Source organism: Myroides sp. C6-3, from assembly GCF_050522425.1.
Lineage (GTDB): Bacteria > Bacteroidota > Bacteroidia > Flavobacteriales > Flavobacteriaceae > Flavobacterium.
In genome coordinates this window covers 57672-105212 of the sequence record NZ_JBMVQP010000010.1, presented here as the reverse complement: position 1 = coordinate 105212, position 47541 = coordinate 57672, and the positions used below count along the sequence as shown (strand labels likewise).

The following is a 47541-nucleotide window of genomic DNA, read 5'->3' as shown; positions in this document are numbered from 1 at the left end:
AGAACAGCAAGTAACCAAAACAAATGGCATTGACAACATAAGATTCGTGAATACCAATAATATCAGCTATTTTTCCTGATAAAAAAACTTACTTTTTTATTTACTTTTTTTAATCCATATCATCAATAGCGATCCCTTGTTTAGCTAATACCTTTTTGGCTATAAAACCAAAGAACAGCAAGTAACCAAAACAAATGGCATTGACAACATAAGATTCGTGAATACCAATAATATCAGCTATTTTTCCTTGTATTGGAGGCAATATTCCTCCACCAAGTATCATCATAATCAAGAAAGAAGAACCTTGAGCTGTATATTTTCCTAAGCCCATAATTGCGATATTGAAAATTGCAGGCCACAGCACACTACACGCCAATCCCCCTGCTAAAAAGGCGTAGATTGCTAACATTCCACTAGAGAAAAGTCCGACGATCATCGCTAAGAGTCCAAACAAACTAAACAAGATCATGGTACGAGCAGATTTATTCTTACTCCAAAAAGAGAAAACAATCTGAATCGCCACACATAAGCTGTAGTAATACAAGTGTTCGATTTCATTCCCTGCGAAGTAGTTAGCCGAAAGAATAACAATATACGCCAAGAGAGGCACAGCAATTAAGGCTATTAATTCCTTGCGTTTACTCAATTGAAACACACTAACAGCCCCTGCCCAACGTCCGATCATTAAGCTTCCCCAATACATCGAAACATAAGGAGCAATTTCAACCGCCTGAAGCGAACCGAATTCCTCTAATTTTAAGAGTTCCCCCAAGTTACTTCCAATACCAACCTCAACACCTACATAAGCAAAGATAGCTAGCATCCCCAACAGCAATTGAGGGTACTGCATGGCTCCCCATCCTTCTTTGTTTCGTTGACTCGACAAATAGGCTAAGCAAATACTTCCTACAATTATAACCAAAGCGCCACCTAAAAGATAGATGCGTTTATTTTCTATAGGCGTTAATAGTTGTTTTATTTCTGCTTGTATTTTATATACATCTCCTTCCACTGTTTTTTCTTGTTCTGCTTCAACCTGTAGCTCTTGTTGTTGTTTTTGGAGGTTTGTTACTTGAAGATAAGCTTCACTTTTATACGTATTAAAAACAGGAATAAAAACGGCTACTAAAAGCACCGTCATACTCACTAATAAAAGCATGGCTTTCTTAGCGGGTTTTATTTCAGCACGACTTCTGCTATCTGGTATTTTTTTTGAAAAGAAGAACAACAAGGCCGCTAAGAGGAATAGTCCCCCAACAGCGCCATATAAAATCGTCATTGAATCCAAGCTTAGGTGTTGGATCTGATCATCAGTCAATGTTTTAGCACTTCCATACAAAGCATAAGCCATCAACAAAGGACCAATTGTCGTACCCAACGAATTGATTCCCCCGCCTAAACTCACTCTACTGGTTCCCGTTTTAGGATCCCCTAGGGAAATAGCAAAGGGGTTGGCTGCGATTTGTTGGAGTGAAAAACCCAAAGCAACGATAAAAAGCCCTACTAACAAGGCCGCGTAAACGCTAATTTGCACAGCCCAAATCATAGCAATTGCCCCAGCAGTTGAAAACACCAATCCATAGACAATGGAACGTTTATATCCCCAATTACTCACTACATCTTTCTTTTTCCAAGCACTAAGCAAAAAAAGCAATAGTGCACCAAAATAATAGGCGGTATAGAAAGAAAAATCAATTAATTGAGACTGAAACTGATCCAAATTGAAAAACGCTTTACAAAATGGAATGAAAATACTATTCCCCGCAGCAAAGAATCCCCAAAAAAAGAATACAGTTACTAAGGTATATAAGGCAGGATAATTGGTTTTAGTTGTCAATGAATTCATAGCGAACGGCTTGTACATTAAGTTATCTTTAACGTATCCAAAGATAATTAAATAACCTATATCTGTTCTTAAATGTCCCTACTTAAGATAAAAAAAGTATTTTTGTACTCTCGATAATGATATATTTACTTTATGAAAAAGGTTTATACACTAGCAGCTGCTATTTTCTTGTTCGGGTTAAGTTCTTGCGACGATGGGAAACTTACCTACAACAACATTGATTTTTCTTCTGTAACAACAGTAAATCGCTGTTCGGACATTGGAGATGGAGCTAAGGTTTTCTATAAATTAAAAGATACGGACGCTTTTATTTTAGTTGCTGACATGGATAATATTATGCGAGATGAAAATGTTCAAATCGTAGATGTTGAAATCGATGGAACGACAACGAGTTTAGCCTATAGAAAGTACAATGACAAAGTGGAGTCTTTATCCATTTGTAAATTCCCCGCTCCTAGTCACCCATCTGTAGTAGAAGAAATTGCTGCTTCACCAGGAGCAACGTTGCGCACGCAGCGTATGGTATCGATTAACAACACGAACAATACGGAATTAATAGACAATCATGAGGTGCGATTGACCTACCAATATAACTTCACCATTTTAAATGTCAATTTTAAAGATGGGGATACAGATATGAAGTATGATCGCATGCCTTTTGGAACGAATAACTACCGCTATAGCTCCCTTGGGTTTAAATTCTTAAATAGTGATAATACGGCTAAAACCATCAATCCATGTCAAGAAAAATGGATAACACTGTCTGATAAAGAGGCGATGCTCCTTCCTTTAACGACAGAAGAGCTCCCAACAGATGAAGGAGAAAAAATCATTCCCCTAACAACAAACAGACCTTTAGCGTACAGACAATATGCACGTGCTGGAATTAATTTGACGGAAGTTTGTGAAAACGAGGGTGATATTCCAGGTAACACACCTTCTAACAACAACCGTTTGGTTGAAAATTGGACGGCGGTAAGTGGTGATATTGTGATCAACACAAGATGGACCAATCCCGCAGGTGAGGAGAAAGCAAAGTTAGTTCACGAGATTATCTTGAGAAATTTAACTTTTGCCAAAACTCAAAATAACAATTTGACCTTCCACAAAAACATTTTGCCATTCGGTACGTTAACCATAGAAAATACAACAGAAGAATAAATAAACTAAAAATCCCCTTACTGGGGATTTTTTATTACTAGAAAAACAACCTTAGTCGTTGTTTTTTTGACTATCGATTCGGATTTTGTTTGATGTAAATTTGCATTGCACCAACGCCGTATTTTTGATAATTGGCATCTTCTGCTACTACCTCTGAATATCGGCTAAACAAAAACTCTAATTCCGCTTTTAGTACACCTTCTCCTACCCCGTGTATAAAAACAATACGCGGAATTCGGTTGCGAATGGCAAACTCCAATTGCCCTCTTGCGGCATCTAACTGCAAGGTTAACATATCGTGTTTTTCCATGCGTTTATAGTCCTTAGTCAATTTTTCAATATGTAAATCAACTTCTAAAATAAACTCGTCTTTACGCGACTTTTTTTCTTTGACAAAAGAGCGTTTAGGCGGTTCTATTTTACTTTGCAAAGCTTCTTGAACAGATCCTTTAGAACTAGCCGATTTAAAATCTACTTCTTGGTCTTTTCCGATCTTCAGCAACTCACTAGGTTTGTAGTTCAATACAAATCCATCTTTGGTTTCAATAGTCACTTGATCTCCCTGAATTTGAGTAATCACTCCTTCTTCGTTTTCGTCTAATACTTGTACGTAATCTCCTTTACTTAACATCTTACTTCCAATTACTGTTTTTTACTTTCTTCTGTTATCGAATAGTCTTCATGTGCTTCTTGCTTTTCCACCGGGGCATCAGAGCGCACAACTAAGGCTTTTCTTGGTGTATTACTTGGTGTTTTTTGCATGAGGCGTGCCATCGCTAGAAAGAATAAAGCGACCCCTATAACCTGTACCCAAAGTCGAGGTTGATTGGAAGCCTGCTCCATTAACGCCCAGATCATAAAACCCACAACGACAAGAGAGCCTATATTTTTTTGTATTTTCACTTGTTTCTTCATTATTTAAGGAGCTAAACGTTCTATTTTCCAATCGAGTTTATCTTCTGTTAACACATAGCGAATGCGGTCGTGTAAGCGATTGGGTCTCCCTTGCCAAAATTCAATACTCACGGGTTCTACACAGAATCCCCCCCAATGCTTTGGACGGTGTGTATTATCTTCCGTAGCGGTTTGTTCTAACTCTTTCAAGGCTTGAACCAAACAATCGTAAGACGCAACAACTTCACTCTGATTGGATACAATTGCTCCAAGGCGACTACCTAAAGGGCGACTATCAAAATAATTGTCCGATTGCTGCTCGCTAACTTTATGTGCTATTCCTTTAATGATAACTTGACGTTCCATTGAAGGCCAAAAAAAAGACAAACACAGCTGAGGGTTCGCAATAATTGCTTTTCCTTTTTCCGAATTGTAATTGGTGAAGAATACAAATCCATGCTCATCGTAGGATTTTAGTAGCACCACTCTGGATTTTGGAAATCCATCCAATCCAATAGAAGATACAGTCATGGCATTTACTTCTTCCACGCCACCGAAATCTTCCACCTCGCAAAACCATTGACGAAACTGCATCATTGGATTCGCATCAACGTCGCTTTCGATCAATACTTGTTTTTCGTATGATTTTCGATAATTACTTAAATCGTTCATTGTATAGGTTATTTAGAGAAATCAAAGATAACACCATCATCGGCATTTAGTATCCTTCCATCAAAAACTTCTGTGGCTTCCTTTTTAAAGAGGGTTATATCATCATATCGCGTCGAATAGTGTCCCAAGACCAATGTTTTTACATGGGCTAATTTTGCAATTGTTGCTGCTTGCTTGGCTGTACAGTGCTTAGTGCGTTCTGTATAGTGTACTTCTGATTCGAGAAACGTACTTTCGTGGTACAATACATCTACCTCTTTTATAATAGGTACAATAGCCTCTGAATAATAAGTATCAGAACAAAAGGCATAACTTTCCGTTGGTTCGGGATCATACGTAATCGATGCATTGGGCACAACCGTACCGTCATCGAGTGTAATATCTCCCCCTTGTTTGATTTTTTGATAATAGCAACGGTCAATGCCCAAATCTTCAATAGCACCGATTCTCAATTTTCGGTCACCAGGTTTAGACTCAAATAAATAACCGTTCGTGTACACGCGGTGATCCAAGGGAATAGTGCGAACAACAACCCGATCATCTTCAAAGACAATCTGGCTTTCTTTACTTTCTAACTCGTGGAAATAGAGGTTATATCCCGTATAAGAATTACTCAACCTCAATTGCAATAAGATAATTTCCTTAATACCTTTAGGACCGTAGACGTGTAAGTCACTTTGTCTATTCAGCAGGGAAAAGGTAGAAATTAATCCAATTAAACCGAAAAAGTGATCTCCGTGTAGATGGGAGATAAACACATGGTTAATACGTTGAAACTTAAGTTTATTCTTGCGTAATTGAATTTGGGTTCCCTCACCTGCATCAATCAAAAACATATGACCATTGAGTTCCAACACTTGAGAAGTTGGGTTAGTCATCGTTCTTGGTGTTGCTGCATAACAACCTAATATAGTAAGTTTCAATGGCTCAAAATTTTATAATTCGTGCCTGTAAGTTACAAAAAAGCCTAGAGCATACAAAAGAAAAAGGCTTAATTACTAAGCCTTTTCTATTTCGTTATAATTCTAAATCGCGTTGTATTTCGTCCATTTCAATTAAATCGAAAGCTTCTTGTTTGGTAGGTACCACGATGAGATCGCCATCAAAGTCGTTAAAATTAACGGCTGTGGTAACAACGACAAAAGATTTGTTTGCTTCTTCCATGTGTTCCACCGCTAAAGCTTCAATGGATTCAAGTGTTTCTTCTGTCACCTCTTCTTGTGAATTTGATAAGTCGATCACGAGGTTAAAAGCCTTAAACAAGGGGGAATATTGCTCTTCTATTTGATGCAATACAGCAATTATCGTTTCTGTTCCAACTTGGATTACTTTGGTATGTCCTTTTTCTGTAACTTTCATCTTTCACTTCATTTAATACTACTAAAATAGCTATTTAATCTTGGATGCCAAAAGATATATAACAGCCATGCGGATCGCTACTCCATTTTCTACTTGATCTAAGATCACAGCCTGTTGAGAATCGGCCACATCCGAAGTAATTTCTACTCCTCTATTGATTGGTCCAGGGTGCATTACCACGATTTCTTTATCTAAAGAATCTAAGATCTCTTTGGTCAACCCAAATTGCTGTGCGTATTCTCTGGTATTAGGAAAGTAACTGAAGTCTAAACGCTCGTTTTGAACGCGCAACATATTGGCTACGTCACACCATTCTAACGCTTTTCTTAGGTTTGATTCAACCTTTACCCCTAAGCTCTCAATATACTTTGGAATCAGTGTTTTAGGCCCACAAACTCGTACCTCTGCCCCTTGCATTTGCAAGGCAAAAATATTCGAAAGTGCTACACGGGAGTGTAAGATATCTCCCACAATCACCACCTTTTTCCCTGCAACATCCCCTAGTCGCTCGCGAATAGAGTAACTATCTAACAGCGCTTGTGTCGGGTGTTCATGTGCCCCGTCTCCAGCATTAACAATGCTAGCTTTGACATTTTTAGACAAAAAATAAGCGGCTCCTGGATTGCTATGACGCATAACGACCATGTCCACTTTCATTGCTAAAATATTATTTACTGTATCAATTAAGGTTTCTCCCTTTTTTACCGATGACTGAGCAGAAGAAAAACTGATCACATCAGCTGACAAACGCTTTTGAGCTAATTCAAAAGACAATTTGGTTCTTGTACTATTTTCGAAAAAGATATTGGCAATCGTAATATCTCTTAATGAAGGTACTTTTTTAATAGGTCTATTGATTACTTCTTTAAAATGATCTGCCGTTTCAAAAATTAAATCAATATCGTCTTTGTTTATATATTTTATTCCTAATAGGTGATTTACACTTAATTCTTTCATTACTTCAAGTAGATTTTGCTTTTAATTATGATCAAATTCCTCTAAATAGATACAATCGCTTGATCCATCTTCTGACCAATGTACACGTACAGCTTCGCGGTCAAAGGCATCTACTTGTCTTCCTCTGTAATCAGGTTGAATAGGCAAGTGACGACTAAATCTTCTATCGATTAATACTAATAATTCAATTTCTGCTGGTCGACCAAAGGATTGAATAGCAGTCAGTGCAGCGCGAATACTGCGTCCTGTATATAAAACATCATCTATAAAAACGACTTTCTTATCTTCTACAAGAAAATCAATTTCAGTTCGATTTGCTTCAAGTGGCTTTTGATTTCTTCTAAAATCATCGCGGAAAAAGGTGATATCCAAATACCCTAAGGGAATATCTGTAATGCCGTATTCCTTTTCTAAAATAGCTTTGATTCGCTTGGCGAGGTATTTACCACGGGGTTGAATACCAATAAGTAAGGTATCAGAAAAATCCAAGTGATTTTCTACCAACTGACAGGCCAAACGGTGAAGAATAATATCAATCTCTTTTGAAGTAAGTAATACTTTTGGATTCATATAAAAAAGAGTTGTGTTTGGAGGGTAAAATTACAATTAATTATGCTTCTCTCACAATTTATACTCAATAATTTAAAAGATAAAATCTCAACGCAAAAGGCAGTAATAGCTAACGAAAAAGGGACAGAGAAAATGTTAGGATGCTGTTAAGTATTTTTGGAAACGCAATTCCAAAAGTTAATTCACTATCTTTAAGAGCCTAAAACAAAAAAAAATTCAAAGGATGAATAAATACTACTTACTTGTACTTTTTATACTTGCATTTCTCTCCCCTATTCAAGCGCAAATCCCCCAGGATTCGGTGCTGAATACGACTTGGATTCTCACGCAAGCAACAAATTCACTTCCCATTCAAAGACAAACAACACTCCAAATCAACACTTTAAAATACGAAATTAAAGGATTTGCAGGGTGTAACAACTATACTTTGCCCATTCGTCAAATCAGAGAGCGCAAACATTACACCCAACTTGTAACCGATGAGATTATCTCCAATACGAACGAATGCACAAAACATGTCAATGCCTTTGAAGGCAATTTCCTCAAGGCTTTGAGTGATCAAAAACTGAGAATTACCACGGATCAGGGAATATTAACACTTGTCAATGAGAAAAAAGAGACTTTTGTTTTCTCCATGCAACCTCAAAACCCCTTGCTCAACTATATCGAACGACATGCTTGGAAACTCATTCAGCTAGAGGGAAACAGCACTCGCGTATATCATCCTTACCTCACCTTTGATTTCAAGGAACATACGGTTTCAGGCTATACGGGCTGTAACTATTTTACGGGTAAAATCATCATCAATAACACCATGAATAAGATTCAATTTACCGATATAGAGGTGAATAAGAAAGCTTGCTCATCTCCAAGTAGAAAGCAGCAAGAAAAGGAGTTTCTCCAATTCATTGACGGTAAGACGTATTCGTTTGATGTTGCTGAACAAACCCTCAATTTATACCAAGACAACGAGCTGCTTTTAATGTTTGGCTTGATCCCTAAACAATTTACGCAAGAGTAGAGTTACGCATTTTTCGCGATTTAAAAGTCGTTGATCACAATTATTTATCGTAATTTTAGGCCGTAAAAAAACACGAATAGTTTTATGAAAGCTTTAATTTTTAATGGTTCTTTGGACGAAGAATCTTTTAGAACGTCACGTCGAATTGCACAATTTTATGCTGACGAATTCATAAAGGCTAATCTAGAGGTAGTACAAGTACACTTATCTGATTATCAGATCCCTATATTCCAAGCAAAGCATATGGAGACCCCTCCACAAGATGTTACCCGCTTTATCGAAGCCTTCCGTTCTGCGGATGTGCTGATTTGGTTAACTCCCTTGTATCACGGTGGAATGACAGGTGTAATGAAAAATGCACTAGATTGGTTAGAATTAACCGCAAGGGATACACCTGCATATTTAACGAACAAGATTGTTGGTTTTACTTGTTGGTCTGCAGGGAATCAAGCTATGCAGGGAATTCAAGCGCTAGATAATGTTGCTAAAGCATTAAGAGCTTGGTCTTTACCTTATAGCATTCCCATTAGTAATATGGATTTGTATATAAACAATGAAATTTCTGACGTATATCAAAAAAAAATGAGTATGTTAGCGCAACTTTTGATCGAAAGCAAAAATCGATAAAAATAAAAGGTCGGGGATGTAGCTCAGTTGGCTAGAGTGCTTGACTGGCAGTCAAGAGGTCGTGGGTTCGAGCCCCATCTTCTCCACTTTTAGATAAAAAGCTACCTAATTGGTGGCTTTTTTTGTTTTATACAACTACTATTCAGTTAAATACCTATTTACCTCTCCCCTCTTTCTTAGTGTTCAAGGCACACATTTAGGTGTACCATTTTTTTGTGAGGTGTATCAATACTAAAATTTGTATTAAGTTTATATCTCACTTTATACTTTCATATTCTAATGGATCAAAAAATTAAATTAGCAAAAGCTTTTCATACTTGTCAAACACAAGCTACAAAAAAAATAAACACATGTTTTCATCCTGATTGTGAGGAAGAATCAATAAATTCACATATTTTACAAAAAAATGGAATCCTTTCAGTAATTGCAGAAGATCAGCATGTCATAGAATGGAGAATCAATAAATACAAAGACTCTGAATATTTCTTTAAAAGAATTGGAATAAATGTAGCCTTTTCCTTCAAATGTTTTTGTGCTCATCATGACTTCAACTTATTTGAACCTATAGAACAGAATGAAATTGATTTCTCTGATTATAAGACTTTACTCTTATTTACATTACGAACTATTTATAATGAAATCTATAGAAAATTAATTAATGTAAACATGCTTGAATGTTTAATGGAAAATAATTCTTGTATATTAAGTAGTTCAGAAAACTTAAAAGAAAAAATTTTGCAAGAAGAATTAGCAATAAATGACTTAAAAAAAATTGAAACTGTTATCTGGAATGATTTGAATTCAGAAGTAGAATCATTTGTTTTTAAAATAAGACAAATATCACAAAAAGATATTTGTCTATCATCTTTTTATCCTTATGAAACATCAAAAGAACTTAACAGCTACTTTATTCAACATAAAAAACACAAAGAGAATATTACTGAACTGTTTGTAAGTTTATTCCCTTATCAAGGAAAATCAATTTACATTATGGCATATAGAAAAGAAAATGAAATTCTAGTAAAACCTTATATTAACGACTTTTTTTCTTGTAGTGAAAGGAAATTAGAGATAAAAATAACAAATTTAATGATGTTTCATTGTGAAACATGGGCAATATCAAATGACTTTTATACAAAAAGAATTAAAAAACACCAAGAAGCTTTTGCTTTTGCAACTAAATTTCATAGAAAAAATTTAAATGAACGTAAATTTTATGATTTAAATATATTCAGTAACACTTTTGAAAACAAATTTAATATTTTTAAAAAAAATGCTCCATATTATTTAGCACTCAATAGCTAATAGATTTTTTACCTCATTTTATATAAGGTATACCCCAACAGGTATACCTTTTTTTATACCCTAAAACCAAAAAATCATGCTAAACATACTATTCTTATTACAGAAAAACAGAACCAATCAAAAAGGAACTTGTCCTATTAGATGTAGGATAACCTATTTAAAAGCTAGGAAAGAATTTTCTACAGGATTATTTATAAAACCAGAACATTGGCAAAATACCAAGCAAAAAGCACATCCTCCTAATGAGGAGAACAATTTTATCAATACACAGCTAAGCCTGATTCAGAACAAAATGAATCAGGCTTTTTTATTTTTACAACTACAACAAGTTGTTTTTAATGTTGAAGCTATCTACAAGCAGTATTTGGGAGAAACACAGAATAAAGACAAATCACTCCTAGAAGCTTTTCATTACCACAACAGTAAGATGGAAAAATTAGTAGGGATTGAAATTTCTGAGAATACCTTAAAGAAGTACAGACAAACACTCAATCATGTCAAGGCTTTTGTGTGGTTTAAATTCAAGAGGAAGGATATACTATTGAAAGATTTAAAATTTAGTTTTATTACTGACTTAGAATTTTACTTGAAAACAGAACGAAAGTTTTTACCTAATACTTACCTCAAAACTACACAAAGGTTTAGAAGAGTAATCAGAGTAGCTATTGCACAAGATTATTTAGATAAAGATCCTTTTATACTGTATAAACCTCAGCGAATAAAAAAGGAAATAGTTTATCTTACCTCTGAGGAATTAAGTAAACTAGAGAATTATGATTTTTCTCAGAGCAGATTAGAGAAAATAAGAGATTTATTCATTTTTTGCTGTTATACAGTATGAAACCCTTCAAGACGCTAGAGCGTTTATAGATCAATCTCTTTTACCTTTAGGTTTTAATCCATTGGATAAAGATATGTACACAACAAATATGTATGCTTATACATATGACAAAGGGAAAAACAGAATCATACTTGTGATTATGGCGTATGAGGATACAAATACTAATCAAAAATCACTGCGCTACCTAACAGGTGCGTTATGGTAATGGATCATACATCTTTAAATAATTGTTCCTATTCAAAGAAAGTGCAAGCAAAATAAAAAAAAGCCTTAAAAAGTATATTGCTTTTAAGGCTTTTTCATTTATAGCAATTTGATTCAAATACAGCGTTGTAGGAAAAAAGAAAAGATCTCTACTTATTCAAAAGATGTATTCCCGTTCCCTCGTATTGGAAGTAAAAAAAACTTTTTCTTTTTTCACCCCATCGAGATTACTCCCCATTTTATTTTTCAAACATTCCTTTGTACTATATTGTTAATCCCACTCCACCTCAAAAACTACTCAAATCAACAAATCACATTAAAAAACACAAAAAACGCAAAAAAAAACCAATACATTAACACAAATACAAATTTAAAACCCTAAACAAAAAACAGTTACCAATTACAAAATAAATATTAACATTTATTTTGCACTAATTAACAAAAACAAGTATGTTTGTCGAAATGTTAAAAGATGAAACCTACCTTACTACTATTTCTTCTACCACTTCCTTTTTTTAACTGTTGCCCAATCATACAAAGGTACGATTTACAACAACAAAGCCGTTGATGTTGAGGTTCAAATGCCATTTGAGGTCAATACAAAAAAACTGAAAGACAACATATTGAGGTATGGTCCATATTAACCGATCTTCGAGAGAATAGTACAATCTCAGTAGTTGGAATGTTGTACGATGTCAACAAGGAAGAACGCATCCTTGTGGTTTTTCACCCAACCTCGTATGGGTATTACTGAAGTAAACATGCTTATCAATCAATTAAAACAATATGAAATTAAAATTACACCTTACCCTTCTTCTTCTATTTTTATGCGTTTATTCTTCCCACGCACAATACGGTGGCTATCGTCATGTTAACTCCTATATTTGCTACAGCTGTGATTTCGGTATTGAGGTTGGAGCACTTATGTCTAACATCAAAGGACTTGACGCAAGTGAAAAGCCCGGTTTTTACATTGGATTGTACAACATCAAAGAATTTAACGAGAACTGGGCTTTACGATTTGGGTTAGGATACGCAAATCTTGGTGCAAAAACAAAAGAGCTCAATACGAATATTGTTTTACACACTGCTTTAATAGAGCCGGTCCGTGTAAACTATACTTTTCGAAACAAGATAAAAACTTTTGTTGGAATGAATATAGGAATGACTATGTTAGGTAAAAATCCCTTTAATGAAGACCAACCAGAACTAACTTTTTTTCCTAAGGGAATCAGGATGTTGGACTATAGTCTTTTCGCAGGAGCAGGATACAAGCTTACAGACCAGATGGATCTAAACCTAAAATATGATCTGGGTTTAAATAATATCAATGAACTAGAGAATTCTAAAGACAGATGGAAAAAAAACTGGCTTATGCTCAGTGCAGCTTATACCTTTTAGAGCTTTCTAGTATACTATAATACCACAAGCAGTTCACTCGTTTTGAACTGCTTTTTTTTGTCTTAATCAATTCTTTCTACCGGCCCACAACTTTTCAATTAAATCTATATATTTGAAAAGATCACAATTCATCGCATTATGACCCGTATTTTATCTCTTGTTCTCGTTTTTGTCCTTTTTCCGTGCCTTTCACTAGCACAAAAATTCAATGCAGCCAAAGCAGACGAATACATTCAGCGCATCAGCGCTAACCACAGAGGTATTGGTTCTATTGCGTTATACAAAAACAACAAAGTGCTTTACGAGAAGGACTTTGGACATGAATTGGTAGGAGAAGCACAACAAACCCCTCATCTGTATCACATCGGTTCGATTACTAAAATGTTTACGGCTGTATTGATTTATCAATTAGTCGACGAGGGTAAACTCAAGCTTGATGATCGAATTGCTCCTTATTTCCCTTCGATTAACATTCCCAATCTCTTTACGCTAAAAGTAAGCGATTTACTTAGTCATACCAGTGGACTTGACGACTATACGTGTTATGACGACGACTTTTATTGGCTCAAAACACCCCAAACACAAGAGGCTATTGAAGATAACATTACCCAACAAGGAACGCCTCATTTTGGTGGAAAAAAGAAAAACTTCTTCTTCTCCAATACAGGATACTACCTACTCGCTCGAATTGTGGAGCAAAAGAGACAGATGAGCTATGACGAAGCGGTGAAAAAATACATCATCAAAAAAATAAACTTAAAAAACACCTATACAGCCAGTGATGTTTTGCCTTATGAGGTACAATCCTACCAGCTTTTTGACCAATGGGAAGTTATGGACGAAATCAGCTTTGAGAATACCAACGGCGTTAATGATCTTGTTTCTTCTATTGGAGATTTGGCGCAATTCAATCAGGCGTTATTTTCAAACAAACTACTTTCCAAACAGAGCTTAGCTAGCATGAAACCTGTCCCTTTTAAAGAAAAGTATGGCCGCGGGATGATGTATTACATCTACAAGAAAAAGAATTTCGTTGGGCATACTGGTGGTACTTTCGGATCCTTTTCTTTGCTTTACTATAACGAAGCCGAAAAACTAACGGTCGTTTATGCCATTAGCGGTGCTGCTTTTTCTCATTATCAATTATTTGATGCTCTATTAGCCATTCTTTATGCTAAGAAATATACGCTCCCTGAATTTGAAACAATGCCTGTTACAGACGAGCAATTACAACAATACGTTGGCTCATATCGCAATGCTCAATTGGATCTTACGGTCGAATTTGTGATTGAAAAGAACAAATTGTTCTTAAAGCCTTCGGGATGTAATCGCTATGCGTTATTGGATGCAGTTGGAGATAACACCTTTCGCTCCCCCGAGGGAACGGTTACTTACAGCTTCAATCCACAGCAGCAACAAGTAACCATACAACAGCTAAAAGCTAATTTCACACTCCATAAAGTAACAACAGAATAGGAGTCCTAAACTGCTGTTTTTCTTCGTTAAAGATGGAGGATATGAAACTCTGATCGCCTATTTTGTTGATCTTCGGCAGGCGAACAAGGATCGCACTTCACTTTCGGTTGGCTGCTCCCTACCCCTTTCACTTCTATGCGCCCCGAACTTATCCCCTGATCGAATAAATATTGAGCTGTTGCCTTTGCTCTTGCTTCGGATAGCCTTTGGTTATACTTTTCTTTTCCCACGTGATCCGTGTGAGCAACAATTAAGATTCGCATTGTTTTATTTTCGCGCATAAAGTCGACCAATCGATCTAATTCGCGTTCTCCTACCGCAGTAATCGTTGCTTGATCAAACGCAAAAGGAATAGCATTGAGTATCACTTGATTGTCTTGAACCTCTGGGCGTACCTGTTTGCGCAATGCAATGTCAAGGGGTTCTTCTTTTCCTTTGCCACTGCTGTATTCTTCTTCTTTATAGAAATAGCCTTCTTTTTCAAATTTTAACGTATACGCTTTGTTACACGAAATAGTCGATTCAAACTGCCCCTGCTCATCGGTTTCTACTTCTGCTAGTATTTGACGCGATTTATCGACAAAAGCAAGCTTCACTCCACGCAGTGCTTCTCGTGTATCGATATCTACCACCATACCCTGAACCACCGTCTCACAAAGCGGCTTTACCCGATAAATATCTTGTCTACCAATGCGATTACTCGACAAAAAACCAAAATCTCGTTTGCTGTTATACACCCAGTTAAAATCATCTTTAGGTGTATTGACTCCTTCCCTCAAGTTTTGAGGTACCGCCTGTTTGTCTTTCAAGTCTAAGGCATAAATATCCAACCCTCCATATCCTCCCCATCGATCTGAAGTAAAGTACAAGATCTCATCTTCTGTAATAAAAGGATAGTCCTCCTTATACCCCGTGTTGATTCGCTCTCCCAAATTTTCGGGTTCTCCAAAAGCCTTTCCCTCTTCTAAAATAGAAACGCGCCACAAGTCCAACTCCCCAATACTCCCTGGTTGATTGGAAGCAAAATACAGGTAGTCCCCTTGAGGAGAAACAAAGGGATTAACATACGTATAGCCTACTTGAACAAAGGGCAATACAGTTATTTTATTCCACTTTTTACCTTTGCGTTCTGCCCAAAATAAGCTCATCAATCCCTGTCTTCTTTTGACAGCTTTATTCTTTCGAAACTTGCGATGACGATAACTCTCAGAAGTGAAGTAAATCAACTTATTGGAGGGATGCATCACCGCTTGTCCGTCCATAAAGCGTCGGTTAATTCTCCCCTTTAGCAAACTGTGTTCAAAAACAGGTTCATCTTTGGATTTTAACGTGGTCTGATACAGTGCTGTATTCGGCATTTTCGTTCCCTTTTCTTTGGCTTCAAAGAGCTTTCTCACCCATTTTTGGTTGTATTTCGTTCGATTAGAAACAAATAATAGGGTATCAGTTGTAGTCCAGGAAAGACTGTGATCAGCATAATAAGCATCGTTAATTCCCGCTTCTTCAATAAAGTGAGTAGATAGATTTTTTCCCCAACGCGGATAATCGTCTGCGTGTTTTAAAAAATAAAGCGCCTTAGGATCGTCTGCTGCTCCATGGGCAAACGTGTACATCGCAGCTGCAGCTGCTTCGTATCGTCCATTTTTAGTCAAGTTATACGCCAAGCGATAATAAAATGCTACAGACAAGCCTGGATCTTGCTCTAGAGCTTTGGTATAAAATTGCGCTGCCTGAACTGACAGTCCCAATTGATCATAGCACAACGCTAACTGTTGATTGATATAATTAGGGGTATGTCTGCCTCTTAGTAAACGAGTGTATTCGTCTTTTGCCTTGACATACTCCATCTTAGTAAAGTATCTATCTGCCTTTTTTAAACTGGGTTTTCGTTTTCCTTGAGCCGTAACAGCGAGCACCAAAAATAAAACCACAAGTACGTTCTTCATCTTTTGTTTTCTTTCACTTTGTAGAAAACTAACGCAATAATGCATATGCAGATTGTTCTACTTTTTGCTTTTTAATAGGCTATTAACACTGTAATCTTCTTCCATTAAACAAAAATCAACCAGAGTCATTTTTCGTTAGGATTCTTCTAATTTTAATACTTTCCAATCGGAACTTGTGTAAAGCGCAAATAAAATATATGCGCTTTGTTTTCCTTTTTCCCAATTGATTTATACTATTTTCTTTTTCACTCCCTAAACTGCGAATTTGTTAGCAATTGCTCCGTTCTTTTTTTTAAAACGTTAAATCCTTAGTATTTAAAAAATCTATTTGTAATTTTAATACATTAAAAACCAGATTTACACGTGTAAATCCACTCAGCAAATCATTGAATGAAAAATTATGTTTTGGCATTTGCTTTATTAGCACTAAGCCCATCAATTGTAAAAGCGAACGAATACGTAAAACAAACAGCAACCATGAAAGAAACAGCAAAGAACAAACAGACGATTTACCAATTTAAGGTAAAGGATTTGTATGGAAATGATTTTGACTTTGCCTCCTTAAAAGGAAAAAAAATACTAATCGTCAACACGGCATCTGAATGCGGATTAACGCCGCAATATGAATTACTACAAAGTTTATATGAAGAATTTGGAGGGGATAATTTTGCCATTGTAGGGTTTCCTGCAAACAATTTTGGCAATCAAGAGCCAGGAAGTAATACAGAAATCGCTACTTTTTGTAAAGCCAATTTTGGAGTAACCTTTCCGATGATGGAAAAAATATCCGTAAAAGGCGAGGATATAGCACCTATTTATCAATTCCTAACACAAAAGAGTTTAAACGGTTTTGCCGATAGTACAGTAGAATGGAATTTTCAAAAATATTTGATTGATGAACAAGGTCATGTAGTGCAAGTCATCAATCCAAGAATACTTCCCAATGATCCTGAAATCAAGGATTGGATAAAAAAGAAATAAGTTAGAATAAGGATGCCATAGTAATTTTATTTGTAATTTTATCTTTTTAAAATTACTATGGTTTATCCTTCAATACAGTTAGCACAAAGTATTCTTTCGATTTGTAAAGCAAAAAATCTAAAGCACGTTGTTATATCTCCTGGATCGCGTAATGCGCCTTTGACCATTGGTTTTACCAACGATCCATTTTTTACTTGCTATAGCATTGCTGATGAACGATGTGCTGCTTTCTTCGGAATGGGTTTAGCACAACAAATGCATACCCCCACAATTTTAATCTGTACCTCAGGGTCTGCACTTTTAAATTATTACCCTGCTGTTGCAGAGGCTTTTTACAGCCAAACACCTTTAGTGGTGTTATCAGCAGATCGACCACTACACAAAATTGATATCGGAGACGGACAGACGATTCGTCAACAAAATGTGTATCAAAATCACATTGTATACAGCGCCAACCTTACAGAAGAGGCAAGCGATGAGAACGATCAACTCATTCAAACGGCTATTGACACTGCCCTAACCAAAAGAGGACCAGTTCATATCAATGCACCTTTTGAAGAACCTTTATACCAAACTACGGAACACCTAACAGTACAGCCAACAATACTACAAACGCAATTCCCCAATCTTCCACCAGTCAATTTCGATTACTATAAAAAAGAATGGACAAAGGCTCCTAAAAAGATGATCCTTGTAGGTACTTGCGCCCCCAACTCTATTTCTGCTGCCATAGTTGCAGAACTAGCAAAAGATGAGTCTACGCTGTTCTTGGCAGAAACATTAAGTAACATCAATGATCCTCTTGTGATTAATGCGATTGATCGCTTGGTTATTCCGATGACTGATGCCGATTTACAACAGCTTCAACCGGATATATTACTAACGTTTGGCGGAATGGTAGTCAGTAAAAAGATAAAGCAATTTCTACGTCAGTATGCTCCTAAGCAACATTGGCACGTGGATACGCTACGTCATTACGACACCTACGACTGCTTAACGGATCGTATTTATACCGATGCACAGTCTTTCTTAACCCAGTTGACCTCTGCTCTTCAACCTGTTCAATCAACCTATAGATCGTGGGCACACCACTTAATGAAGGTGCGCAATACCAAGCACAAAGCGTTCCTGTCTACGGCTCAGTTTTCTGATTTTACAGCTATTGATTATTTAGTTGCTCAATTGCCTTTATACAGTCAATTGCAGGTTAGTAATAGTGCTGTTATTCGCTATGTTCAACTTACTGCTGTTGATCCGACTATAACCGTATATTGCAACAGAGGAACTAGCGGCATTGACGGTTGTACGTCAACCGCTATAGGCGCTGCTGTGGGATCAGGAGAACCAACGGTACTCATGACGGGAGATATTAGTTTCTTTTATGACAGCAATGCCCTTTGGAATAGGTATATACCGAAGAACTTCAAAATCATTCTAATCAACAATGGAGGAGGTGGAATCTTCCGAACTCTTCCTGGTCATCAAGAAAATGAAGTTTTTAATACCTATTTTGAAACAACCCATCAACTTACTGCGGAACATTTAGCTGCGATGTATGGTTTTACTTATTGGTGTGCAAAAGACCAAAAGGCGCTAGAAACCATGGCGACAACGTTTTTCCAAGCCAATGATCGCCCTGCTATTTTAGAGGTGCAAACCCCTACATTCTTGAACGATGAGGTTTTTAAAAAATATTATCGCAATTTGTAGTTTTTTATAGCACGATCTCTTTTATTTTTAGTAACTTGTAGCAACAAATAAATAAAATTATGAGTAAAAGAGCTGAATTAATTGAAAAGTACGCTGCGGATTTAAAAGACAAATGTGGCGTTAAACCAAACATGGAATTACTAGAGAAAGTGACTATTGGATGTGGACCATCGATTTACAACCAAGATTCATCTACAGTAGCTAGTTCTTCAGAGTCTGAAATGGCAACGGTTCGCAACAATTTCTTAATTAAGAAATTAGGATTAAAAGACGATGCTAAATTAGATGAAGGACTGAAAAAGGTAATTGACCAATATGGTGCTTCGAACAAACACAAATATAGAGCTGTATTGTATTACTTACTTACTGTTCACTTTAAAAAAGAATCTGTTTACCTGAAATAAGAAAAAAAAAAAGAGCGATTAAGTATGAATCGCTCTTTTTGTTGTTTGTTGTTCCTATATCTACTGTGTTTATTTTAGACGCTATAAACTAATTTTCCTCTGTTAAAGACAGCTTCTCGTTGTGGAGTTCGAGCAACTGCTTCTGCAGAACATGAGGCGTCCACTACAATAAAAGTAGCTTCTTGTCCTGGTAGAGGCCAAACTTGTTGTCCTTCATCCGTTAAAGGTGTCAATTGATCTTTTGTAGCGATCTGTAAAGCTCTAGATAAAGTAAATTCATCGCGCCAACCGTATAATTCTGCTGTTAATTTTGCTTTTTCCAACATATCACAAGAGCCAAAAGGAGACCAATGGTCTATGATACTATCTGTACCTGTCATCACTTGTACCTTATGTTTGTAAAACGTCGGAATAGGCATATTTAATTTGCCGATGGGTACTGTTGAAATCACTCCGATCCCTACTTCTGCCAACTGATCACTAAGGGCCTCTACTTTTTTCATTTCCAATTGACCTAGGGCAAATCCATGGCTAATAAACGTTTTTCCTTGAAGTGTTTTATTTGCGCGTACGGTATCAATCATGTACTCAATAGCAGCTAAACCAGTAGCTTTACCCTCATGCAGGTGAATATCTACACCTTTATTGTACTCTAAGGCAATCTGAAACATCACATCTAATGATTTCTTCCTATCACCATCTACCGTTGTAGGATCCAACCCTCCAATATAATCTACCCCCATTTGTGCTGCTTCACGCAATAATCCCGCTGAATCAGAATACAAAATACCATGTTGCGGAAAAGCAACAATTTCAGCTTGTATAAAATCCTTTTTATTCACCAACGCTTTTTGGAGGTGTTCCAAACTTTTCAGTCCACTTGTTGGTTCAATATTCGTTTGACAACGCGCAAAATACGTTCCTTTTCGATTCATTAAATCGATCGCTTTTTCCGCTTTTTCCGTTGAATGCAGTAAGAGATCAAGCAAAATACGACGCTCTAAATCGATCATATCTTTTACTGTTTTCCCTCTTATCGGTTCTGCTTGCCAAGGCTCGCCATACCATGTTTTATCAATGTGAATATGCATATCGCGTAGACCAGGTAAAACTAGTTTTCCCTGCACATCAAAGCTAGCAACATCATATACCGCTCCAAGTGCAGGTTTTATGGTAACAATCTTTCCTTCCTTAATGTATAAGTCATACAAGCCAGTTTGTGTTGCCTTGACTTGTCCATAGTCATTATAATTAAACCCCTCTTCTAATCGAGCATTCACCAATACAAATTCCTTTGTATCCGCCGTTACTTTTTTTACTTCCTCGTCTTGTACAGTAGCCCATTTCGTCCCAGAAATGAAAAACCCTCCTGCACCAGCGGTCGTCAACTGAAGAAATTCTTTCCTGTTCATTCGTTTTCTTTTCCTTAATATGCACCTGCTGCTTCTAACAGCTGCGCCATTTCTTTATATTTATTAACCTTAGCGTGATACAACGGTGTTTTGCCATCGTGATCTGGAATATTTACATCTACTCCACCTGCGATCAACTCTTTGACAATAGCCACATGTATTGGTCCTCCATCACTCAATACAATAGCCTCCATCAAAGCCGTCCATCCCAATCGATTGACATGGTCTATTGGAAAATTAGGCGTGTGAACAAGCAACTTAACAACTTCAAGATGTCCCTTTTCGGCTGCTGGAATTAAAGCTGTCCCCCTGTAGCGATTAAATACCGTAAAATCTGCTCCATGCGCTAAAGCCTTTTGAACCAAAGCTAAATTACCTTCCGCTCCTGCATACAAAAACGGACTATTTAAATTCAAATCTTGTGTATTGACATTTGCGCCTTGTTCAATCAAATAAAAAGCAATCTCATTGTACTGCAGGTACGCAGCCAACATTAAAGGTGTTTCTCCTTTTTTGTTCTTCACTTCTAGATTAAATTTAGCAGCGCCTACAATTGCTTTCACTTGTGTTAAATCCTTGTTTTTCACTGCTTGGAATAACGCTTTTTCTCCTGTAGTATTCATCTCACTTTCTAATTCACTATTGTTATTATTCGAACACCCCGCCATTAGATTAGTAGATAACCCAACGGAGAAGATCACACACAAACCACAAACCACTCTCCTAACCATAAGCCATTTATATTTAAATTCGTTTTACAAATATAGAATTGATACGAAAAAAAGCCCTTGTGTATTTACAGCGTTTTATTGTACATATTATAACTCTCTCGAAATTGACCTGGTGTCATATTTTGCCATTTTTTAAAGTAATGATTGAAATAGCCTGTATCTTGAAACCCCAATTCATAGGCAATTTCCTTGATTGACAAATCCGTCGTAATCAACAAGCGTTCTGCTTCAAGAATAATGCGTTGCTGAATACAGTGACTCGCAGAAATCCCTAGTATTTTCTTAGCGCGTATATTGAGGTAATTGGGTGTAATATTCAATTGATCCGCATAAAAAGCCACTTGATTTTGTGTTTTAAAATGAACCTCTAACAAGGTTTTAAATTCTTGTATTTTAAGGTCTTTTGTTTGCCTTTCCACAACAGGATAAGCCCTAGAATAGAACTGTTGAATCTTCTTTAAGAGCAAGAAAAACTGCAAAACACTAATTTCTTGACCAATAGGTGTTTCATCTGGCAAAAGTTGATGCAGCTTGTTTAGCTCTATGTTTAAACTTTCATAAGTAGTAGCTGTTAGTTCTAGAACAGGAGGTACATCCATTTGAAAAAAAGGCAAAGTACTTAGGCGATTTCCAAGGTGAATTGCTCCTGTTGAAAACATCAATTGATAGCCCATCGTATCTTCAGCAAGCTTCCAATAATGCACTTGTTGTGGACGTAAAAAATGAACTTGGTAGGGTTTTACTTCTAGCTGTTTAAAGTCAATTTCGTGTACTCCTGTACCTTCTTCGACGAAGAGAATGAGATAAAAATCGTGCTTATGGGGCATAATCAAATCACTTCTCCCTTTTTCTTTATGTTGAAACAACGTAATCTCCCAGGGTTCTTCCCCCATGATCTTCGATCGACTCCAAGTCTCTATAGCTGTTTTCTTATTCATCCTGTAACTGCTCCTAATTGATTGACAAGAACAATTTAATCAAAAAAAAACTCGCTTCTTAATCGAAACGAGTTTTTCTTCTTTATGTCTGTTGTTTACTTCTTTTTTAAAGCTACAGCTTTGTCGTATAAATTTTCATAAATAGGCAAGATTTCGCTGATTTGAAAGCGCTTTGCCGTTTTTCTCGCACCTTCTTTAAAACGACATAAAGTATCTTCATCCTTTAGAATGTCCAAGGCGTTCTTAACCATATCATCGACATCTTTCACCTCACTGAGATAACCTGAAACACCGTGATCATTAACTTCTGGTAAACCACCTGTATTACTCGAAATAACAGGAACACCCACTGCCATTGCTTCTAATGCTGCTAATCCGAAACTCTCTGTCTCTGAGGGTAGTAAAAATAAGTCAGAATAGCCTAAAATCTGATTGACTTCTGTACTGTTTCCAAAGAAGATAATCTTATCGTATATTCCCAACTCCATCGCCAAACGCTCTGCCTTTTCTTTTTCAGGTCCATCGCCAACCAGCATTAATTTTGCAGGAACAACTTGTTGGATACCATAAAAAATCTTTACGACATCTCCAATGCGTTTTACCTTTCTAAAATTACTGATATGCGTAATAATAAACTCCCCTTTTTCCGCCATCGCACTTCGTTTACAAGGCGTTTCTGAATAGTCTACATCCTTTACTTCTATGAAGTTAGGTATTACACAGATTTCTTTTTTGCTTTGAAACAGCTCATACGTAGACTGTTTCAAAGATTCCGATACGGAAGTGACAAAGTCTGATTGATTAATACTAAAAGTAACCGCTGTTTTGTAGTTAGGATGATTTCCGACCAACGTAATATCCGTTCCGTGTAATGTCGTAATCATAGGTAAATCAATCCCCTCTTCCTTCAACATTTGCTTGGCCATATACCCTGCGTAAGCATGTGGAATCGCATAATGCACATGCAAGACATCAATATTGAATAATTTAACGATATCGACTAATTTACTAGATAAAGCTAGTTCATACGGTTGATAGTGAAACAAAGGATATTCAGGTACATTAACTTCGTGGTAATAAATCTTTGGATTTAATAAAGCTAAACGAACAGGTTGACTATAGGTGATAAAATGTACTTCATGATCTCTTTTTGCTAGTTCCAAACCTAGCTCTGTAGCTACAACCCCACTTCCGCCGAAAGTTGGGTAGCATACGATTGCGATTTTCATATATGAATTATTTGGTGCTTAAAGATACTTCGAAAAATTTATACTAAGTAAAAATTTACCTTTTGATTATATAGAATACAAACTATTTAACAAAAGTATCCTTTGCCCTTCCTTCTTACTTTACAATTGACTCGTAAATAACTTGTTGAATATTTTCTCGTATATTTTCTTTGGATAAGCGATTGACATTTGAATCAGGATAGGTACGATTAGACAGGAACACATAGACAAGATCATTTTCAGGATCAGCCCAAGCCATTGTACCTGTAAATCCGGTATGTCCAAAACTAGTTAGCGAAGCACACCCACACGTTGGTCCTGGTTTGCCAACTTGTTGTGGTTTGTCAAAACCAATCCCCCTTCTATTTCCTTTCTCGCAGTAGATACAAGTATTAAAAACTTCGAACGTAGACTTTGAAAAGAATTGCTCCTCTCCATAATGCCCTTCATTCAAATACATTTGCATGATTTTAGCCACATCCAAAGCTGTACCGAAAAGTCCAGCATGCCCTGCAACCCCACCTTGCATAGCGGCCCCCATATCATGTACATACCCGTGAACGGTAGTGTATCGGTAATAGTTATCTTCTTCTGTCGGTGTAATTTCACTTGCCTTAAATTTACGCAAAGGCAAATACGTTAATCGATTCGCTCCAATCGATTGGTACAACTTTTCTTGCACCAACTGATCCAACGTACGGTAGTAGGTACGTTCGATGTATTCTTTTAAAGTAATAAACCCCAAATCGCTGTACTTATACTCTTTTTTAGTCGCCAATTTACTGTTGGCAATTTCTTCCAACATCGTTTGCGTATAGTCCTTTTTTATAAATAACTGTTCACTTACTTGCGTAGGAAACTCCGGAGAAAATTGGGTGCGATACAACGCGCTATCTGGGCGTGAAACACTGTCTAGCGTATTTTTATAAAAGGGAATCCAAGCGACCAATCCCGATTGATGCGTCAGTAGGTCTTTTACAGTAATATCTTGCTTATCCGTTCCTTTAAATTCAGGTACTAAATCTCCTAATTTAGATTGCATGGTGATTTTGTGCTCATCGTATAACTTCATCACCAGTGGAAGTGTTCCTAAAATCTTAGTCAACGATGCCAAGTCATATAAATCTGTGTTTTTCACTGGGTATTCTGGTAGATAGGTATGATAGCCAAACGATTTATTGTACACGACCTTACCATGGCGAGCCACCAAAATTTGAGCACCTGGGGTCAGTTTTTGATCAACCGCATATTGGGCAATGCTGTCTATTTTATGCAATACCACAGGATCTAATCCTTCGTTAGCGGGTGTTGAAAACCCAAGACGATCCAAAGGTTTTGTCTTAATACCAGTTCCTACATCGTACTTATCCGTAATGGTTACGGGTAGTTCTCCTTTTGCACCTAAAGCACCAAAAACAACTTGAGCAGCCGCTTGTTCCGCAAAAGTATTATTCTGATATCCAACAACTAAAGCCTCTAAATCTTTAATTTCTTCTTCAATTCCACTCAAAGCATAGGGCTTAGCAAACGATACCAAAATCGTTTTCTTCGCCTTTGCAATTTGTCCGACAATTGCTTTTTCTTCCTTAGATAAATTTTGATTTCTCCAAGGATTATCCACCTTGTGATACCCAATAACAACGAGTGAATAGTCTTTTAAACGAGTAAGATCTGTAGCAGCTACTACATCTATAGCTGCATAATTTTGCATCATTTCAAGAAAAGGGGTGCCATCATCGTCTCCTAAGGAAACATAGGCAATCTTTTCATGTGCTAATTTGCGAATCGGAATGAGCTTGTTGCTATTCTTGACTAAGGTGATCGCTTCGTTGTACAATTTAGTATTCAGATCGTCGTATTCAGCTGCATTGAGATCTTCGACAAGATTGGTCTCGTTAATTATCAATGGATTAGTCAATCCCACTTTATACTTATAGCTCAACACCTTTTTAACGGAATACGCCAATCGGCTTTCGCTAATCTCGCCTAATTCAAACGCTTCTTTTAGTTTTACAACTGCTTTGTCAACATCTTCAGAAAACAACAATAAATCATTTCCAGCCTTAAATGCTGCTAGATCCACTTCTCCAGGAGACAAATAACTAGCAACACCTTTCATATTCAACGCATCGGTGAATATAAGCCCTTCAAATTCAAGCTCTTCTCTTAGCAACTTAGTCACTACATTATAGGACAGAGAACTCGGAATGGCATCGTTTGGTTCATAAGCTGGGAAATTTAAGTGAGCAACCATCACACTCGAAAGTCCTTGTTTGATCAACTTCTTATACGGATACAATTCCACCTGATTCAAGCGATCTTTGTCTAAATCAATTAAGGGTAAATTGTAATGAGAATCTGTCGAAGTATCACCGTGACCTGGAAAATGTTTTGCCGTTGCAAAAAGCCCCTCGCTTTGATATCCCTTCATGAAAGCCAACGCTCTATCGGTGACAATTTCTCTCGTTTCGCCATAAGAACGAACACCAATAATTGGGTTATTCGGATTGTTATTCACATCGACAACCGGTCCAAAATTAAAGTGTAATCCGATGCGTTTTGATTGCTTCGCCATCGCTTTACCCGTTGCTTCAATGAGCGCTAGGTTTTGAACCGCACCCAAGGTCATATTATACGGAAAGCGATAGGTCGAATCCAATCGCATTCGCAATCCCCATTCTCCATCAATTCCCACAAGTAAAGGCAGTTTACTTTGCCTTTGCAAGCGATTTGCAATTTGCGCTTGTCGTTGTGGTCCACCTTGAAAAAAGATCAATCCCCCCACGTGATTCGCATCCACTAAGCGCTCTAGTTCTGCCACGTGTTTCTCATTCTTATTCGAATAAGCTGCTACCATAAATAGCTGCCCAATTCTGCGCTCTAAAGACATCGAATTATAAACACTATCAACCCATTGGCGTTGTTGAATTTCAGAAGAATAAAATTTAGTATTAGGTTGTCCGTGAGACAAAAAAGGGAGTAACAAAAGTGTTAATAATACTCTTTTCATAGATTTTTTAGCTTTTCTTAAATATAGGAATCCTCTAAAGAAATACCAATAGAAAAATGTCCTCCTTGCAAACTTAACAAATATGCTTTACATAAAAAAGACCCCATACAAGCATCATCTTTAAATAAACCTAGTATTTTATATAAAAAAGTACACTATCTAAGTAAAAAACACAACATAGATAAGAATATTTTTATCTTTTTTCAATCACTACATTAACTCCAACTTGTTTAGTATCAACTTCTTTTCAACACATACACATGAAAAACACAGCCGTTTCCAATACGCTTTGCGATCAAATAGAATGAAAAAGGCAAAAAAAAATCACCATTAAAAAAATAACGGTGATTGATTTATTTTTAGTGGGATCCACATATTGTCCTATTTAAAGAAGCGGCTATGCCAACTTTCTTCTGCAGGTACTTCCCAGAACTCTCTATATTCTCCTAGATCGTTTACCAAGTTGTTAAACACAATAGTATTCGCAGAAACAGCTTTTGTCTTTACCATTTGTTTAAACTCCACCACTGTTTTAAAAGCGATAAACTCTCCCGTTTTATACGTCACGTTCATTTTGTCTAGTAAATCGACTGCGTATTTTTGTTCAATATCTTGAATAACGCGTACGGAAGCATCGATGGAGCATCCAGAAGCTGCGTGAATATCTTGATCTACAGCGAGGATGATAAATCGATTGTATTTAATCTCATATGAAGCAGTTAATGGTGTTGCATGAGCCACCCATTCTTCAGTAAACTGACGCATAACGGTGTCAATTTCTGCTACTTCTTCATCGGAAAATTTTCTATTCGACTGATAAATCCAAACTCTGGAATGATCAGGCATTTCTTCAAATGGCTTAAACATAGTTTATAAATCTTCTGCGTTTGCAATTAATTCGGCTACGTCAAGAACTTTAACTTCACCTTCTTTTTCTTTGAACTTCACACCATCAGTAAGCATGGTATTACAGAAAGGACATCCTGCTGCAATAATTTCAGCGTTTGTTCCTAAAGCTTCCTCTGTACGTTCTACGTGCACTTCTTTACTTCCGTTTTCTGGTTCTTTAAACAATTGTGCTCCACCAGCTCCACAGCAAAATCCATTCAATCGGGAACGCTTCATTTCTACCAACTCCGCATCTAATTTCTCAATCAATTGACGAGGTGCCTCAAACACATTATTTGCACGTCCTAAATAACAAGGATCGTGAAAGGTAATGCGTTTTCCTTTAAAACTTCCGCCTTCTATTGTTAAGCGTCCTTCATCAAGCAGCGATTTAAGAAATTGCGTATGATGTACAACTTCGTATTTCCCCCCTAATCCTGGATACTCATTCTTCAATGTATTAAAACAGTGTGGACAAGCGGTAACGATTTTCTTTACCTCATATCCATCCAATACTTGAATATTCATCATGGCTTGCATTTGAAAAGCGAACTCATTTCCAGCGCGTTTAGCTGGATCCCCCGTACATCCTTCTTCTGTACCTAGTACAGCGAAAGATACGTTGGCTTTGTTCAACAATTTTACAAATGCCTTTGTTATTTTTTTTGCTCTATCGTCAAAACTACCGGAACAACCTACCCAAAATAAAACATCCGGTTGTTCTCCTCTTGCCATCATTTCGGCCATTGTAGGCACTACTAAATTTTCTGACATAATTTATTGGTGTCTATTTAAAATCAACAGCTGTTGTCAATTTATCTTGTTAGTTACTTAGTTTTCGTCCTTCCAGTTTAAGCGATCCATTTGGTTATACTGCCATGGTGCACCGTTGTTTTCGATATTTTGCATCATATTGTTTAATTCAATTGGTGCCGCACTTTGTTCCATAACTAAGAATCTTCTCATATCCATAATAATAGATAAAGGACTAATATCGATTGGACATTCTTCCACACATGCATTACACGTATTACATGCCCAAAGTTCCTCCGGCGTAATATAATCGTTTAACAGTGTTTTGCCATCGTCTACAAACGTACCGTTATTTGCATCTAATATTTTGCTTACATCCTCCAAGCGATCGCGCGTTGACATCATGATCTTACGAGGAGATAATTTTTTTCCTGTTGTATTTTGTGGACAAGACGAAGTACATCTACCACATTCTGTACAAGAATAGGCATTCATCAACTGTACCCAATTCAAATCCATCACATCTTGTGCACCGAATTTCTCTGGCTCACCTACTGGTTCAGCGGGTGCTGCAAATGGGTCAGCATTAGGATCCATCATTAAAGCTACCTCATTCTTCACAGACTCTAGATTATCAAATTCTCCTTGCGGTTCTAAATTCGCATAATACGTGTTAGGGAACGCTAAGAAAATGTGTAAATGTTTAGAATAATACAAGTAGTTCATAAAGAACATTACGCCAATAATATGCGCCCACCAACAAAAACGCTCAATAAAAGCAACGGTGGCAAAATCCATTCCACTAAACACAGGGCTTAATAAACTTGAAATAGGGAATGATCCTACAGCTGTATAATGCGTATAATTATTTACTTGCAAATAGTAATCTGCGGCATTCATTACTAAAAAGAAAACCATCAAGATTGTTTCAATGTAGATGATATTATTTGCGTCACGCTTCGCCCATCCTTCTAGTTCGGGTTGGTTTAAGCGTTTTAATTTCAATATATTTCTTCGAATCCAAAAAACAGCCACACCAAAAATAACGAGAAACGCCAACACTTCAAAACACGCAATTAGGACATCGTATGCCACGCCTAAAAAGCTAAATGCACGATGTGTCCCAAATAATCCATCGACAATAATTTCGAGCATTTCGATATTGATGATCACGAATCCCACATACACGAAGAGGTGTAAAATCGCAGGTATTGGACGTTTTACCATTTTGGATTGCCCCAATGCCACGCGAATCATATTGCGCCATCTTTCTTTAGGTCTATCGGTACGGTCGATGTCTCGACCCAACTTAATATTGCGAATTAATTTCTTTACATTTCGAATAAAGAAGCCAAATCCAGCGATAAGTAATACTAAAAATAATGCTTGGCCTAAATACTGCATAGTTGTAATAAATTGTTTCTGTAAAGTTGTTAGTTTTTTTGGTTAGATTGGTTCTAAATTTCGCTTGAACTTACTTTTCTTGATAAGGTGTCGCTTTCTTACCAAAAAGTGAAAAGTGAACATAACGCTTCGGATGTTCTTTCAAATCGCGCATTAATAGTTCTAGTTCTTTCGAGGCTCCTGTTAGGTTGTTATACAATTCCTCGTCTTTTAATAACTTTCCTACAGAACCATTTCCATGCTCTATATCAGCAAGTATTTTGTCGATATTAGCTGAAGCTTGTTGTAAGTTAGCAAATGTTCCATTAATATCCAATTCGTTTAGCTCTTGAGAAAGCTCAACGAAATTTTCACTCATCACATTTAAGTTGCTCATCGTTCCGTTCAATTGAGGTTCGATCCCATGCATCAACTTATTCGCTCCCGCTAATGTTCCTTTCAATTCAGAAATACTCGATTTTAAATCCGCTTGCATTTGTTCATCCAAAATACCATTAACGGCAACTAGCATTGCGTTTGCATTTTGTAGCACTTCGTCTACTTTAGTTTTTAACGGTTCTAATTCTCCAACTAATTTCTCTGTTATGTCGAACTGTACGTCTCCTTTTAAATAGTGCCCTGATTCTGCATAATCCGTTTCTCCAAACTTAGGGTCAATCGAAATTCCTTTTCCACCTATTAATCCAGGGGAATAAATTGTCGCTACACTCGATTTTGCAATACTAATAGGATGAGACATCATTAACTCTACAACAAGCTTACCTGTTTGTGGGTTAATATTGATACGAGAAACCTTCCCTACTACTAATCCATTAATTGTGACATTAGAAGACGTGGTCAGTCCTTCAACGTTATCGTATTCAACATAATATTTAGTACTATTATCAAAAATATTTCTTCCATCTAAAAAAGAATATCCCCAAATAAATAAAGCAATCGCTCCTAATACTAAAATAGCTGTTCTAATTTCTCTAGATATTTTCAAAACTCTATATTTTTTTATAACACGCAAAAATAAACTTTTATTTTATAAAAAGCAGTGTTTATTTCAATGCCTCCTCTACCGAAATACTCTTTCCGTCTTTATACGCTACAATAAAGGAAGAGCTATGTCCTTTTGCCTTAGCTTCTTCTAAGAGTTTTTTGGCTTGATTGTAATCCGAGGTTTGGGAGTAAAAATACTTATTTACAGTAGCGCCTTTTTCCATTGTCACATTACTAAGTCCCTTAAAGTTCTTAGGTTTTAACTCTAAAACACGAGAGCTCGCGGCAATTTGGACTTTAAAAATCACCCCTTTTACCGTTTTTGCTTTTGTTTCTGTCTTTGTTTTCGTTGACGTCGACTCAGAAGATGAAGCAGTCGTTGTTGTACTCAAGCTTACCGTTGCATCTCCACCATAGTATGCGTTTTTGTATTCGACAATTCCCTTAGCAATAGATTCTGCTAATTCTTTTTGTCCTTTAGCCGACGTCAAATAAGCACCTTCGTCTTTGTTTGAAACAAAACCAAGCTCAATCAGGATACTCGGCATAAAAGCACCGTGTAAGACCCAAAAAGGCCCTTGCTTCACGCCTCTATTTTTTCGCTTTAAATCATAGGTAAATCCATCTTGTACACGACTTGCCAAATCAATACTCTGTTGAATGTAATCTTCTTGCATCAAGGTTAGACCAATGATTGACTCTGGTGCACTCGGATCAAAACCAGCGTATTTCGTTTTATAGTCATCCTCCATCATAATCACGGAGTTCTCCTTTTTCGCTACATCTAGGTTTGATTTATTTTTACTTAAACCCATAACATAGGTTTCAGTTCCATAAGCCGTGTTACCATCAACTCCATTACAGTGAATAGACACAAAAACATTTCCTCCTTTATCATTGGCAATGACAGAGCGTTGTTTCACTTCAACAAAGACATCTTTGTCTCTCGTATAAATCACTTCAATATCTTTGTGTTTTGCCAGAATTTTTCCTGTTTCTAAAGCCACAGCCAATACAATATCTTTCTCTACATTTCTAGAGTGATTGGTTCCGGAATCTTTTCCTCCATGGCCTGGATCTAATACTACCTTAAATTTTTTATTTTGCCCTAAGGTCGCAACCGTAAAGCATAGGAAAGAAAAAACTAACAGCAATTTAGCAACTCTATTGTTCATAAAAAAGTCGTTTAGAATTCGTTTAATATAAATTAAATTACATTTTTCAGAAAAAATATATGTAAGTTTGACACGTTAAAAACAACGGGTTTGATTTTACAAAAATAGCACATATTCATAGATTTGCGTACTAATATTTTTAATATCGTCATTGTTTTGTTTGTTTTAGGGATTTTTTCGTTCCCTAGAGTCAAAGCTCAAGAGTTCAACAAAACAACTACTTCACTGAGAGTCAACACAAAAGACCCCGAATCACTGAACGGTTTGGTTACGGATACTATTGCCCCATTACAGGATTCTATACCTGCAAAAACAGGGGCGAAAGACAGCATACAACCACCTGTTAAAGGCTATCTAGAAGATATTGTCTTCCGCAAAGCAAAAGACTACAATAAACTTGATCAAAAGAAAAAGCAGATCACACTATACAACGAAGCCGAGCTGAAGTATCAGGATTTTGAACTAACAGCAGGTATTATTGTATTCAATTACGAACAAAATCAAATTTACGCAGGTCGTATTAAAGACAGCGTTGGAAATTTAAGCCAAGCTCCCGTTTTCAAACAAGGAGGGCAAATCGTAGAACCGGATTCTATTGTGTACAACACCAAGTCACAACGTGCTTTAGTATGGCAATCGAGAACTTCTCAAGGGGAGTTCAATATTAAATCGGGCATGACAAAAAAGGAAAACGACTCGGTTTATTTCATGGAAGATGTAATCTTTACCACTGCTAAAGATTTAGATGATCCGGAATATTACTTCAAAACAAAAAAGGTAAAATTAGTACCCAATAAAAAAGTTGTAGTTGGACCTACTAACATGGTTATCGCAGACGTTCCTACTCCACTAGGACTTCCTTTTGCCTTTTTTCCGATGTCGGAAAAGGCAGAATCAGGATTTATCATTCCCAGTGTAGGGGAAACCAATCAACAAGGGTATTATTTACAAAATGGAGGGTACTACTTTGCCATGAGTGAAAAGGCAGATTTGACCCTACAAGGGGATTATTACACCAATGGTAGCTGGGCATTACGCACAAGTAGCTCCTACGCTAATCGCTATAAATACAATGGTCGTGTTTTGATCCGTTATGAAAATAACGTCTTTAGTGAAAGAGGGTTACCTGATTACCAAAAAAACACCATTTACAACATTCAATGGAATCACTCCCAAGATGCTAAAGCTAATCCGGGTTCTCGTTTTTCTGCTTCGGTCAATATGGGTAGTGGTAAATACTTCAGACAATCAAATAACTCCTATAACGTCGGGGCTTCTTTAAATAACACGATGAACTCTTCGATTAGTTATTCCAAAACATTTGAAAGCACCCCACAGGTGAATATGTCCCTTTCAGCCACACACTCGCAATCGACAAACACAGGGCGTATAAACATGTCACTTCCTACCATGCAAGTAAGTGTTGACCGTATGTTCCCTTTTGCACCAAAAAACGGATCTAAAAAGGGATTAATTAAAAATTTAAATCTTTCGTATAATGTTAGAGGAGAAAATCGCGTGAATATTCACGAAGACAACTTCTTTAAACAAGCGATGTTTGACAGCTTAAACACAGGATTCCAACATACGATTCCCATTACGACAAACTTTAAGTTATTTAAACATTTTTCTGTAACAGCAGGTGGTAGTTATAATGAAGTTTGGGTATTCAACACGCAAAAAAAACAATACAACGCTGAAACAAACAAAGTAGAAGATATTCGCGTCAATGGGTTTGATCGCTTTAATACGTATAATTTAAGTACAAATATTGGTACAACGATTTACGGTACATTCAATTTCAATAAGGACAGCAAAATTCAGGCTATTCGCCACGTTATGCGTCCAACTATGGGATATTCTTACACACCAAGTTTTGACAAGTATTACGATACGTATGCCATTGATGCAACAGGTTTGACGATGCAAGACTATACGCGCTTCCAAGGAGGATTGTTTGGCGCTCCAGGTAAGACGAACTCCAATATGTTAACCATGGGAGTGAGCAATACCTTCGAAGCAAAAGTAAGAGACGAAGAAGAGAAAGATGGGTTTAGAAAAGTTATGTTGCTCAACAACTTAAACCTTTCTACGAGCTATAATATGTCTGCCGATTCCTTGAAATGGGCACCCATGCGGGTATCTACAGGTACAGCTATTTTTCAAGACAAGATGCAAATCAACTTGGGGATGACCTTAGACCCTTATGCATTAAACAATAACAATCAGCGTATTGATATGTTCAATATCAATAATGGCGGTAGTTTATTTCGTTTAACGAGTGCTAACGTAACCGTAAACTGGTCTATGTCGAGTCGAGATCCTCTTTTTGGGAATACTGAAAAGCCCAATCAAAACTCTATGGATAATGGAGGTCGAGGTGATGATTTATTTGGTCAAGCGGGTAACCTTGGAGACAACAGACAGAGTATGTTCGACAACAAAGAAGATCGTCCTTTTGAAGGCTTTTACAATGCTAAACTACCGTGGGACTTAACCTTTGCTTACTCGTTGACTTACAACAACTCGGCAAGACAAAACGAAATATCCAACAACTCCGTTATGATGTCCGGAAACATTGAACTTACCCCGCGTTGGAAAGTAGGCTTCTCTTCGGGTTACGATTTTGTCCAAAAAGGAGTCACGTTTACTCAGTTGCGCTTTGAACGCGATTTACTGAGTTGGCGCATGGACTTTACTTGGGTTCCTATCGGAGCCTATACCAGTTGGGGCTTCTTCATTGGAATTAAATCGTCTATGTTGAGTGACATCAAGTGGGAAAAGCGAAAAGCTCCAGATAAACGCTATTTTTAATTCAATATAAGCATGAAAAAAACAATCATAAACTCAGATCAAGCACCTAAACCAATTGGTCCTTACAACCACGCTGTATTAGTTGGTGATTTATTGTTCATCTCTGGTCAAATTCCATTTAACCAAGCTACTGAAACACTAGTTACAACGGGAATTGAAGATGAAGCTAAACAAGTAATGGCTAACCTAAAAGCTATTTTAACGGAAGCAGGCATGACATTCGAAAACGTTGTAAAAGTAACAATCTTCTTAACTGATATGAATGATTTCGCTCAAGTAAATGAGATATACGGTAACTTCTTTCAAGCTGAAACAGCACCCGCACGTGAGTGTATTCAAGTGGTGAAATTACCCCGAAATGTCAATGTTGAGATTTCAATGATTGCTACAAAATAAAAAAAAGGGTGTCCTACTTAGGATACCCTTTTTTGGTTTACAGTTTACGGTATACAGTGAACGGTTGACCGTTAACAGTGAACAATATAACTCATCTTAGTACAAAAAGCATACTAGTTAATCAGTATCTAGTATGCTTTTTGTTTTTTTGTTGGGTACTTTTTTGTTTTACTTTCTCGATTAAAGAACAAGTAGTTTATTCAGAAAACACAAACTGTTAACGGTATGAACTTACAAAAAAAACCAACTCCTAAACAAAGGATTGGTTTTCTTTTATCGATAATCTTCTGTAAACTACTAACTATTAACAGTTTACTATTCTTCTATCGCCTTCAACAACAACTGAGCACTAGCCTCATTCGTTGCCAAGGGAACGTTGTGTACGTCACAAACGCGGAGCAACATATTAATATCAGGTTCATGGGCGTGCTTTCCTAAGGGATCTTTAAAAAACAACACCATATTTGTTTTCCCTTCCGCTACGCGAGCTGCTATTTGAGCATCTCCACCTAGTGGACCAGAAAGCATTCGCTTGACTTCAAAACCTGCTTTTTGAGCGATTCCTCCCGTTGTTCCAGTTGCGATTAGCTCTATTCCTGCTTTAGATAAAACGGCTCTATTTTTTTGAATAAAAGTCAACATTTCATCTTTTTTACCATCATGGGCAATGATTGCTATTTCCATTTTATTTCTATTTATGGTAATCAATTAATCCATCCAAAGGCTTTTGAATGATTTTCCCTACTGTTATGCCATTTTTAAGTAATACTGCTCTAAATTCATCCTGTAAAAAATAAGCAACTGACCCTACAAAATGCACAGGTACACTGCTCGATTCCGGATGACTTTTGATGTAGTGCTCAACAAAAAAAACCACTTGTTCTTCAATCATTGTTTGAAAAAACGGGTGAGCTTTATGTTCAATTAAAAAGGGTAAAAAAGAAGCTAGATAGGCATTGGGATTTTCTTTTTTATAAAAGTTGTACTTCACAACATCCGCATCTAAATCGTACTTCTGTGTAAATTTCTTTGCCAATTCACTAGGCATATAGTTTAAAAACAAGGCTTTGATCATCAATCGCCCTAGAGCACTACCACTACAGTCATCCATAGCCATATAGCCAAGTGATTGGACTTTTTGTTGGATTGTTTCTCCGTCGTAAAAAGACACATTCGAGCCTGTACCATTGATACAAACAATGCCTTTCTCACTTTTGCCTACTGTTGCGTAAACCGCTGCATACGTATCTTCGTGTACATTAATCGATTGACAATTAGAAAAATAAGAAGTAAAAAAATCGCTTACGGTTGTTTTACTTCGATTCGATCCACAGCCTGATCCATAAAAGTAAAGCTGGGTTACTTTATCTTTGTTTTTAGCAATATCTGGTACAGTATGGACGCGAGTATGAAACTCCTCTAAGGTAATAACTTCGGGATTAAGCCCAAGGCTTGTCACCGAAGTTAGTACTTTATTCTCTTGATCAAAAAAGATCCAATCTGCTTTTGTAGAACCGCTATCGACGATTATTTTCATTTATTTCTTGTATTACTTAACAGTGGTTAACAATACTGCCATATCAACCATTTTAGCGGCATAGCCATATTCGTTATCATACCAAGCAACGAATTTATAAAAAGTTTCGTTCAGCGCAATACCTGCTTTAGCATCAATAATACACGTATGTGTATCTGAAACAAAATCTTGAGAAACAACGTCATCCTCCACAAAGGCCATAATTCCCTTTAATTCATTCTCACTTGCGCGTTTAAAAACAGCCATTACTTCTTCATACGAGGTTGATTTCGCTAATTTCACTGTCAAGTCTACAACAGATACGTCTGCTGTAGGAACACGCATCGACATTCCCGTAATCTTGCCTTTTAAGGCAGGAATAACCTTACCGACTGCTTTTGCAGCACCAGTAGAAGCTGGAATAATATTATTCATAGCCGAACGCCCGCCTCTAAAATCTTTCTTAGAAGGTCCATCTACCGTATATTGAGTTGCTGTTGCTGCGTGAATAGTGGTCATCAATCCTTCTACGATTCCAAAAGAATCATTCAGCACTTTCGCCAAGGGCGCTAAACAGTTTGTCGTACAAGAAGCATTTGAAATAATGGTATCCGTTGCCTTTAAGTCTTTTTCATTTACCCCAAGCACAAACATAGGTGCATCTGGTGATGGAGAAGAAATCAACACTTTTTTAGCTCCTGCATCTAGGTGTTTTTGACATCCTTCAAGATCTTTAAATACCCCCGTACAATCAGCCACAACATCTACTTTCACTTCATCCCACTTCAACAATAGAGGGTCTCGCTCTGCCGTTACTCGAATTTCTTTTCCGTTGACGATTAAATGTCCTTCTACAACCTCTACCGTACCGTCAAAACGACCGTGTACTGAATCGTATTTAATTAAATACGCCAATTGCTCAACTGCCATTAAATCGTTAACTGCTACGATTTCAATATCATTTCTCTTTATTGCTTCTCTTAGCATTAAACGTCCTATACGTCCAAAACCATTGATACCTACTCTTGTTTTCATATTTGCTTTTTTATTTAATTCTATCCTTAAATTGTAATTATATCTGATACACGTAATAATTCGGCATCTACTGCTGTATGTCCTTTTACAATGTGATCTAAAGGAGTTAAGGCAACTTGATCATTGATTAACCCAACCATAAAATTCTTTCCTCCCTCTAGCAAAGTTTCGACAGCCTTCACGCTCAATCGACTCGCTAAAACACGGTCAAAACACGAAGGTGCTCCCCCTCTTTGCATATGACCTAAAACGGATACACGAACCTCATACTCTGGCAAGTGTTCTTCTACGTACTCCCCTAGTTCAAATACGTTTTTACCTAACTTCTCTCCTTCTGCCACAATGACAATACTCGAAGATTTACCTGATAATTTGCTTTTCTTTAGCGATTCTAATAGGCGTTCTAAGCCAAGGTTTTCTTCTGGGATGATGATTTCCTCAGCACCTGCCCCTATTCCCGCATTTAAGGCAATATGTCCTGCATCACGTCCCATAACCTCAACAAAGAACAAACGCTTATGCGAACTGGCTGTATCTCTAATCTTATCCACTGCGTCTACAACCGTATTTAAAGCGGTATCAAATCCAATGGTGTGACTTGTTCCGTTGATGTCATTATCGATGGTTCCTGGAATCCCCATCACAGGAATGTCAAATTCTTTACTCAACAGCATTGCCCCAGTAAAACTGCCATCTCCTCCAATGACAATTAAAGCGTCAATCTGTGCTTTTTTCAAATTTTCATATGCTGTTTTTCTTCCTTCTTCTGTTCGAAATGCAGCACTTCTCGCCGTCTTTAAGATCGTTCCTCCCTTATTAATGATATAATTCACATCGCGAGGCCCTAGTACTTCAAAATCTCCTTCTACTAAACCTTGAAATCCACGAAATACTCCTACACACATCACATCGTGATACGAACAAGTACGGACAATAGCTCTAATTGCTGCGTTCATTCCCGGTGCATCTCCACCTGAAGTTAAAACCCCTATCTTCCTTATAAGGTTACTCATAATTACTTTACTTTTTTAGTAAATTTAAACAATACCGAAGACTAAATCAATCCATAATTGCGATTTATTTAGGCCTTTGTTATTATAATTTTGTTAAAATACAAAAAAGCCCTACAATCCACTGACTCCGTGTTAGGCTACAAAAAAACGATGGAGCGCGGATAGCCTTGGTATACATTAAATAGAATTGTTATAAATTACAAATCACTTGTTTCAAACAAAACACAATAAACTAAAAACCAATCACTTAAATAAAAACAAATCTTCTTTTACAAAAAGATAAAAATCTTCCACGAAAGAAAATTAAAGCTATTTTTGTGGCATGAAAAGAAAGAGAACAGAAAGAATCGTATTCGAAAACGTAGAAGTCCTTGATGCAGGTGCAAAAGGCGTTTCAGTAGCTAAGGCTCCTGATGGGAAAGTTATATTTATTCCCAATGTTGTTCCAGGAGATGTCATTGATATCCAAACCGTTAAAAAGCGCAAAGCGTATTACGAGGGAATTGCTATAAAAATTCACAGCTTTTCTAAGAACCGTATTGAACCTGTTTGTCAGCATTTCGGGGCTTGTGGAGGTTGTAAATGGCAAAATATGTCCTATGATCAACAGTTGTTTTACAAAAACCAAGAGGTTCAAAACAACCTCAAGCGAATTGGCAAAATAGAGTTACCTGAATTTGAACCTATCTTAGGTTCTGAAAAGACTTTATTTTACAGAAATAAAATGGAATTTTCCTTTTCTAATGCACGTTGGTTAACACCCGAAGAGATTGCAAGTGGAGATGAAATTGGAAAAGAAAATGCGCTAGGCTTTCACATTCCAAAAATGTGGGATAAGATTTTAGACATTCAAAAATGTCATTTACAACAAGATCCTTCTAACGCAATCCGCAATGAAATTCGAGAGTTTGCCAATGCAAATAACCTTTCGTTCTTCAATCCGAGAGAACAAGAAGGACTACTGCGTACTTTGATGATTCGCACAAGTTCGATTGGAGAAGTCATGGTGATGATTCAGTTCTTCTATGACAACAAGCAAGAAAGAGAATTAGTACTGGATCACTTAGCTGCGAAATTTCCTGCAATAACTTCTTTACAGTATGTTGTCAATAGCAAAGCAAATGATACCATATACGACCAAGATGTTGTGCTGTACAAAGGTCGCGATTACATCTTAGAAGAGATGGAAGGCTTGCAATTCAGCATCAATGCGAAGTCGTTCTACCAAACGAATTCGGATCAAGCCTATGAATTGTATAAGATTACGCGTGACTATGCCGAATTAACAGGCAATGAATTAGTTTTTGACTTGTACACGGGTACAGGGACAATTGCGCAATTCGTTTCTAAAAAAGCAAAAAAAGTAGTTGGTGTTGAAGCTGTTCCAGAGGCAATTGCCGATGCAAAAATCAACGCAGAACGCAACAGTATAACAAACTGTGATTTCTTTGTTGGAGATATGAAAAATGTATTCAATGATGAATTCATTGCTACGCATGGACATCCAGATGTTATTATCACAGATCCACCGCGAGATGGAATGCACAAGGATGTTGTTGAAATGCTTTTAAAAGTAGCACCGAAACGCATTGTGTATGTAAGTTGTAATTCAGCTACGCAGGCCAGAGATTTAGCGTTACTAGATGAAAAATACAAAGTAACTAAAGTGCGTCCTGTGGATATGTTTCCGCAAACACACCACGTTGAAAATGTGGTTCAATTGGAATTAAAATAGCCTAATCCTATAGAAAAAGCCAGTGCAGTGCACTGGCTTTTTTATTGCTGCGTTTACCTCTAACTTAAAAGTTGGGTTTCAACGTGTACTTTTTATAAAACGCATCGATGCGTTCCACTACTTCATCTGCCGTATCTACCAATTGAATCAAATTCATGTCTTCTGGTGAAATAGTCGAATACTTCGCCAATAATACGTTTTTAATCCAATCTAACATACCGCCCCAAAAATCAGTTCCCACTAAAATGATCGGAAATTTAGCTATTTTTTTGGTTTGAATTAACGTGATCGCTTCAAACAATTCATCGAGTGTTCCAAATCCACCTGGCATCACAACAAATCCCTGTGAATACTTGACAAACATCACTTTGCGTACAAAGAAATAATCAAATTGAATATTTTTATCATTGTCTATATACGGATTAAAATGCTGCTCAAACGGCAATTCAATATTCAACCCAACAGAAACTCCTTTACCTAAATGAGCGCCTTTATTACCAGCTTCCATAATTCCAGGTCCTCCACCTGTAATCACACCGTAACCAGCTTTACTCACTTTGAATGCAATTTCTTCTGCTAATTTGTAATACGGGTCTTCTTTTTGTGTTCGCGCTGAACCAAAGATAGAAATACAAGGCCCAATACGCCCCATTTTCTCATATCCATTAACAAACTCAGACATGATTTTAAAGATTCCCCATGAATCGTTTGTTTTTATTTCTGTCCAAGATTTTTGCTTGAATTTTTCTTGGATTTTCTCCTCTTCATTTCCTAAATTTTCTTTCATAATTCAACTATTTTTTAAGCTCTTTTTTCAAAAAGTGAGCCGTATAACTCTTCTTAACTTTACAAATTTCTTCTGGTGTACCCTTGGCGAGTACTTCTCCTCCATTGGCTCCTCCTTCATATCCAATATCAATAATGTAATCGGCTAACTTGATAACATCTAAATTGTGCTCGATAATAAGGACGGTATTCCCCTTTTCTACAAGCGTATTAATCACTTCCATCAACACGCGAATATCTTCAAAATGCAAACCAGTCGTTGGTTCGTCTAGGATGTAAAACGTATTTCCTGTATCTTTTTTAGATAATTCTGTCGCTAACTTTATGCGCTGTGCTTCACCACCCGACAAGGTTGTACTCTGTTGTCCCAAAGTGATATAACCTAACCCCACATCGTTAATCGTCTTTAGCTTGCGGTAAATCTTAGGGATGTTCTCAAAGAATTCCGTTGCATCCGCTACCGTCATCTCTAAAACATCTGAAATCGACTTTCCTTTGTATCGAATTTCAAGTGTTTCTCGATTAAATCGCTTTCCTTGACAGGTTTCACATTCGACGTATACATCAGGTAAAAAGCCCATTTCAATCGTTCGAACTCCAGATCCTTCACACGTATCACAACGTCCACCACTGACATTAAAACTGAATCGCCCTGGTTTATACCCTCTGATCGACGCTTCTGTTGTTTGTGCAAATAAGTTTCGAATATCCGAAAACACATCAGTATAGGTTGCTGGATTAGATCTTGGCGTTCGGCCAATTGGACTTTGATCAATTCCGATCACTTTGTCAATATGTTCTAGTCCACTAATTTTCTTATACGGTTGGGGTTTAGCCACCGCATTAAAAAAATGCGTATTTAAGATTGGATATAGGGTTCCGTTGATCAAGGTTGATTTTCCTGAGCCAGATACCCCAGTAACACAAGTCATCGTCCCTAAAGGAATCTCTATGCTTACATTTTTTAAATTATTTCCCGTTGCACCCTCGAGTTTTATTTTATTTCCATTGCCTTTTCTGCGTTCTTTTGGAACGGCAATTTCTAATTCTCCATTGAGGTATTTCGCCGTTAGGGTGTGTTCTTTCAACAGTTCTTTTGGCGTACCAATACTGATGATTTTCCCTCCTCGCTTTCCTGCGTAAGGCCCTATATCAATCACGTAATCTGCACGTTCGATCATGTCCTTATCGTGTTCAACGACTAAAACCGAATTTCCAATATCTCGAAGCGATTCTAACGACTGAATCAAGCGCTCATTATCCCGTTGATGCAATCCAATACTGGGTTCATCTAAAATATAAAGTACCCCTACCAATTGAGAACCTATTTGTGTAGCTAATCGGATTCGTTGCGCTTCACCACCTGATAGGGTACGTGAACTTCGATTCAGCGATAAATACGTCAATCCGACATCTTTCAAAAAAGACAATCGCGTACTGATTTCTTTTAAAATCTCCTCGCCTATACTCTTTTGCTTGTCCGATAGTTTATCGTTTAAATCGGCAAACCAAGCGATTAAATGCTCAACATCCATCTGGATGAGCTCACCTATATTCTTATCTGCAATTCTAAAATACAGGGCTTCTTTTCTCAAACGCGTTCCCTGGCATGAAGGACAATCAATTTCATCCATATATTCCTTAGCCCAACGTTTAATCGACGCTGTTTCGCTTTCTTCAAATTGATTTTTAATAAAGTTGTTTATTCCTTCAAAATCAATTTTATAATTTTTAGAAATTCCCGCTACTTTGTGTTCAACCGTAAAGCTGTCTTGTCCTCCGTTTAGGATAACTTCCATCGCTTCTTTGGGAATATCTTGAATAGCGTCTGCCAGTTTAAAATTATAGCGCTGTGCAATCATTTCTAATTGCTTGAAAATCCAAGAGCTTTTTTCAGGTCCCAGTGGTGCTAATCCTCCCTTTTTTATAGATAAAGAGGTATCGGGAATTACTTTTAGCTGGTTGATTTCGTGAACCGTTCCCAATCCATTACACACTTCACACGCTCCTTTAGGAGAGTTAAACGAAAAGTTATTTGGCTCGGGTTTAGCGTAGGAAATACCAGAGGTCGGACACATCAAATGACGGCTAAAAAAACGCATTTCCTGTGAATCTTGTTCGAGAATTACAATGGTATCATCGCCGTGGTACATAGCCGTTTGAATACTTTCCGCCAAACGTTGCGCCGTTTGCTCTTTATCATCAATTGCCATTCGATCAATCACGATTTCAATATCGTGGGTTTTATATCGATCGGCTTTCATTCCGTATTCGAGGTCTTTGATTTCACCATCCAAGCGCACTTTCAAAAACCCTTGCTTGGCAATTTGCTCAAACAATTCGCGATAATGTCCTTTTCTAGAACGAACTACAGGAGCTAAAATATTTATTTTTTTCCCTTCAAAATCTTTCAAGATGAGTTCTTGGATTTGGCTATCCGTATAGCTCACCATTTTCTCACCTGTATTATAACTATAGGCTTCACCTGCTCTCGCGTAAAGCAAGCGCAAGAAATCGTAAATTTCAGTAATGGTACCCACAGTTGATCGTGGACTGCGATTGGTCGTTTTTTGTTCGATTGCGATGACAGGAGACAACCCGTCAATTTTATCCACATCAGGACGTTCTAACCCACCTAAAAACTGTCTAGCATAAGCTGAAAACGTTTCAATATAGCGGCGTTGCCCTTCTGCGTATATCGTATCAAAGGCTAAAGACGATTTACCAGAACCCGACAATCCCGTAATCACAACGAGCTTTTCTCGTGGAATACGGATATCAATATTTTTTAGATTGTGAACTCTAGCCCCTAAAACTTCAATAAAATCTTCTACTTTAGACATAAATTTTGTGCAAAAGAACAAAGATACATATTAATCTCGTTTTTTGTAAGTTGCTTTTCTATTGTTTTACTGTCATTTAGCATTATTTAACAGCTTAGGAAGAGGCATTTTAATTCACTAAAAACGCTAGGTCCTACTTTAAAAATCGTATTTTTATCTCATAAAAGAAATTTTCATGAAAGGAGCCATTTTATACGAATTAGGTCAAGTTCCACACTATGGAACAATAGACGAACCCCAAATACAGGGAGAAGGAGAACATGTATTGCGCGTAACAGCAGCAGCCGTAAAAAACTTAGACAAAGCGCGTACAAGTGGTAAACACTATGCGAGTTATACCAACTTACCTGCTGTAGTGGGCAATGATGGTGTCGGTTATTTGGAAGATGGAACACGGGTTTACGGACAAGGTATTACAGGAATGATTGCGGAGAAAGCCATTATTTCAGGAAATTACACGCCGATTCCCAAAGATCTAGATGATGTAATTGCGGCCGCTTTACCGAATGCTATTTTAGGTTCTGCTATGCCTTTAATTATTCGCGCCCGTCTACAAGAAGGACAAAATGTACTCTTCAATGGCGCAACAGGAGTAACGGGACAAATTGGTGTGCAAATTGCCAAGCATTACGGCGCAAAAGAGATCATCGTTACAGGAAGAAATGAAGCGATTCTAGAGCAGTTAAAACACTTTGGCGCAACGCAAACCATTGCGCTAACCGAAGATAACGAGGCATTACAAGAACAAATCAAAACCATCCATCAAACAACACCTATTGATGTTGTGATCGACTACTTATGGGGAAAACCTTTTCAAGCGATCTTAAACGCCTTTAAGCGCAATGACATCCATCACTTGGCTTCTACGGTAAAAATAGTTACGGCAGGCGATATGGCTGGAAAGGAAATTCAATTGACTTCCGCTATTTTAAGAAGTACCGACATTCAGCTCATGGGGTCTGGATTTGGAAGCTTAACACAAGAAGAACTCATTGTGTTCAACAAGGTAATTTTACCCGAAATGTTTTTGCTCGCTGCACAGGGAAAATTGCATATTCAAACGGAGGTTCACCCTTTGGAATCTATAGAAAAAGTATGGAATAAACCTGTAGATCGAGGTACGCGATTAGTCATTAAAATCTAATTTTAATGCGTTTCGTTTTGATGCTTGATGCTACTTTTTAGTGAAATCTTGCTACTTTTGCTCGCTAATTCAACAACACGATGAAAACCTTTTTAGAAAATTACTTCCAATTAAGTAAACACAACACCAGTATTAAAAAAGAAATGATGGCTGGGGTGATTACTTTCTTAACGATGTCTTATATCCTTGTTGTCAATCCAAACATTCTCGCTGATGCGGGAATGGATAAGCAAGCTGTTTTTATGGCGACAGCCTTAGCGACAGTTTGTGCAACACTGCTGATGGGAATCATGGCGAAATTACCCATTGCCCAAGCACCGGGAATGGGGTTAAATAGTTTTTTTGCCTATACGGTTGTCTTAACTATGGGGTATAGTTGGGAATTTGCTTTAACAGGTGTGTTTCTGGCTGGGTTAATTTTTCTAGCGCTCACTATTTTCAACATCCGAGAACTCATTGTCAACAACATACCCAAAGTTTTAAAAGAAGCTATTCCCGTAGGAATAGGTTTATTTATTACGTTAATTGGGCTTAAAAGTGCGGGAATTGTCACGAGTAATCCCAATACATTAGTCACGTTGGGCGACTTCAGTCAACACAGTGTATGGATTGCTTTAGCTGGACTTTTGGTGACGGGAATCTTACTGATCAAAAACGTCAACGGCTCTATTTTAATTGGTATTGTAGTTGCAACTTTATTTGGTTTCTTCTTGGGTGATGTACACTTGCCTCCGAGTCTGATTACCGCTCCTCCATCCATGGAACCTACTTTTGGAAAAGCCTTGTCGTTTCTATTCTCACCTGAAACGGCCGCAAGTGTTTTTTCAATCGATATGGTAATTGTCGTTTTTACCTTTTTATTCGTCAATTTATTCGATACAATAGGAACGCTCATCGGTGTGGTTTCCAAAACGGGAATAGCAGATGCAAATGGCAACTTTCCTCAAATGAAAAAAGCCCTGCTCACAGATGCTTTAGGAACTACCTTTGGAGCAATACTAGGTACGAGTTCTGTGACTTCTTATGTAGAAAGTGCTTCAGGAGTAGCATCAGGCGGACGAACTGGATTAACTGCTGTTAGCGTAGCCTGTATGTTTGCTTTATCAATCTTCTTAGCCCCTTTGTTCTTGATCATTCCTGCTGCAGCCACTGCTCCTGCTTTAATTATTGTAGGTTTGTTTATGATTAGTTCTGTTGTCAATATTGACTTCACCGATTTCTCTGAGGCTTTACCTGCTTTCATCACCATTGTATTCATGCCTTTTACTTATAGTATTGCAGAAGGTATTGTCTTTGGTATGCTGAGCTTTACGCTTTTCAAAGTGGGAAGCAGACAACACAAAGACGTGAGTCCAACGCTTTATATTCTATCCTTGCTCTTTTTAATTAAATTAGTTTTGGATGCCCAATAAAAAAAGCAATCAAGATTAGTCTGGATGTAAATTCGGGCTTTTTTTATTCCATTTACAGTCCAATTTTCGCTGCAGCTAGTTTAGCTAAATTTGATTTTTTATCTGTCTGTGAAAGATTCTCATAAACACTTTTTAACGCAGTTAGATCATCTTTGCTTGTAAAATACAAATAATACAAAGCAGTAAGTGAAGTTTGGTGCTGATCTAAATAGTTCGTTATAAACACATTTTGATCTTGTTGCAATTTCGTATAGCCGTGTAAAATTTGCTTCATTTTTTCCTCGTCCTTTTGTTGTAGAGCTTCCATATAGGCATTTTGTTGATTGCCTTGGTAGCTCAACAAATTGTATTTAAACAAGCTTAAATTGCGTTCAAACTCACTAAGTACTTCGTTATTTGGCGTTCCTTGCAAAGCCAAAGAGGTGAAATTATCTAAATCCACACTTACTTGAGTTTTGCCGTTCTCGATAAACAAAGGTATTCTTCCCTTTTGCTCTCGAAAAGACAAATACCCTAACGTGGGTTCTTCTACTTTACCTGTAAACGAAAATTCCTCATTTTTCACGACAACAGAATCTATTTTGATTAATTCTTCAGGGTTAGTGTCCGCTACCTTATTGAGGTAGATAACTTCTCCATCAGCTGCATGCGCTACAGTTCCTCCAATTTCAAAATTTGCATTAGAATTACACGCAGTTAGTATGATCGCTATTCCGAACAATAGCATTTGTTTATTTATTTTCATAGCATTGAATTAGGTGTTTTTAATTAATTGTAATCGACAAAGGGTACAAGGTCAATATTACAAGGTCAAAAAAGCGACAAAAAGCATAATCCATCCCGCGACTAATGCTAGTCCTCCTATGGGCGTAATAGGGCCTAATATCTTTATTTTTTTTCCAAAAGTCGCACTAAGCACCAAACCGTATATACTAAAGGAAAACAGAA

43 protein-coding genes and 1 tRNA gene (1 of these 44 cut by a window edge) are annotated in these 47541 nt (G+C 37.2%); 17 read left to right on the top strand and 27 right to left on the bottom strand.

Features of this window, described 5'->3' with window-relative positions:
• Nucleotides 1-109 precede the first annotated feature (109 nt).
• Complete coding sequence (locus ACPDG9_RS06325; RefSeq protein WP_430526916.1) at nucleotides 110-1846, bottom strand: MFS transporter; 1737 nt, start codon at nucleotides 1844-1846, stop codon at nucleotides 110-112.
• Nucleotides 1847-1978: 132 nt separating this feature from the next.
• On the opposite strand from ACPDG9_RS06325, the gene ACPDG9_RS06320 reads away from it, so the two are divergent.
• Entirely contained in the window at nucleotides 1979-3007 is a 1029-nt protein-coding gene (locus ACPDG9_RS06320) for a hypothetical protein (protein WP_430526915.1), read from the top strand.
• Between the two features lie 70 nt (nucleotides 3008-3077).
• Here the strand turns inward: ACPDG9_RS06320 and ACPDG9_RS06315 are convergent, their stop codons facing one another.
• The 7 genes from ACPDG9_RS06315 to pyrR form a co-directional block, all read right to left on the bottom strand.
• The gene (locus ACPDG9_RS06315) at nucleotides 3078-3638 is read right to left on the bottom strand and encodes a DNA mismatch repair protein MutS (protein ID WP_430526914.1); all 561 of its coding nucleotides are present in this window, start codon (nucleotides 3636-3638) and stop codon (nucleotides 3078-3080) included.
• 11 nt (nucleotides 3639-3649) lie between these two features.
• Complete coding sequence (locus tag ACPDG9_RS06310; protein ID WP_430526913.1) at nucleotides 3650-3922, bottom strand: hypothetical protein; 273 nt, start codon at nucleotides 3920-3922, stop codon at nucleotides 3650-3652.
• 3 nt (nucleotides 3923-3925) lie between these two features.
• On the bottom strand, nucleotides 3926-4573 hold the full coding sequence (pdxH, locus tag ACPDG9_RS06305) for a pyridoxamine 5'-phosphate oxidase (RefSeq protein WP_430526912.1): 648 nt from the start codon (nucleotides 4571-4573) through the stop codon (nucleotides 3926-3928).
• Between the two features lie 8 nt (nucleotides 4574-4581).
• Nucleotides 4582-5496, bottom strand: coding sequence for a ribonuclease Z (locus ACPDG9_RS06300; RefSeq protein ID WP_430526911.1), 915 nt, complete (start codon nucleotides 5494-5496; stop codon nucleotides 4582-4584).
• A gap of 94 nt (nucleotides 5497-5590) precedes the next feature.
• Entirely contained in the window at nucleotides 5591-5932 is a 342-nt protein-coding gene (locus ACPDG9_RS06295; protein ID WP_430526910.1) for a ribonuclease Z, read from the bottom strand.
• A 30-nt stretch (nucleotides 5933-5962) separates the two neighbouring features.
• Nucleotides 5963-6889 (bottom strand): aspartate carbamoyltransferase catalytic subunit, encoded by a 927-nt coding sequence (locus ACPDG9_RS06290; protein ID WP_430526909.1) that lies wholly within the window; start codon nucleotides 6887-6889, stop codon nucleotides 5963-5965.
• 21 nt (nucleotides 6890-6910) lie between these two features.
• Nucleotides 6911-7459 (bottom strand): bifunctional pyr operon transcriptional regulator/uracil phosphoribosyltransferase PyrR, encoded by a 549-nt coding sequence (pyrR, locus tag ACPDG9_RS06285; RefSeq protein WP_430526908.1) that lies wholly within the window; start codon nucleotides 7457-7459, stop codon nucleotides 6911-6913.
• Nucleotides 7460-7682: 223 nt separating this feature from the next.
• Between pyrR and ACPDG9_RS06280 the strand changes: the two genes are divergently transcribed.
• The 8 genes from ACPDG9_RS06280 (at nucleotide 7683) to ACPDG9_RS06245 (ending at nucleotide 14334) form a co-directional block, all read left to right on the top strand.
• Nucleotides 7683-8480, top strand: coding sequence for an META domain-containing protein (locus ACPDG9_RS06280; protein WP_430526907.1), 798 nt, complete (start codon nucleotides 7683-7685; stop codon nucleotides 8478-8480).
• Nucleotides 8481-8564: 84 nt separating this feature from the next.
• Nucleotides 8565-9107 carry an NADPH-dependent FMN reductase gene (locus ACPDG9_RS06275; RefSeq protein WP_430526906.1) on the top strand — a complete coding sequence of 181 codons (543 nt, stop codon included), beginning with the start codon at nucleotides 8565-8567 and terminating at the stop codon, nucleotides 9105-9107.
• A 12-nt stretch (nucleotides 9108-9119) separates the two neighbouring features.
• Nucleotides 9120-9193, top strand: a tRNA-Ala gene (locus tag ACPDG9_RS06270).
• Nucleotides 9194-9386: 193 nt separating this feature from the next.
• Nucleotides 9387-10412, top strand: coding sequence for a hypothetical protein (locus ACPDG9_RS06265; protein ID WP_430526905.1), 1026 nt, complete (start codon nucleotides 9387-9389; stop codon nucleotides 10410-10412).
• 76 nt (nucleotides 10413-10488) lie between these two features.
• Complete coding sequence (locus ACPDG9_RS06260; protein WP_430526904.1) at nucleotides 10489-11253, top strand: site-specific integrase; 765 nt, start codon at nucleotides 10489-10491, stop codon at nucleotides 11251-11253.
• A 73-nt stretch (nucleotides 11254-11326) separates the two neighbouring features.
• Complete coding sequence (locus ACPDG9_RS06255; protein ID WP_430526903.1) at nucleotides 11327-11458, top strand: hypothetical protein; 132 nt, start codon at nucleotides 11327-11329, stop codon at nucleotides 11456-11458.
• 785 nt (nucleotides 11459-12243) lie between these two features.
• A complete protein-coding gene (locus tag ACPDG9_RS06250) occupies nucleotides 12244-12858 on the top strand; it encodes an outer membrane beta-barrel protein (RefSeq protein ID WP_430526902.1) in 615 nt (204 codons plus the stop codon).
• Between the two features lie 138 nt (nucleotides 12859-12996).
• Nucleotides 12997-14334: a serine hydrolase domain-containing protein gene (locus tag ACPDG9_RS06245; protein WP_430526901.1), complete on the top strand. Its 1338-nt coding sequence runs from the start codon at nucleotides 12997-12999 to the stop codon at nucleotides 14332-14334.
• 26 nt (nucleotides 14335-14360) lie between these two features.
• Here the strand turns inward: ACPDG9_RS06245 and ACPDG9_RS06240 are convergent, their stop codons facing one another.
• Nucleotides 14361-16280 (bottom strand): OmpA family protein, encoded by a 1920-nt coding sequence (locus ACPDG9_RS06240; protein WP_430526900.1) that lies wholly within the window; start codon nucleotides 16278-16280, stop codon nucleotides 14361-14363.
• Between the two features lie 390 nt (nucleotides 16281-16670).
• On the opposite strand from ACPDG9_RS06240, the gene ACPDG9_RS06235 reads away from it, so the two are divergent.
• Genes ACPDG9_RS06235 through ACPDG9_RS06225 form a run of 3 tightly spaced genes read left to right on the top strand, consistent with a single transcriptional unit; the run spans nucleotide 16671 to nucleotide 19375 of the window.
• Complete coding sequence (locus tag ACPDG9_RS06235) at nucleotides 16671-17261, top strand: glutathione peroxidase (RefSeq protein WP_430526899.1); 591 nt, start codon at nucleotides 16671-16673, stop codon at nucleotides 17259-17261.
• A gap of 57 nt (nucleotides 17262-17318) precedes the next feature.
• A complete protein-coding gene (menD, locus tag ACPDG9_RS06230; RefSeq protein ID WP_430526898.1) occupies nucleotides 17319-18971 on the top strand; it encodes a 2-succinyl-5-enolpyruvyl-6-hydroxy-3-cyclohexene-1-carboxylic-acid synthase in 1653 nt (550 codons plus the stop codon).
• Nucleotides 18972-19030: 59 nt separating this feature from the next.
• On the top strand, nucleotides 19031-19375 hold the full coding sequence (locus tag ACPDG9_RS06225; RefSeq protein WP_182647464.1) for a DUF2853 family protein: 345 nt from the start codon (nucleotides 19031-19033) through the stop codon (nucleotides 19373-19375).
• 74 nt (nucleotides 19376-19449) lie between these two features.
• On the opposite strand, the gene ACPDG9_RS06220 is transcribed toward ACPDG9_RS06225, so the two are convergent.
• The 10 genes from ACPDG9_RS06220 to ACPDG9_RS06175 all read right to left on the bottom strand — a co-directional run bounded on the left by ACPDG9_RS06220 (nucleotide 19450) and on the right by ACPDG9_RS06175 (nucleotide 31899).
• On the bottom strand, nucleotides 19450-20787 hold the full coding sequence (locus ACPDG9_RS06220; protein ID WP_430526897.1) for an amidohydrolase: 1338 nt from the start codon (nucleotides 20785-20787) through the stop codon (nucleotides 19450-19452).
• 14 nt (nucleotides 20788-20801) lie between these two features.
• Nucleotides 20802-21518: an ankyrin repeat domain-containing protein gene (locus tag ACPDG9_RS06215; RefSeq protein WP_430526896.1), complete on the bottom strand. Its 717-nt coding sequence runs from the start codon at nucleotides 21516-21518 to the stop codon at nucleotides 20802-20804.
• A 65-nt stretch (nucleotides 21519-21583) separates the two neighbouring features.
• A complete protein-coding gene (locus ACPDG9_RS06210) occupies nucleotides 21584-22456 on the bottom strand; it encodes a helix-turn-helix domain-containing protein (RefSeq protein ID WP_430526895.1) in 873 nt (290 codons plus the stop codon).
• A 95-nt stretch (nucleotides 22457-22551) separates the two neighbouring features.
• The gene (gene bshA, locus ACPDG9_RS06205; protein ID WP_430526894.1) at nucleotides 22552-23685 is read right to left on the bottom strand and encodes an N-acetyl-alpha-D-glucosaminyl L-malate synthase BshA; all 1134 of its coding nucleotides are present in this window, start codon (nucleotides 23683-23685) and stop codon (nucleotides 22552-22554) included.
• 115 nt (nucleotides 23686-23800) lie between these two features.
• Nucleotides 23801-26695: a glycoside hydrolase family 3 N-terminal domain-containing protein gene (locus tag ACPDG9_RS06200; RefSeq protein WP_430526893.1), complete on the bottom strand. Its 2895-nt coding sequence runs from the start codon at nucleotides 26693-26695 to the stop codon at nucleotides 23801-23803.
• A gap of 381 nt (nucleotides 26696-27076) precedes the next feature.
• Nucleotides 27077-27562, bottom strand: a complete 486-nt coding sequence (locus ACPDG9_RS06195; protein WP_430526892.1) for an ABC transporter ATPase — start codon at nucleotides 27560-27562, stop codon at nucleotides 27077-27079.
• 3 nt (nucleotides 27563-27565) lie between these two features.
• Nucleotides 27566-28357, bottom strand: coding sequence for a (Fe-S)-binding protein (locus ACPDG9_RS06190; protein WP_430526891.1), 792 nt, complete (start codon nucleotides 28355-28357; stop codon nucleotides 27566-27568).
• 57 nt (nucleotides 28358-28414) lie between these two features.
• Nucleotides 28415-29740: a 4Fe-4S dicluster domain-containing protein gene (locus ACPDG9_RS06185; protein WP_430526890.1), complete on the bottom strand. Its 1326-nt coding sequence runs from the start codon at nucleotides 29738-29740 to the stop codon at nucleotides 28415-28417.
• Between the two features lie 70 nt (nucleotides 29741-29810).
• Nucleotides 29811-30725, bottom strand: a complete 915-nt coding sequence (locus tag ACPDG9_RS06180) for an MlaD family protein (protein ID WP_430526889.1) — start codon at nucleotides 30723-30725, stop codon at nucleotides 29811-29813.
• A 58-nt stretch (nucleotides 30726-30783) separates the two neighbouring features.
• Nucleotides 30784-31899 (bottom strand): N-acetylmuramoyl-L-alanine amidase family protein, encoded by a 1116-nt coding sequence (locus ACPDG9_RS06175; RefSeq protein WP_430526888.1) that lies wholly within the window; start codon nucleotides 31897-31899, stop codon nucleotides 30784-30786.
• Between the two features lie 123 nt (nucleotides 31900-32022).
• Here ACPDG9_RS06175 and ACPDG9_RS06170 point away from each other — a divergent pair, with 123 nt between their 5' ends.
• Nucleotides 32023-34713, top strand: a complete 2691-nt coding sequence (locus tag ACPDG9_RS06170; RefSeq protein ID WP_430526887.1) for a putative LPS assembly protein LptD — start codon at nucleotides 32023-32025, stop codon at nucleotides 34711-34713.
• Between the two features lie 12 nt (nucleotides 34714-34725).
• A complete protein-coding gene (locus ACPDG9_RS06165) occupies nucleotides 34726-35109 on the top strand; it encodes a RidA family protein (protein ID WP_430526886.1) in 384 nt (127 codons plus the stop codon).
• Nucleotides 35110-35424: 315 nt separating this feature from the next.
• Here ACPDG9_RS06165 and ACPDG9_RS06160 read toward each other — a convergent pair whose 3' ends face one another.
• Genes ACPDG9_RS06160 through pfkA form a run of 4 tightly spaced genes read right to left on the bottom strand, consistent with a single transcriptional unit; the run spans nucleotide 35425 to nucleotide 38673 of the window.
• Complete coding sequence (locus ACPDG9_RS06160; protein ID WP_430526885.1) at nucleotides 35425-35793, bottom strand: methylglyoxal synthase; 369 nt, start codon at nucleotides 35791-35793, stop codon at nucleotides 35425-35427.
• 7 nt (nucleotides 35794-35800) lie between these two features.
• Entirely contained in the window at nucleotides 35801-36646 is an 846-nt protein-coding gene (locus ACPDG9_RS06155; RefSeq protein WP_430526884.1) for a BadF/BadG/BcrA/BcrD ATPase family protein, read from the bottom strand.
• A gap of 12 nt (nucleotides 36647-36658) precedes the next feature.
• On the bottom strand, nucleotides 36659-37660 hold the full coding sequence (gene gap, locus ACPDG9_RS06150; RefSeq protein WP_430526883.1) for a type I glyceraldehyde-3-phosphate dehydrogenase: 1002 nt from the start codon (nucleotides 37658-37660) through the stop codon (nucleotides 36659-36661).
• Nucleotides 37661-37686: 26 nt separating this feature from the next.
• Nucleotides 37687-38673, bottom strand: coding sequence for a 6-phosphofructokinase (pfkA, locus tag ACPDG9_RS06145; protein WP_430526882.1), 987 nt, complete (start codon nucleotides 38671-38673; stop codon nucleotides 37687-37689).
• Nucleotides 38674-38995: 322 nt separating this feature from the next.
• Here pfkA and rlmD point away from each other — a divergent pair, with 322 nt between their 5' ends.
• Entirely contained in the window at nucleotides 38996-40408 is a 1413-nt protein-coding gene (rlmD, locus tag ACPDG9_RS06140) for a 23S rRNA (uracil(1939)-C(5))-methyltransferase RlmD (protein WP_430526881.1), read from the top strand.
• Between the two features lie 64 nt (nucleotides 40409-40472).
• On the opposite strand, the gene ACPDG9_RS06135 is transcribed toward rlmD, so the two are convergent.
• Both ACPDG9_RS06135 and uvrA read right to left on the bottom strand, forming a co-directional pair.
• Entirely contained in the window at nucleotides 40473-41195 is a 723-nt protein-coding gene (locus tag ACPDG9_RS06135) for a TIGR00730 family Rossman fold protein (protein ID WP_430526880.1), read from the bottom strand.
• A gap of 7 nt (nucleotides 41196-41202) precedes the next feature.
• Nucleotides 41203-44037 (bottom strand): excinuclease ABC subunit UvrA, encoded by a 2835-nt coding sequence (gene uvrA, locus ACPDG9_RS06130; protein ID WP_430526879.1) that lies wholly within the window; start codon nucleotides 44035-44037, stop codon nucleotides 41203-41205.
• Nucleotides 44038-44212: 175 nt separating this feature from the next.
• Between uvrA and ACPDG9_RS06125 the strand changes: the two genes are divergently transcribed.
• On the top strand, nucleotides 44213-45181 hold the full coding sequence (locus tag ACPDG9_RS06125; RefSeq protein ID WP_430526878.1) for a quinone oxidoreductase family protein: 969 nt from the start codon (nucleotides 44213-44215) through the stop codon (nucleotides 45179-45181).
• 80 nt (nucleotides 45182-45261) lie between these two features.
• Nucleotides 45262-46593: an NCS2 family permease gene (locus ACPDG9_RS06120; RefSeq protein WP_430526877.1), complete on the top strand. Its 1332-nt coding sequence runs from the start codon at nucleotides 45262-45264 to the stop codon at nucleotides 46591-46593.
• A 52-nt stretch (nucleotides 46594-46645) separates the two neighbouring features.
• On the opposite strand, the gene ACPDG9_RS06115 is transcribed toward ACPDG9_RS06120, so the two are convergent.
• Both ACPDG9_RS06115 and ACPDG9_RS06110 read right to left on the bottom strand, forming a co-directional pair.
• Entirely contained in the window at nucleotides 46646-47338 is a 693-nt protein-coding gene (locus ACPDG9_RS06115; RefSeq protein WP_430526876.1) for a DUF4369 domain-containing protein, read from the bottom strand.
• Nucleotides 47339-47395: 57 nt separating this feature from the next.
• Nucleotides 47396-47541 carry the end of a DUF423 domain-containing protein gene (locus ACPDG9_RS06110; protein WP_430526875.1) on the bottom strand. 238 nt of this gene lie beyond the right edge of the window, so 146 of the gene's 384 nt are visible here — the last part of the coding sequence; its start codon lies off the right edge, out of view; it ends in the stop codon at nucleotides 47396-47398.

Bases quoted from the DNA above. Each gene is read 5' to 3' on its own strand.
- ACPDG9_RS06135 (WP_430526880.1), bottom strand. From the start codon at position 41,195: ATGAAAGAAAATTTAGGAAATGAAGAGGAGAAAATCCAAGAAAAATTC.
- ACPDG9_RS06210 (WP_430526895.1), bottom strand. From the start codon at position 22,456: ATGAATAAGAAAACAGCTATAGAGACTTGGAGTCGATCGAAGATCATG.
- ACPDG9_RS06315 (WP_430526914.1), bottom strand. From the start codon at position 3,638: ATGTTAAGTAAAGGAGATTACGTACAAGTATTAGACGAAAACGAAGAA.
- gap (WP_430526883.1), bottom strand. From the start codon at position 37,660: ATGAAAACAAGAGTAGGTATCAATGGTTTTGGACGTATAGGACGTTTA.
- ACPDG9_RS06195 (WP_430526892.1), bottom strand. From the start codon at position 27,562: ATGTTTAAGCCATTTGAAGAAATGCCTGATCATTCCAGAGTTTGGATT.
- ACPDG9_RS06275 (WP_430526906.1), top strand. From the start codon at position 8,565: ATGAAAGCTTTAATTTTTAATGGTTCTTTGGACGAAGAATCTTTTAGA.
- ACPDG9_RS06215 (WP_430526896.1), bottom strand. From the start codon at position 21,518: ATGGTTAGGAGAGTGGTTTGTGGTTTGTGTGTGATCTTCTCCGTTGGG.
- ACPDG9_RS06240 (WP_430526900.1), bottom strand. From the start codon at position 16,280: ATGAAGAACGTACTTGTGGTTTTATTTTTGGTGCTCGCTGTTACGGCT.
- menD (WP_430526898.1), top strand. From the start codon at position 17,319: ATGGTTTATCCTTCAATACAGTTAGCACAAAGTATTCTTTCGATTTGT.
- ACPDG9_RS06265 (WP_430526905.1), top strand. From the start codon at position 9,387: ATGGATCAAAAAATTAAATTAGCAAAAGCTTTTCATACTTGTCAAACA.
- ACPDG9_RS06260 (WP_430526904.1), top strand. From the start codon at position 10,489: ATGCTAAACATACTATTCTTATTACAGAAAAACAGAACCAATCAAAAA.
- ACPDG9_RS06320 (WP_430526915.1), top strand. From the start codon at position 1,979: ATGAAAAAGGTTTATACACTAGCAGCTGCTATTTTCTTGTTCGGGTTA.
- pyrR (WP_430526908.1), bottom strand. From the start codon at position 7,459: ATGAATCCAAAAGTATTACTTACTTCAAAAGAGATTGATATTATTCTT.
- bshA (WP_430526894.1), bottom strand. From the start codon at position 23,685: ATGAAAATCGCAATCGTATGCTACCCAACTTTCGGCGGAAGTGGGGTT.
- ACPDG9_RS06310 (WP_430526913.1), bottom strand. From the start codon at position 3,922: ATGAAGAAACAAGTGAAAATACAAAAAAATATAGGCTCTCTTGTCGTT.
- uvrA (WP_430526879.1), bottom strand. From the start codon at position 44,037: ATGTCTAAAGTAGAAGATTTTATTGAAGTTTTAGGGGCTAGAGTTCAC.
- ACPDG9_RS06245 (WP_430526901.1), top strand. From the start codon at position 12,997: ATGACCCGTATTTTATCTCTTGTTCTCGTTTTTGTCCTTTTTCCGTGC.
- ACPDG9_RS06290 (WP_430526909.1), bottom strand. From the start codon at position 6,889: ATGAAAGAATTAAGTGTAAATCACCTATTAGGAATAAAATATATAAAC.
- ACPDG9_RS06325 (WP_430526916.1), bottom strand. From the start codon at position 1,846: ATGAATTCATTGACAACTAAAACCAATTATCCTGCCTTATATACCTTA.
- ACPDG9_RS06225 (WP_182647464.1), top strand. From the start codon at position 19,031: ATGAGTAAAAGAGCTGAATTAATTGAAAAGTACGCTGCGGATTTAAAA.
- ACPDG9_RS06220 (WP_430526897.1), bottom strand. From the start codon at position 20,787: ATGAACAGGAAAGAATTTCTTCAGTTGACGACCGCTGGTGCAGGAGGG.
- ACPDG9_RS06125 (WP_430526878.1), top strand. From the start codon at position 44,213: ATGAAAGGAGCCATTTTATACGAATTAGGTCAAGTTCCACACTATGGA.
- ACPDG9_RS06200 (WP_430526893.1), bottom strand. From the start codon at position 26,695: ATGAAAAGAGTATTATTAACACTTTTGTTACTCCCTTTTTTGTCTCAC.
- ACPDG9_RS06250 (WP_430526902.1), top strand. From the start codon at position 12,244: ATGAAATTAAAATTACACCTTACCCTTCTTCTTCTATTTTTATGCGTT.
- ACPDG9_RS06165 (WP_430526886.1), top strand. From the start codon at position 34,726: ATGAAAAAAACAATCATAAACTCAGATCAAGCACCTAAACCAATTGGT.
- rlmD (WP_430526881.1), top strand. From the start codon at position 38,996: ATGAAAAGAAAGAGAACAGAAAGAATCGTATTCGAAAACGTAGAAGTC.
- ACPDG9_RS06255 (WP_430526903.1), top strand. From the start codon at position 11,327: ATGTACACAACAAATATGTATGCTTATACATATGACAAAGGGAAAAAC.
- pfkA (WP_430526882.1), bottom strand. From the start codon at position 38,673: ATGAGTAACCTTATAAGGAAGATAGGGGTTTTAACTTCAGGTGGAGAT.
- ACPDG9_RS06185 (WP_430526890.1), bottom strand. From the start codon at position 29,740: ATGCAGTATTTAGGCCAAGCATTATTTTTAGTATTACTTATCGCTGGA.
- ACPDG9_RS06115 (WP_430526876.1), bottom strand. From the start codon at position 47,338: ATGAAAATAAATAAACAAATGCTATTGTTCGGAATAGCGATCATACTA.
- ACPDG9_RS06280 (WP_430526907.1), top strand. From the start codon at position 7,683: ATGAATAAATACTACTTACTTGTACTTTTTATACTTGCATTTCTCTCC.
- ACPDG9_RS06190 (WP_430526891.1), bottom strand. From the start codon at position 28,357: ATGTCAGAAAATTTAGTAGTGCCTACAATGGCCGAAATGATGGCAAGA.
- ACPDG9_RS06155 (WP_430526884.1), bottom strand. From the start codon at position 36,646: ATGAAAATAATCGTCGATAGCGGTTCTACAAAAGCAGATTGGATCTTT.
- pdxH (WP_430526912.1), bottom strand. From the start codon at position 4,573: ATGAACGATTTAAGTAATTATCGAAAATCATACGAAAAACAAGTATTG.
- ACPDG9_RS06295 (WP_430526910.1), bottom strand. From the start codon at position 5,932: ATGAAAGTTACAGAAAAAGGACATACCAAAGTAATCCAAGTTGGAACA.
- ACPDG9_RS06175 (WP_430526888.1), bottom strand. From the start codon at position 31,899: ATGAACAATAGAGTTGCTAAATTGCTGTTAGTTTTTTCTTTCCTATGC.
- ACPDG9_RS06235 (WP_430526899.1), top strand. From the start codon at position 16,671: ATGAAAAATTATGTTTTGGCATTTGCTTTATTAGCACTAAGCCCATCA.
- ACPDG9_RS06120 (WP_430526877.1), top strand. From the start codon at position 45,262: ATGAAAACCTTTTTAGAAAATTACTTCCAATTAAGTAAACACAACACC.
- ACPDG9_RS06160 (WP_430526885.1), bottom strand. From the start codon at position 35,793: ATGGAAATAGCAATCATTGCCCATGATGGTAAAAAAGATGAAATGTTG.